39 protein-coding genes are annotated in these 43,143 nt (G+C 47.0%); 17 read left to right on the forward strand and 22 right to left on the reverse strand.

Annotated elements, in window-relative coordinates; all coding sequences use genetic code 11:
* Positions 1–1,302: aldehyde dehydrogenase family protein (locus SFV55_RS02120; RefSeq protein WP_320027799.1), on the forward strand; the 1,302-nt coding region annotated here is incomplete at its 5' end.
* Positions 1,303–1,372: 70 nt separating this feature from the next.
* On the opposite strand, the gene SFV55_RS02125 is transcribed toward SFV55_RS02120, so the two are convergent.
* A complete protein-coding gene (locus SFV55_RS02125) occupies positions 1,373–2,149 on the reverse strand; it encodes an Fpg/Nei family DNA glycosylase (protein WP_320027800.1) in 777 nt (258 codons plus the stop codon).
* Between the two features lie 243 nt (positions 2,150–2,392).
* On the opposite strand from SFV55_RS02125, the gene SFV55_RS02130 reads away from it, so the two are divergent.
* On the forward strand, positions 2,393–3,070 hold the full coding sequence (locus SFV55_RS02130) for an XAC2610-related protein (RefSeq protein ID WP_320027801.1): 678 nt from the start codon (positions 2,393–2,395) through the stop codon (positions 3,068–3,070).
* A gap of 127 nt (positions 3,071–3,197) precedes the next feature.
* Positions 3,198–4,988, forward strand: coding sequence for an aminopeptidase P family protein (locus SFV55_RS02135; protein ID WP_320027802.1), 1,791 nt, complete (start codon positions 3,198–3,200; stop codon positions 4,986–4,988).
* Positions 4,989–5,131: 143 nt separating this feature from the next.
* On the opposite strand, the gene SFV55_RS02140 is transcribed toward SFV55_RS02135, so the two are convergent.
* Positions 5,132–6,925, reverse strand: coding sequence for an ABC transporter ATP-binding protein (locus SFV55_RS02140; protein ID WP_320027803.1), 1,794 nt, complete (start codon positions 6,923–6,925; stop codon positions 5,132–5,134).
* Between the two features lie 223 nt (positions 6,926–7,148).
* On the opposite strand from SFV55_RS02140, the gene groL reads away from it, so the two are divergent.
* Positions 7,149–8,786, forward strand: coding sequence for a chaperonin GroEL (gene groL, locus SFV55_RS02145; protein ID WP_320027804.1), 1,638 nt, complete (start codon positions 7,149–7,151; stop codon positions 8,784–8,786).
* A gap of 200 nt (positions 8,787–8,986) precedes the next feature.
* Here groL and SFV55_RS02150 read toward each other — a convergent pair whose 3' ends face one another.
* On the reverse strand, positions 8,987–10,624 hold the full coding sequence (locus SFV55_RS02150; protein WP_320027805.1) for an NAD+ synthase: 1,638 nt from the start codon (positions 10,622–10,624) through the stop codon (positions 8,987–8,989).
* A gap of 6 nt (positions 10,625–10,630) precedes the next feature.
* The gene (locus tag SFV55_RS02155) at positions 10,631–11,497 is read right to left on the reverse strand and encodes an ADP-ribosylglycohydrolase family protein (RefSeq protein WP_320027806.1); all 867 of its coding nucleotides are present in this window, start codon (positions 11,495–11,497) and stop codon (positions 10,631–10,633) included.
* 193 nt (positions 11,498–11,690) lie between these two features.
* On the opposite strand from SFV55_RS02155, the gene SFV55_RS02160 reads away from it, so the two are divergent.
* A complete protein-coding gene (locus SFV55_RS02160) occupies positions 11,691–13,460 on the forward strand; it encodes a DNA polymerase III subunit gamma/tau (RefSeq protein WP_320027807.1) in 1,770 nt (589 codons plus the stop codon).
* 86 nt (positions 13,461–13,546) lie between these two features.
* Complete coding sequence (locus SFV55_RS02165) at positions 13,547–15,037, forward strand: hypothetical protein (RefSeq protein WP_320027808.1); 1,491 nt, start codon at positions 13,547–13,549, stop codon at positions 15,035–15,037.
* Positions 15,038–15,072: 35 nt separating this feature from the next.
* Here SFV55_RS02165 and SFV55_RS02170 read toward each other — a convergent pair whose 3' ends face one another.
* The 3 genes from SFV55_RS02170 to SFV55_RS02180 form a co-directional block, all read right to left on the reverse strand.
* On the reverse strand, positions 15,073–15,747 hold the full coding sequence (locus tag SFV55_RS02170; RefSeq protein WP_320027809.1) for a metal-dependent transcriptional regulator: 675 nt from the start codon (positions 15,745–15,747) through the stop codon (positions 15,073–15,075).
* Positions 15,748–15,749: 2 nt separating this feature from the next.
* Entirely contained in the window at positions 15,750–16,442 is a 693-nt protein-coding gene (locus tag SFV55_RS02175; protein ID WP_320027810.1) for a LytTR family DNA-binding domain-containing protein, read from the reverse strand.
* A 456-nt stretch (positions 16,443–16,898) separates the two neighbouring features.
* Positions 16,899–17,258, reverse strand: a complete 360-nt coding sequence (locus tag SFV55_RS02180; protein ID WP_320027811.1) for a hypothetical protein — start codon at positions 17,256–17,258, stop codon at positions 16,899–16,901.
* 228 nt (positions 17,259–17,486) lie between these two features.
* Between SFV55_RS02180 and SFV55_RS02185 the strand changes: the two genes are divergently transcribed.
* The 5 genes from SFV55_RS02185 to SFV55_RS02205 all read left to right on the forward strand — a co-directional run bounded on the left by SFV55_RS02185 (position 17,487) and on the right by SFV55_RS02205 (position 23,102).
* Entirely contained in the window at positions 17,487–19,607 is a 2,121-nt protein-coding gene (locus SFV55_RS02185) for a carboxy terminal-processing peptidase (RefSeq protein WP_320027812.1), read from the forward strand.
* Between the two features lie 114 nt (positions 19,608–19,721).
* Positions 19,722–20,849, forward strand: coding sequence for a T9SS type A sorting domain-containing protein (locus SFV55_RS02190; protein WP_320027813.1), 1,128 nt, complete (start codon positions 19,722–19,724; stop codon positions 20,847–20,849).
* Positions 20,850–20,910: 61 nt separating this feature from the next.
* Positions 20,911–21,789 (forward strand): helix-turn-helix transcriptional regulator, encoded by an 879-nt coding sequence (locus SFV55_RS02195; RefSeq protein WP_320027814.1) that lies wholly within the window; start codon positions 20,911–20,913, stop codon positions 21,787–21,789.
* A 65-nt stretch (positions 21,790–21,854) separates the two neighbouring features.
* Positions 21,855–22,607 (forward strand): hypothetical protein, encoded by a 753-nt coding sequence (locus SFV55_RS02200; RefSeq protein WP_320027815.1) that lies wholly within the window; start codon positions 21,855–21,857, stop codon positions 22,605–22,607.
* A gap of 141 nt (positions 22,608–22,748) precedes the next feature.
* The gene (locus tag SFV55_RS02205; protein ID WP_320027816.1) at positions 22,749–23,102 is read left to right on the forward strand and encodes a cyclophilin-like fold protein; all 354 of its coding nucleotides are present in this window, start codon (positions 22,749–22,751) and stop codon (positions 23,100–23,102) included.
* A gap of 256 nt (positions 23,103–23,358) precedes the next feature.
* On the opposite strand, the gene rpsU is transcribed toward SFV55_RS02205, so the two are convergent.
* From rpsU to SFV55_RS02220, 3 genes are all read right to left on the reverse strand, one after another.
* Positions 23,359–23,562: a 30S ribosomal protein S21 gene (gene rpsU / locus SFV55_RS02210; RefSeq protein WP_320027817.1), complete on the reverse strand. Its 204-nt coding sequence runs from the start codon at positions 23,560–23,562 to the stop codon at positions 23,359–23,361.
* A gap of 129 nt (positions 23,563–23,691) precedes the next feature.
* Positions 23,692–24,432 carry a TraR/DksA C4-type zinc finger protein gene (locus tag SFV55_RS02215; RefSeq protein ID WP_320027818.1) on the reverse strand — a complete coding sequence of 247 codons (741 nt, stop codon included), beginning with the start codon at positions 24,430–24,432 and terminating at the stop codon, positions 23,692–23,694.
* A gap of 183 nt (positions 24,433–24,615) precedes the next feature.
* Positions 24,616–26,142 carry a bifunctional GNAT family N-acetyltransferase/carbon-nitrogen hydrolase family protein gene (locus SFV55_RS02220; RefSeq protein ID WP_320027819.1) on the reverse strand — a complete coding sequence of 509 codons (1,527 nt, stop codon included), beginning with the start codon at positions 26,140–26,142 and terminating at the stop codon, positions 24,616–24,618.
* Between the two features lie 144 nt (positions 26,143–26,286).
* Here SFV55_RS02220 and SFV55_RS02225 point away from each other — a divergent pair, with 144 nt between their 5' ends.
* From SFV55_RS02225 to SFV55_RS02235, 3 genes are all read left to right on the forward strand, one after another.
* Positions 26,287–27,771 carry a Gfo/Idh/MocA family oxidoreductase gene (locus tag SFV55_RS02225; protein WP_320027820.1) on the forward strand — a complete coding sequence of 495 codons (1,485 nt, stop codon included), beginning with the start codon at positions 26,287–26,289 and terminating at the stop codon, positions 27,769–27,771.
* Between the two features lie 98 nt (positions 27,772–27,869).
* The gene (locus SFV55_RS02230; RefSeq protein ID WP_320027821.1) at positions 27,870–28,826 is read left to right on the forward strand and encodes an ion channel; all 957 of its coding nucleotides are present in this window, start codon (positions 27,870–27,872) and stop codon (positions 28,824–28,826) included.
* Positions 28,827–28,850: 24 nt separating this feature from the next.
* Positions 28,851–29,315: a nucleoside 2-deoxyribosyltransferase domain-containing protein gene (locus tag SFV55_RS02235; RefSeq protein WP_320027822.1), complete on the forward strand. Its 465-nt coding sequence runs from the start codon at positions 28,851–28,853 to the stop codon at positions 29,313–29,315.
* 11 nt (positions 29,316–29,326) lie between these two features.
* Here SFV55_RS02235 and SFV55_RS02240 read toward each other — a convergent pair whose 3' ends face one another.
* The 6 genes from SFV55_RS02240 to SFV55_RS02265 form a co-directional block, all read right to left on the reverse strand.
* Positions 29,327–29,689, reverse strand: a complete 363-nt coding sequence (locus tag SFV55_RS02240; RefSeq protein ID WP_320027823.1) for a hypothetical protein — start codon at positions 29,687–29,689, stop codon at positions 29,327–29,329.
* A 293-nt stretch (positions 29,690–29,982) separates the two neighbouring features.
* The gene (locus SFV55_RS02245; protein ID WP_320027824.1) at positions 29,983–31,140 is read right to left on the reverse strand and encodes an ABC transporter permease; all 1,158 of its coding nucleotides are present in this window, start codon (positions 31,138–31,140) and stop codon (positions 29,983–29,985) included.
* Between the two features lie 56 nt (positions 31,141–31,196).
* Complete coding sequence (locus SFV55_RS02250) at positions 31,197–32,438, reverse strand: ABC transporter permease (protein ID WP_320027825.1); 1,242 nt, start codon at positions 32,436–32,438, stop codon at positions 31,197–31,199.
* Between the two features lie 177 nt (positions 32,439–32,615).
* Positions 32,616–33,278, reverse strand: a complete 663-nt coding sequence (locus SFV55_RS02255; RefSeq protein WP_320027826.1) for an ABC transporter ATP-binding protein — start codon at positions 33,276–33,278, stop codon at positions 32,616–32,618.
* Between the two features lie 2 nt (positions 33,279–33,280).
* Positions 33,281–34,741, reverse strand: a complete 1,461-nt coding sequence (locus tag SFV55_RS02260; RefSeq protein ID WP_320027827.1) for a TolC family protein — start codon at positions 34,739–34,741, stop codon at positions 33,281–33,283.
* A gap of 4 nt (positions 34,742–34,745) precedes the next feature.
* The gene (locus tag SFV55_RS02265; RefSeq protein WP_320027828.1) at positions 34,746–35,993 is read right to left on the reverse strand and encodes an efflux RND transporter periplasmic adaptor subunit; all 1,248 of its coding nucleotides are present in this window, start codon (positions 35,991–35,993) and stop codon (positions 34,746–34,748) included.
* A 255-nt stretch (positions 35,994–36,248) separates the two neighbouring features.
* Here SFV55_RS02265 and SFV55_RS02270 point away from each other — a divergent pair, with 255 nt between their 5' ends.
* Both SFV55_RS02270 and SFV55_RS02275 read left to right on the forward strand, forming a co-directional pair.
* Positions 36,249–37,256, forward strand: a complete 1,008-nt coding sequence (locus SFV55_RS02270) for a hypothetical protein (protein ID WP_320027829.1) — start codon at positions 36,249–36,251, stop codon at positions 37,254–37,256.
* Entirely contained in the window at positions 37,249–37,599 is a 351-nt protein-coding gene (locus SFV55_RS02275) for a protein tyrosine phosphatase (RefSeq protein WP_320027830.1), read from the forward strand. Before SFV55_RS02270 ends, SFV55_RS02275 begins: the two co-directional genes overlap by 8 nt.
* A gap of 3 nt (positions 37,600–37,602) precedes the next feature.
* Here SFV55_RS02275 and SFV55_RS02280 read toward each other — a convergent pair whose 3' ends face one another.
* Entirely contained in the window at positions 37,603–38,055 is a 453-nt protein-coding gene (locus SFV55_RS02280; protein WP_320027831.1) for a hypothetical protein, read from the reverse strand.
* A 12-nt stretch (positions 38,056–38,067) separates the two neighbouring features.
* The gene (locus SFV55_RS02285; protein ID WP_320027832.1) at positions 38,068–38,607 is read right to left on the reverse strand and encodes a hypothetical protein; all 540 of its coding nucleotides are present in this window, start codon (positions 38,605–38,607) and stop codon (positions 38,068–38,070) included.
* 116 nt (positions 38,608–38,723) lie between these two features.
* Between SFV55_RS02285 and SFV55_RS02290 the strand changes: the two genes are divergently transcribed.
* Positions 38,724–39,035: a hypothetical protein gene (locus SFV55_RS02290; RefSeq protein WP_320027833.1), complete on the forward strand. Its 312-nt coding sequence runs from the start codon at positions 38,724–38,726 to the stop codon at positions 39,033–39,035.
* Positions 39,036–39,098: 63 nt separating this feature from the next.
* Here the strand turns inward: SFV55_RS02290 and pgeF are convergent, their stop codons facing one another.
* The 4 genes from pgeF to SFV55_RS02310 form a co-directional block, all read right to left on the reverse strand.
* Positions 39,099–39,860, reverse strand: coding sequence for a peptidoglycan editing factor PgeF (gene pgeF, locus SFV55_RS02295; protein WP_320027834.1), 762 nt, complete (start codon positions 39,858–39,860; stop codon positions 39,099–39,101).
* Between the two features lie 98 nt (positions 39,861–39,958).
* Positions 39,959–40,894 (reverse strand): tetratricopeptide repeat protein, encoded by a 936-nt coding sequence (locus SFV55_RS02300; RefSeq protein ID WP_320027835.1) that lies wholly within the window; start codon positions 40,892–40,894, stop codon positions 39,959–39,961.
* A 535-nt stretch (positions 40,895–41,429) separates the two neighbouring features.
* The gene (locus SFV55_RS02305; RefSeq protein ID WP_320027836.1) at positions 41,430–42,419 is read right to left on the reverse strand and encodes an SPASM domain-containing protein; all 990 of its coding nucleotides are present in this window, start codon (positions 42,417–42,419) and stop codon (positions 41,430–41,432) included.
* A 167-nt stretch (positions 42,420–42,586) separates the two neighbouring features.
* Positions 42,587–43,096 carry an OmpH family outer membrane protein gene (locus SFV55_RS02310; RefSeq protein WP_320027837.1) on the reverse strand — a complete coding sequence of 170 codons (510 nt, stop codon included), beginning with the start codon at positions 43,094–43,096 and terminating at the stop codon, positions 42,587–42,589.
* Positions 43,097–43,143: the final 47 nt, after the last annotated feature.

Consider the following 43,143-nt stretch of genomic DNA (forward strand, 5'->3'; position numbering starts at 1 on the left):
GGTGAAATAGTTCGCCAGTACGGTGAGGCCTTGCGCAAAAACAAGGAGGCGCTGGGCAAACTGGTCTCTTACGAAATGGGCAAAAGCTTACAAGAGGGCCTGGGTGAAGTACAGGAGATGATCGACATCTGCGACTTTGCCGTTGGTCTTTCCCGCCAGTTGTACGGGCTCAGTATGCACTCCGAACGCCCCGGGCACCGCATGTACGAACAATGGCACCCACTGGGAGTGGTGGGGATTATTTCGGCATTCAATTTCCCGGTTGCAGTATGGTCCTGGAATGCCATGATTGCCATCGTTTGTGGCGATACCTGCATTTGGAAGGCTTCTGAAAAAACGCCCCTTTGCGCCGTAGCCTGTCAGAATATCCTACATGAAGTGTTGCGCAACAACAATGTACCTGAAGGGGTCTCCTGCATCGTCAATGGCGACTACCGGGTCGGCGAATACATGACCCAGGATAAACGACTTCCACTGATCTCTGCCACAGGTAGCACCCGGATGGGCCGCACCGTTGGCGCAATGGTAGCTGCACGCATGGGCCGCAGCATCCTGGAATTGGGAGGCAACAACGCCATCATTGTGACGCCAAGTTCAGATTTGAATATCGTCCTGACGGGTGCCTTGTTTGGTGCTGTCGGCACTGCGGGTCAGCGCTGTACCAGCACCCGCCGTTTGATCGTACACGAGAGCATTTATGATACCGTGCGTCAAGCATTAGCCAAAGCCTATGCCCAGCTGCGCATCGGTGACCCCTTGGATCAAAACAACCACGTTGGCCCACTGATCGATCAGGCTGCAGTACGCAACTACAATAAAGCACTGGAACAAATCGAAGCAGAAGGTGGCAGCATGTTGGTACAAGGTGTCGTATTGGAAGGCCCTGGTTATGAAAGTGGCTGTTACGTCAAACCTTGTGTAGCAGAAATCAAACACGACGCGGCAATTGTTCACCACGAAACCTTTGCCCCTATTTTGTACCTGCTCAAATACTCCGATCTGGAAGAGGGCATCGCCATCCAAAACGAGGTTCCACAAGGCCTGTCTTCAGCCATCATGACCAATAATCTGCGCGAAGCTGAACTTTTCCTCTCCAGCGCGGGTTCCGACTGCGGCATCGCCAACGTCAACATTGGTACCAGCGGAGCGGAAATTGGTGGCGCTTTTGGCGGAGAAAAAGAAACGGGTGGTGGTCGCGAAAGTGGCTCCGACTCCTGGAAAGCCTACATGCGCCGACAAACCAACACGATCAACTACAGCACGCAGCTGCCATTGGCGCAGGGGATAAAATTTGAATTATAGCAATGATGAGTGATGAGTGATGAATTGTCAAGATGCCTAAGAGTATGAATAATTCATCACTCCTCATTTATCACTTATCACTCAAAAAATACGTCGTTCTCCCCGCAATCGTCCCCTTCTTCACCACACCTTTGCCATCGGCGGATACAAAACCTTCTACCCGCCACTGCCAGAGCCAATCTTCGGGGTAATCTTTGTAATAAGCACGGCGTTCGACCGCGTAATTGAGGATTTTTTGCAGCGTATGGAAAAGTAGTTTTTTCTCCTCCTGAGACAAGTCTTCGATACGTGCTGCAGGGTGAATCCGGGTTTGGTAGCAGAGCTCATCGGCGTACAAATTGCCGACACCTGCCAGGTATTGTTGATTGAGCAAAAAGGCTTTGAGCTGGCCTTTTTTGGTGTTGATCAAGTCCAGAAAATCAGCTTCAGAAATGCGCAGGGCGTCTTCGCCGAGTGGTAAGGACTCTATGTAGGCTTGTAGATCTTCCAGATACAGAATACGCGCAAACTTGCGGGGGTCGTCAAATCCCAATTGAAAACCATTGTCGAACACAAAGGCGAAACGTTCGTGTTTGGGCCGATCCAGAGCGTCTTCATAATACTTGATGTCGCCCGTCATGCCGAAGTGGAGCAGAACGTGGTGGCCGTTGTCCAAGCCAGCAAAGAGGTACTTCCCCCGGCGGTAGGAACCCGTAAAACTCCGCCCTTGTAGCCGTTCGGCAAACTGAGCCCCATCCATATTCCGAATGATTTTATCATCGTGTACATCTACGCGCTGAATGCGTTGGTGCAGGGCGCTGGCGTCGAAGTAGCGCTGGAAGGTGTTGACTTCGGGGAGTTCGGGCATGAGTACTTGGGTTTTGGAGGATAAACAAGCTTTGAAAGAAAAGGTTAAAACGGACTGAATAAATTTCTCTCAACCCCTCCTCCTCGACGAATCCCGGACAATCAAACTCGTCTGGGTTTTCAATCTCATTGATTCAAAACTCACGTTAAGCTAAAACTATATTTTCTCAGCCATAGGGCAGAATAAATTGGACGGTAGTGTGTTTTATTTAAGTGTTGATTTTGACCACAACACTGAGTGCCCATGAAAAAATGGCGTTTTAACTGCCTTTTATGGCTTGCTTGTCTAAGTATCGGTTTATGCCGCTGTACACAACATTCGCTGACTCATACTCCTCCCTCAGCAAAAAAAATGGACTACAGCACCTGTTATTTTAAAAACATTTCTACAACCTTCGACCTCAACCTCAAAGTCACCAAATTTAAAAAATTTGATGGCCTGCAGGATTCCTGCCTGGTAAGGCTTATTTTGATTGATAAAACAGCTCAAATCCAGGTTGATAGTATACATTTCTCCGCCATTTTATTTTTAAAGGAGACTTATGAAGATTGTAAGGAAGTGTTGTCTTATTCCACTAGCCAAAATATCAACAAGGAAATTGTAGACAATATGTATGGGGACATAGTTGTCGCCGATCTTAATTTTGATGGATTAGAGGACATTGCGATGCTAAACGACAATGGCGGAAATGGTGGACCTTATTACAACTTCTACTTACAAGGGAATGACCAAAAGTTTAAAAAAAGCCAATTTTTGACCGACTCTGTAGTTTTTTTTCCCTCAAAAATTAATCCTAATACAAAAACACTAACCACTTATGCTCACGCTGGTGCCTGCTTGATGGAAAAATGTGTTTTTCTTTTGGAGAAAAATAAAGCCTGGAAAAAACAAAGTCAAAGGCTCATTGACGTCTGCAAATAGTACGCGTTTTTTATGGCGGGTCTCGTCTAATCCACTGACCACAATTTACAGTATCAACAAAAATCCCCTTCCCAATCACCGCTTTCTAAACTTTTACCAATAGCTTTAGCCCACAAAAATACACACCATGCCTCGCTCCGCCCTTGCCGCCTTACGCCAAGCCCTCCAGCGCCAGGAGATATCAGCCTACATCGTGCCCAGCAACGACCCGCATCAAAGCGAATACGTACCCGAGTATTGGAAACTTCGCGAGTGGTTGTCTGGTTTTACCGGATCAGCGGGCACTTTGGTCATTACGGCTACCGAAGCGCAGGTTTGGACGGATGGCCGTTACTTCATCCAGGCCGAGCAGGAGTTGGCCGATGGCCCTTTTGTACTCAAAAAGCAACAAGTGCCCCATGCCCCCGAGCACATCGACTGGTTGGTGGAAAACCTACCTGCGGGGGCAGTGGTAGCGGCCGACGGCAAACTCTTTAGTGTCCAGCAGCAGCGCTACATCGAAAAACGTTTTGCCCAAAAAGGCATTGAATTTGATACCCAGCTCGATTTGTTGGGGCCACTTTGGGAGGAACGTCCGGCGTTGCCCCTCCATCCGGTTTTTGAACAAGACACTTATTTCGCCGGCCTGAGTCGCGCTGAAAAATTGCAGGCCCTGCGCACCGAAATGCAGGCCCAGGGCTGCACCCAGCATTTAGTTTGTACCCTCGAAGACATCGCCTGGTTGCTCAACCTGCGCGGGAGTGATGTCAGCTACACTCCCGTTTTTGTGGCCTACCTGATAGTGGGTTTGGAAGAAGCTCAGCTGTTCATTCATTCGGCCAAAGTGCCTGCCGATATTTACACCCAATTGCAGCAAGATAAAGTCCGGGTGCAATTGTACACGGGCATCGATGGTTTTTGCGCTGAATTGAGTGCCCGCGATACCATTTTGATCGATCCGGGTTCCTGTAGCTGGCACCTGTACCAAATGCTCGTAAAGGTGCGCATCAAGGAGGGTGAACACCTGATTCGCCAGCAAAAGGCCATCAAAAACCACGCGGAGATCTACCACTTCAAATCCGCCATGCGCAAAGACAGTGTAGCCCTGCTGCGCGCTTTTCGCTGGTTGGAAGCCAGTCTGGCGGCGGGTGAACAGCCTAGCGAGTACGATTTTGCCCAAAAAATTGCCGCCTGTCGCGCCGAGCAAGCCGATTATGTGAGTGAAAGTTTTCCGGCCATCATCGGTTACCAGGGCAATGGGGCCATCATCCATTACCGGCCACCACAAACAGGATCGGCGCGCATCAAAACGGAAGGTATCCTACTTGTAGATTGCGGCGCGCAGTACCGCGACGGAACCACCGACATTACCCGCACCATTGCGCTAAGTGAACCTACTGCCCAGCAACGCTTGCACTTCACCCTGGTTTTGAAAGGTATGATTGCCCTGAGCAGCGCAATCTTTCCCAAGGGCACCAACGGCATGCAACTGGACGCCCTGGCGCGGCAAGCCCTTTGGCAACACGCCCTGAATTACAACCACGGCACTGGGCACGGCGTAGGGGCATTCTTGAGTGTACACGAGCCACCACAGGGTTTTGCCAGCAATGCTACCACCAGCAGAGGAACCTGCTCCCTTGAACCAGGGCATATTTGCTCCAATGAACCGGGCTTTTACTTGCCCAATGAATACGGGATTCGGGTGGAAAACCTGATCCTCTGTGTACCCCACCAGGAAAGTGAATACGGGCAGTTTTTGCGTTTTGAAACCCTGACCCTGTTCCCGATCGATTTGAAATTGGTGGAAATGGATTTGTTGACTGCTGCCGAAAAACAATGGTTGAATACCTACCACGCTACCGTGCTGGAGCGTTTGCAGGATTTATTGAGTACTGAAGAATTGGATTGGTTGAAAGAGAAGGCGAGGATAAGCGAATAGCGAATATTAGGGGTTACAATTTTAAGTAGGTGTGAATTAGGCCAAAAATTTTTACTATTCCACACCTACTTTTCGCTTTTCGCTTTATTTTTTGTCTCCGCTGAGTTCTTCATACAATTTGAAGTCCAGATTAAAGCTTCAATTTAAGCTACTCCTGCCTGTTCCTGGTGCTTCCACATCTCTTGAAACACGGGGCTATGCTCCCGCAAATATTCAAAAGTTCCTTGGTCAACGATGTAGCCATTTTCCATCACATAAACGTAATCGAAATGTACCAGTAAGTGCAAGCGGTGGAGGGCTGAAATGATGGCTTTGTCTGAAAAATCCTGGAACATGCGCTCGTAAATCAGCAATTCGGTTTTGGGGTCAACACTGCTGGTGGGTTCATCCAGTAAAATAATGTCACTGTCCTTGGCGGCCAGAACTCCACGCGCCAAGGCCAATCTTTGTTTTTGGCCGCCGGAGAGGTTTACCCCTTTTTCGCGGATGTTGGATTCCAGACCCGAAGGCAATTGCTCAACCACCTCTAAAAAATGGGCTGTTTCGCACACCTTCATCACTTCTTCCTTGCTGAAGGGCAAGCCCAGGGTGATGTTGTATTCAATGGTGTTCTCAAAAATTTCGGGCTCCTGGGGAAAAAGAGTGATGTAATCAGAAAGCACCTCCAGTCTGTCGTAATTTTTGCCATCAACCATCAACTCCAGGCCTGGTTTGGGAGGGTACAAGCCCCGCATCAAGGCCAATAAGGTACTTTTGCCACTGCCACTTTCGCCGACGAGGGCGATCCGTTTGCCGCGGGCAATTTGGATGTTAAGGTCGTGTAAACCGGGGCGATACTGACCTTCAGCAGAGGTTCCTTCCAGTTCATGGATGTAGTTGAGCTGATTGATTTGAATGTTCTGCCAATGCTGTGGCAAAAGTCCGGCAGATTCGGGCAGGTGTTGCTGGTCGTAGGCCTCAAAGATGTTTTTGGCAGTTTGTACATCGGTATGTTGGGTGACAATTTGGTTGTACTGCCAGGCAATGTCGTGGAATACACTGGTGAAACGCTGAACATAACTCATCAGGGTAACCAGGCCTCCAATGAGAAAAAGTTGGCCAGGAACATACGTTTGATAAATGTAGCCAACGATAATGGTACAATAAATAATGGCTACAATCCCGTCAACGGTGAACCATTTTAGTTCATTGATCCAAATTTTGCGCCGAAAAGGCGGGAAAATTTCGGCCACTTTTTGCATCAAACCACTCTCCATTCGTTTTTCCAGCCGCAAAGTGATGACTGTAACAATATTGGAAAGGCTATCAAACAGGTTGGCAGAAACCGCGTGTTCCCGCTCATTGGTCTCTCGCTGGTATTTGATCATGGGCTTGTCAAATTTGAAAATGGTATAGACCGCGATAATGCCCAGTACGATGGCAATTGAGCCAAATAACGGCGAGAAATAAAGCATTGCGGCAAATGAAAAAATGAACTTCGTAAAGGCATGAATGTACATGAAGCCATTTTGGAAAAAATCTTTGAGGGCTTCATAAGCCTTACGAACCCGGTTAATGGTCATACCACTGTGGTTGTCCTGATGCCATTTTACCGTTAAGTGCACTACTTTGTGGTACAGTTCTTGCAGGAAGTTCCGACTCAGGTTAAAAGCGATACTTCGCTCCATGATCCGGGCAAAAAAGTGGAAACCCCAGCCACTAAAATGCAAAACCAGGTAAGCCACAACATAAATCCAGAGAGACTTTAAAACGTCCACCCCCTCTTGTTGCACCTCGTTGATGAACCAGCCCCAGGCAATGGGCATACAAGCATCAATCAAGTTGTTCGTCATGAACATGCCATAAACAATCAAGTAACGCCAACGTTCTTCACGCGCATACTTCCAGGAGGTAATCAACAGGGAGATATAGGGATTGCGGGCAATGGACTTGAACATAGCAGGAGTGATTTCGAGGCAGTAAAATTAAGGTAGCTTCCGCGCAATGAACCCCAATTCCACTGAAAAAGTTTCCTCTCGGCTGACATTCTGTCTGCCAAAATGACAAATTACTCGATTATTCGGTGCTTGGCACAACCTTTGACTACAGCAGGTGAGCCAATGTAGCAGTACAGGGCTCCAATTTGCTTCATTCTTCCAGAAAAATAAAATCAAAACCATTATGGCAGCAAAGGAAATTACCCTCAGCAATGCCGCTCAGGAAAAACTCAAACGTGGCATCGATAAACTAGCCAATGCCGTTAAAGTAACCCTTGGGCCTAAAGGCCGCAACGTGGTGATTGAAAAAAAGTTTGGTGCCCCACAAGTCACTAAAGACGGGGTTACAGTGGCCAAAGAAATAGAGCTGGAAGACGCACTCGAAAACATGGGTGCCCAGATCATCAAGGAAGTAGCTTCCAAAACAGCCAATGCGGCAGGTGACGGAACCACTACTGCCACCGTTTTGGCACAAGCACTGATTACCGCAGGTTTAAAAAGTGTCACTTCGGGTGCCAACCCTATGGACCTCAAACGCGGCATCGACAAAGCGGTGAAAGCTGCCGTTGCCAACCTAAAGGAGCAAGCCGAACAAGTAGGTGACGACTACAATAAAATCAAACAGGTAGCTGCCGTTTCCGCCAACAACGACGAAGAAATTGGCGAACTGATTGCCGATGCCATGAAACGCGTGAGCAAGGACGGGGTTATTACTATTGAAGAAGCCAAAGGCACCGAAACTTACGTAAAAGAAGTAAGTGGTATGCAATTCGACCGCGGTTACCTTTCGCCCTACTTTGTGACCGATACCGAGCACATGGTCGCCGAATACGACAATCCATTTATCCTGATTCACGATAAAAAGATTTCCAACGTCAAGGACATCCTGCCAATTCTGGAAAAGACCTCTCAAATGAGCCGTCCATTGTTGATCATCGCAGAGGATGTCGATGGTTCGGCCCTGAGTACCCTCGTGGTCAACCGCCTGCGCTCCGTATTGAATGTGGTAGCCGTAAAAGCGCCCGGTTTTGGCGACCGCCGCAAAGCCATGCTGGAGGACATCGCTATCCTTACCGGAGGTACCGTGATCAGCGAGGAGCAAGGTTATGCGCTGGAAAATACCGACATCACTATGCTCGGCCAGGCTGAAAGAATCTCGGTAGACAAGGACAACACTACTGTGGTAAATGGCAAAGGTGCCGAAGACGCCGTGAAAGGCCGGGTTGGTCAAATCCGTTCTCAAATCGAAATCACTACTTCCGACTACGACCGTGAAAAACTGCAGGAGCGTTTAGCCAAATTGGCGGGTGGTGTAGCCGTTCTGAACATCGGTGCAGCTACCGAGGTAGAAATGAAGGAGAAAAAAGACCGGGTAGACGATGCCTTGCATGCAACCCGTGCAGCCATCGAAGAAGGGATTGTAGCAGGTGGTGGTGTAGCGCTGGTACGTGCCATCAAAGCTTTGACCAACCTGAAAGGGGTGAACGAAGATGAAAACATCGGCATCGACATTGTTCGTAAAGCACTGGAAGCTCCGCTGCGCAACATTGCTGAAAATGCTGGTGCAGAAAGTTCCGTTGTACTGCAAAAAGTACTCAATGGCAAAAACGGTTACGGCTACAATGCCCGCACTGAAGTATACGAAGATTTGATGGGTGCAGGGGTGATTGATCCCGCCAAGGTAACCCGCGTAGCGCTCGAAAATGCTGCATCAATCTCCGGTATGGTATTGACCACCGAGGCTGCAATTAGCGATAAGCCAGAGAAGAAGAGTGCGGGCGCTGGTGGTCACCACCATCACCACGACGATTACGGCATGTAATTAACTGGTTCGCAGTTGGATCATTAAGTTACACCAAAGCGACATTTTAAGCACAAAGGACACAAAAGAGGCACAAAGAACACTAAGCGAAGCGTAATCAACGTCTAACTTTGTGTCCTTTGTGCTCTTCTTTGAGCCCTTTGTGCTAACAATATGTCGCTTTAGTTTTTTCTACCTAAACCTTAAAGTAACTCCCCCCCCTACGACAAGTACTTCCCTACAATCGGCATCCGCCGCCCCATGCCGAATGCTTTGGAAGACACCCGTAGCACTGGCGCAGTTTGATGCCGCTTGAACTCATTGATGTTCACCAAACGCAGTACCCGGCGCACCAGCGCGTCGTCGAACCCCATGTCTACTAGTTCTTTGGGGCCCTGGTGGCGTTCGATGTAGTTGTAGAGTACCGCATCCAGAATGTCATAATCCGGTAAACTGTCACTGTCTTTTTGCCCGGGGCGGAGTTCTGCTGAAGGGGGTTTGACAATGGAGTTTTCCGGAATAACTTCCCCATCCTTGTTGATGTAATGGGCCAGTTCATACACTTCGGTTTTGTACACGTCGCCGAGTACTGAAAGACCACCACACATGTCGCCATACAGGGTGCCGTAGCCTACCGCCATTTCGCTCTTATTACTCGTATTGAGCAGGATATGGCCAAATTTATTGGAAAAAGCCATCACCAGCATGCCCCGAATCCGCGCTTGCAGGTTTTCTTCCGTCACGTTGAAAGGAAAGCCAAAAAAGTGCGGCTTGAGCGTTTCCATATACGCCTGATACATGGGCTCAATGAAAATGATGTCGTATTGAACCCCCAGGTTTTCGGCCAACTTGCGGGCGTCGTTTACGGAGTGATCGGAGGAATATTGCGAGGGCATCAGGATCACCCGCACGTTGTCGGCTCCGAGGGCACGCGCAGCCAGCACGACCGTTACTGCCGAGTCGATCCCGCCCGAAAGGCCTAAAATGGCTTTCTTGAGTCCGAGTTTTCCAAAATAATCGCGAATTCCCATCAGCAGGGCATCGTGCATGAGGGGTGTTTTTTCGCGGGGTAGTTCCACCTGTTTTTGCCCCAACATCACGTTGTCCAGCTCATATACCCGGATACATTCTTCAAAAAAGGGCATCTCATCGTAGACATTCCCATTGGGCGACATCACCACCGAACCGCCGTCAAACAACAACTCGGTTTGTCCTCCTACGTGGTTGACGTAAAAAATCGGCACCTGGTAACGCTCCACATTGGCCCTGATCACGTGGATCCGTTCGGGTGCGTGGTCGTAAGAAAATGGTGAAGCCGATACATTGATCATCAACTCGGGTTTGTAGGGCATCATTTCATCCATGGGGCAAATGGTGTAGAGCGGGTTTTCGTTGCCTACATTCCAGATGTCCTCACAAATCGTAAGGGCAATACGTTTGCCCATGTATTCTACAATGCCAAACTCCGAAGCGGGTTGAAAATAACGGTATTCATCAAACACATCGTAGGTAGGAAGCAAAGCCTTGTGCTGGACGTATTCTACCCGTCCGTTGGCCAGAAAATAGGCCGAGTTGTACAAGTCCTTGCCTTCCACTTTGGGGTTGCGCGTGGGCGAACCCAGCACGATGGCAATGCCTTGAGCGGCCCGGGCAAGTGTTTGAATACTGGCATCAGCCTGCTGGATAAAATCATCGAATTCCAAAAAGTCGCGAGCCGGATATCCACAAGTAGCCAGTTCCGGGAAACAGATGATGTCAGCCCCCTGAGCTTTGGCCGTTTCCGTCATTTGTAACATTTTGGACAGGTTGCCCTCAAAGTTGCCGATGTGGGCGTTGAATTGGGCGATAGCAATACGCATGGTGATTTATAAATTTCTGTTGAGGTGTCCTGTAATCGGCAATTGTGCCAACAGTTGTCGGTCCAGGTTTTCGATATAGCTGCGCCCGTAAGGGCCATTTTCTAGTTGTTCAAACGTCCAGTCGGGCAAATCCTGCACAATCTCCGGACAAATACTTCCCAAGGCCAGCGCCAATGAAGCTACCGTATCGGTATCCCCGCCCAAATCTACTGCTTCCCAAAGGATGGAACTCATTCTTTCGCCCTTGAGCAAAAGAGTCAACACTGCTTCGACCGTTTCCTTACCCTTCATCGGCACCTCGCCTTGCCAATCCAGTGGCCATTTTACCCCCTGCCAGTCGGCCAAATAGGCAATCAATTCTGCTTTATGGCCCCTTTGGTACAAAAAAAAGTGCGCAATCAGGGCAATGGCCTGAGCCGCCCTTATCCCCCACTCGGTATCATGGGTAATCCGAGCCTGGAGCGTTGCCTTTTCCAATACTTCTTTTTCTGATCGGAATACACCGATTGGATAAGCCCGCATGGCCGATCCATTGCGTTCACTACTTGGAATGATGCGATCCAAGAGTTCCTGACCAGAAGCGACCTCTTTGAGCAAGCCAAAAAAGCGAAAAGCATAACCTTGACGGGTGTCTCGTTTGAACACCTCCACAAACTTATTGGCCAAACTGAGTCGGGTCCATTCGGTACCCTCCACGATCAGCTCTGCCAGTGACAGCGCCATTTGCGTGTCATCGGTATAGTGTCCGCAGATGGTTCGGTAAAACGGGTGCCGTTTGTATTTCGTTAGCTTGTTGCGCCGCCGGATAATCAGGCGGTAGACAAACTCAAACCCCGCTCCGTATGCATCCCCAATGGCGCCTTCCAGCAGCATAAGTTTGATTTTATGGTTCAAAATTAAACGAACTTAGTTTAAAAGTCAAACTAAGTGCTAAATAAATTTTTTACTCCTCATCTTCTTAAGAACTTCCCTGCTCAGCACAAATTTTGTAAGTTTGCGTATTGTGTTTAGGGGCGATAAATGTTCATTTTGTCCCACTACCAAGAAGCACAGCAAAATCGCCTCCATGAGTAATTTTGTCGTTTCGGCTCGCAAATATCGTCCGGTCACTTTTGAGGATGTCGTTGGTCAGGAACATGTGACCAATACCCTCAAAAACGCCCTGCGCAATGATCACCTGGCGCATGCGTTTTTATTTTGTGGCCCACGTGGAGTTGGCAAAACGACCTGCGCCCGGATTTTGGCCAAAGTCATCAACTGTCAAAACCCCGGGGCCGAGTTAGAACCCTGCAATACTTGCTCATCCTGTACTTCTTTCAACGACAACGCTTCTTTCAACATTACTGAGCTCGATGCGGCTTCCAACAACAGCGTGGAACACATCCGCGCCTTGATCGAGCAAGTGCGCTTTCAACCACAGCAAGGTAAATATAAAGTTTTTATAATTGATGAGGTGCACATGCTTTCTCAACAAGCTTTTAATGCTTTTTTGAAAACATTGGAAGAACCACCGAGTTACGCCATCTTTATTCTGGCTACCACCGAAAAACACAAGATCATCCCCACCATCTTGTCACGTTGCCAGATTTTTGATTTTAAACGCATCCAGGCGCCTTCTATGGTGCGTCACTTGCAGGGAATCAGCGGCAAAGAAAACATTCAGGCGGACGAAGATGCCCTGCACGTCATTGCGCAAAAAGCCGATGGGGCCTTGCGTGATGCCCTTTCGATATTTGACCGCATCGTTTCGTATTCGGGTACACATGTCAAGTACGAGGACGTTATCCTCAACCTTAATGTGCTGGACTACGATTATTACTTCAAAATTGTGGATGCTCTTTTGGTGGAAAACCTGGCACAAGTCATGCTGCTTTTTGACGAAATCCTCAATAAGGGTTTTGAAGCAGACATCTTCATCAATGGCCTGGCTGAACATCTGCGCAATTTGTTGATGTGTAAAGATCCACAGACCCTTACTTTGCTGGAGTTGACCGACAACCTCAAGGAACGGTACCGCACTCAGGCGCATATCTCACCAAGTTCATTTTTACTGACGGCCCTTAATTTGTGCAACGACTGCGACATCAACTACCGCATGGCCCGCCATAAACGTTTGCACGTAGAAATGACCCTGATCAAGATGACCTACATCAATCGGGCAGTGAGCATTTCTACTGAAGCGGCTGAAAAAAAAAATCCTGAGCCCGAGCTAAAGGCCAGCACCACAGCGGAAAAGGGTAGCGAAACTCCAACTGCTACCTCCCTCAACAAAAATAGTGGCAGCAGTGCCCCTTCAGAAAGCAACACCGCTTCGCCAGAGCAGGAAAGCGCCACCGGATCGCCTGTGCCTGCTACCAGCGCAAAGACACCCGCTCATCTGGTGGCTACCCCACGGATTGGCCGACTGGACGACCTCATGGCTGAGGTGCATGCCGAATCCAAATTATCCGAGGCTACTCCCAGTTTGGAAATCCATCAGGAAAACATTGAAAAAGCCTGGACCGATTACCTGACCAAAGTTGAACAAGAAACTACCCGCAATATCTTAAGAGGAATTCCCTTGACTTGGTCTGATCCAACCCTTACGGCCAAAGTAAGCTCCAGTCTGGTTGAAAGTACCCTGCGCCAGGAGCGCAATCTGATGGAATACCTGCGCCAGGTTTTTGGTCGGAAAGACCTGGTTTTACAAATTGAGCTGGAAAAAACCTTACAAAGCGAAAAGCCCAAACCTACCCGCCCACTCAACAACAAGGAGCGACTGCTGGCGATGTACGAAAAGAACCCTCAAGTCAAGGATTTGGCTGAAAAATTTGGCTTACGATTCGATGGAGATTAAATTTTAACAAGACCTTAATACATTTTTCGCTTATTGTCCCGTATTTTGAATGGTTTTTAGCCTGTATTTGAAATGATTAGCCCAGCATGAAAAAATTCTACCTACTTCTAACTTTGTCCTGTCTTATTGCTGCCCGGTTGCTTGCCCAAAATGCAGAGTTCAAGTTTCGAGAAGCCCTACCTTTGGGTGGCAGTGACGTTGCTTTAATCCGGCAAAATGACCTCAAATTTCCGGGTATCATCCACCTGCAAATTTTGGGAAAAGGAGGAGTCGAAAAGGCCTTTGCCGAGATCAACCTCCGTACCGAAGGTGCCCGCTCCAAGGTAGAATCCGTATTCAAATGGGGAAATCGGCTCAATTTGTTGTTCGCACATTATTACCCCACCCAGCGCAGTACCGCCTATGAATTGGTCCAACTGACTTTAGATAGCCTCAAAACTACCCTGGTAAAACCTCTGGGCAAGGTGCGCACCCCCCCTATTTCGGTTTATGCATTTTGTGGCTTTAGCGTTTCGCCAGACAGCACCAAAATGATATTTTTCAATTGGCCGATCGGCCCGCCCCAGGATTCGGTGAACTTATTGGTTCAGGCTTTTGACCAAAAAATGGAAAGCCTCTGGTCCCGCAAATACACCCTGGGCTACGCCAACCGCAATTTTTTGGTGTACGGCTGTTTGATGCGCAACGATGGCAGCGCCTTTATTTTTGGTGAAAATTACTCTGCGAAATACACCGCCACCACTCAGGTGCAGGAAAAAAACATCGAACGAATCATTTTATTGATGTCCGGTAAAACGTCCCGGGTAGACTTGATTCAATTGGAACTGGGGGAATATAGCCTGGCGAATCTGGCCTACTCCATGAACCAACAAGGTGATATGGTAGCGAGTGGTTTTTTTCGTAAAACCGAAACTTCCGAGTACAAAGGGTTATTTACGATCAAAATCGCCGCCGAGTCGAATCAAACCATTCAGCGTTTGAACATGATCGATAAAAAAACCTTCACTACTGCGCTGAACATTGGATCAGAGGATAAATTTTTGAGCCGTGGCCAAATCGACCGCACCCTCTTTGGTTATGACTTAGGTAAATTACATCCTGATGCAGATGGAAGTTATGCATTGATTGCTGGTCGGCGAGACAACACCTTGGTACTTGATATTCGACCGGATATGGTCTTGCAACGCATTCGGATGGTACCCACTCCTTTTTCCTTTTCACAACCCCGTCCTGGCGAGGTTGCGCAGGGGTTCCTCGCTGGCTTTTATTTCCGCCAGGGAGATAAGTATTTCTTCATTTTTGTAGATCCCAACAATGGTGCAATCGACGACCGAGGCAAAAAAATCCGCACGGATACGCCTGGCCGCGCTTTTTTGGTTGAAATGAAAGAAATTGGACGCCTCGAAACGCGACCACTACAATCCAAATTCAACCTGCGTCCCAATGCTACGCTGGAACCGCAACACTGTCGACAAATCAATGGCGAGGAGGTGTTTTTAATGGGCACTGAGCCGAATAAGGAGGGAGGATTGTCGTTGGTGTATATTGTGGAGCAGATTGCATCCCTGATCAAATGAAGTGCTAAAAAACAAGACCACAAATAAAATCTCGACTACCCCTTCTGCCGTTTCTGCACCAGCAAATGTTCACACACCTTGCGCGAGAGGGTTTCTTCCAGGGTGTTTCCCAAACGTACCTTCATCGACTCATCGTACTCGTGCAAATCCAGCACCTCCAGTTCTGCCCCCAAACCCAGGTGTAGGCGATCCAGGTATTGCAAAAACGCCGGGGCATGATCTTGCACACCCACCACAATCACTTTATCCCCTACTTTTGATTCGGCCAATGGTGCTTGTTTGCGGAAAGTAAAATTGCCCTCAGCATCGGGAATGGGGTCCCCGTGGGGATCAAATTTGGGATGTGCCAAGTAAGTATCCAATCGTTTGATCAACTCATCCGACTTGATGTGTTCCAACTGCTCCGCAATATCGTGTACTTCATCCCAGGAAAAGCGCAATTTATCCACCAAAAAAACCTCCCAAAGGCGGTGTTTGCGGATTAGGGCAGTGGCAATGCGGGCTCCCTCTTCGGTAAGACTGACACCTCGGCGGCTTTCGTAAAGTACCAGGCCTTTTTCATTCAGCCTTTTGATCATATCCGTGACCGAGGCTGCACTGGTGTTCATATCCGCAGCGATGGCGTTGGTGCTGGCTTTGGCCGCACTATTTTCGGAAATTTTATAAATGGCTTTCAGGTAATTCTCCTCGGTGTACGAGATATTGTCCATGATCATAAAAAGTTGAGCCGGTTGAGCAAAGCCTGTTTGTGGCTGCGGCTAATGGGAATAACGGTTTCGGCAATGACCAAAGTGTTTTCCTCAATGTCTTTGATTTTGTCCAGGTTGATGATGTAGGAGCGATGTACCTTCACAAAACGTGGATCTTTCATTTTGGAATCAATTCCCTTCATGGTACCGTGAATGATGTGCCGTTTGCCGTTGGCAATGCGGATGGTCACGTAATCCCCCAGGTTTTCGAAAAAGAGGATATCGTCCAGGCTGATGCGGACCAATTTACCCTCTTCCCGAATGTACACATCCTTAGCTTCCTCTTTATACTTTTGAATGCGGCGTTCGGCATCCAGTACTTTTTCCAGTGCTCGTTGGAAGCGCAAAAAGGTAATTGGCTTTTTTAAATAATCAATCACCTGATATTCAAAAGCCTCAAAGGCATATTCTGTTTTGGATGAGGTAATGATGATGTGGGGAAAACTGGACAGACGGTCCATAAATTCGATACCACTAAGGCCTGGCATCTCGATGTCTAAAAAAATCAGGTTGACCTGTTCCACATTCAAAAACTGTAAGGCATCTTCAGCAGAAGAAAAACTGGCTGCCACTTCCAGGTTTTCCGCACGTTTGCACAAATTCTCCATTGCAGTGCGGGACATCAGATCATCATCTACGATTATACATTTGAGCATGGGAACGAACTTAGGTGTATTATTAGGATACAACAATATGAACCGCAGAATGTCAAAGGTAACATTAAAGACTGAGAAGATGTTTATGGAAAGACCAATAAGAGGTGCCCTAAAAAAAAGTTGCCCACTTTAGAACCGTCTCACCGGCCTGAAGTGGGGCAACCAAACTTCCTATTCCCAAAACCCTTGACAATACACACTCGCGTGTGCAAGTTGCCAAGAATATCTTATATGAATCAGCTGCTAATTGAGCCTTGCTGATGTTTCGTGTCTATTGTCAGCACCACAACTTCATTGTGATGATACAAATATAGGGCAGGTACTGAAACCGAGGTCTTTTTTTAGGTTTTTGGATGGATTTTTACTGCTTTTGGTAGGAAACTTTATTTTTTTGGAGTTGTAAAAGTAAAGCTATAATTCCCGATAGCAAAAGCATAAGGATGCCTGACAAGTTTTTTAGGTGATATCCCAAAAAGAACGGGGCCTGCGCAGTACTACAAGCGCCATGTATATGGTGTGAGAAAAGTAAGCAATGCCCATGGCTACCAAACACAACCAGGCCAATGAATCAAAAAAATGCAAGCCAAGGGGCAACACTGCGGCTGCGCCCAAAAAAAGCCACAGATACACTCTGGCCGGGCGGTAATGGTGCCACAACCACAACTGTGCTGCACTGATGATTTGGATGAAGCCAAGAATAAGGAGTGCAACAATGGCAGTTGTTCGCCAGAGTTCCAGCGAAGAGAACAACCCAAATGCAGTCAGAAAAACACCCTGTACCAACAGGTCGAGTTTCATGCGTAGACGGGATACCATAGTTTATTCAGTATTAATTTACTGCAAAAATAATTGAAATAAATCAGACTTTCAATTTATTTTGAAACTATTGAAAATTTATTTTTCAACTAAGGAATAAAATATTGCGTTAATTTAGTTGAGTACTTGGTAAAGTTGTTATTAATTCGTTAAATGTTTGGATCAAAGCCCATGGAGCAGAATCAATTCGTTAAAAAAACATATTTTCAATCGTTTAAAGCGATGATCATGAAGTTTAGAGGACCAATTTTTTTGTCAGTGGTAGTAGCCGGTTTTCTACTGGTAGCATTCTACCCACGTAAAGCAGCAGAGAGTGCCGAAAAAGACGCGGTATTGATGAAGTTGCTCGTATCGTTTTTGAATGAGCTGCATTTCGATCCCAAGACCATGGACGATAACTTCTCTGAAAAATTTTACACCCTGTATTTGGAATCGCTGGATCCCGGCAAACGCTTCCTGACCCAGGAAGACACCAAAAAACTGGAGGCTTATCGCCTGAAGCTGGATGATGCCATCAATAGTGGAAGTTCTGAGTTTTTTGACCTTTCTGTGAGTATGACGGAGTCTGCCTTACAAAAAACCCAAGGCTTTTACCGCGAAATCCTGGCTCAGCCCTTTGACTTCAACGTCAGTGAGACCTACGAAACGGATCCCGAAAAGCGGGCTTTCGCCAAAAATAATAACGAGTTAAAAGAAATGTGGCGCAAGATGCTCAAATACGAGACGCTGGCCCGCATGATGGATAAGGAAGAAGGGTTGAAATCGGCAAAATCGGGTGAAGAAGCAGCTCCCAGCACGCCCGAAGCCATCGAAGCAGAAGCTCGTAAGGCACTGTTAAAAAGTTATGATGACTGGTTCAATCGTTTAACCAAAACCAAACGTTCGGATCGTTTGAGCATGTACCTCAATAGTTTCACCCACCTTTATGACCCGCACACTGATTTCCTTGAACCTGCCGACAAACAGGATTTCGACTTGAACATCTCTGGTCGCCTGGAAGGTATTGGTGCTCGCCTGCAAAATGTAGGGGATTACACCAAAGTATCGGAAGTAGTAGTAGGTGGTCCAGCCTGGAAAGGAAAAGAGCTTCAAGAAAATGACCTCATCCTCAAAGCTGCTCAGGGTGACAATGGGGAATGGGTAGATTTCACCGGGATGTTAAGCACCGAGGTTGTATCCCATATTCGGGGCAAAAAAGGCACCAAGGTGCGTCTGCTGGTCAAAAAGGTAGACGGTAGCACCAAGGAAATCAACATCATTCGCGATGTGGTGGAATTTGAGGAAAGTTATGTGAAGTCTTTGATTCTGGACGGAGCAAGCCCAGAGGAAAAAATCGGCTACGTCTACCTGCCCAAGTTTTATGCCGACTTCCAGCGCGCTGACGGGCGTTTTTGCGCACCCGATGTAGCGAAAGAACTGGAAAAACTCAAAAATGAAAACGTCAGTGGTGTCATCATCGACCTGCGCAACAACGGGGGTGGTTCCTTGAACGATGTGGTGAAAATGTCGGGCTTTTTCATCGAAAGTGGCCCCATTGTACAGGTTAAGAGTCGCACTGCCCAAGCGGAAGTCAATTACGACCGTAACCCTGCCGTACAATACGGTGGCCCATTGGTGATCATGGTCAACTCGTTCTCGGCTTCAGCTTCCGAAATCCTGGCAGCTGCCCTGCAAGATTATGGCCGCGCCATAATCGTAGGTAGCAAGTCAACCTACGGTAAAGGCACCGTTCAACGGGTGTTCAGCCTGGATCAGGCCATCAGTGGTTATGATGAATACAAACCATTGGGCGACATCAAAATTACCCTGCAGAAGTTCTACCGCATCAATGGTGGCTCCACTCAGTTGCGGGGAGTTACACCTGATATTGTACTACCGGATACCTATCACTACCTGCCTGTAGGGGAGCGTGAAGAAGATTATCCGCTCAACTGGACTGAGATTGCTCCGGTTTCTTACAGCCAAAATGCCTACAAAATCAAAAACCTGGAAGAAATCAAACGCCGCAGCATGGCGCGGATCGAACAAGATCCAGGTTTTCAAAAAGTGTTGAGCCAGGCCAAGTACATCGAGGCAGAGCGCAAAAATTCTTCGGTAATGCTCAACATTGACCAGTTCCGCAAGGATGAAGCCGCTGAAGAAAAAATGGCTGGCGATTTCCGCAATGCTTTCAAAGAAGTGATCAACAAGGGTGTGCGCAACATCACGGTTGATGAGCAAAAAATGAAAGCCAGCCCAGACAATGAAAAGACTCTTGCCCGCAATAAAGACTTCATGGAAGGAGTCTCTAAAGACATCTACATTCGGGAAACCCTGCGCATTATGCATGACATGATTGCGCAGAAGTAGATGAAGAAGTTGAGGAGTTGAGAAGTTCAGTGTCGCTCGCGGCAGCCAAACTTCTCAACTTCTCAACTCCTCAACTTTTTTCCTACCTTTGCCTTGTCTACAACCCGAAAACGCATGCAGCACCTGCTCTTATGCCTGTTTAGCTGTTTAAGCTGGCATTTTATCCAAGCCCAAATTTTTGTTCCTACATCATTGATGCCCAGGGCGGGGGATACCCTTTTGACTGCTGTAGACAATCTTCCCACTTACATCAAAAACATCAACTCAGGCCGCAATCAGCGTTGGGATTTTGCCATGCTGGAGGCGCCATACATTCGGAGTGCAGTGTGGAAACCCGCTTCCAAAGGTTCAGCTGCCACTTTGTTCAAAAACGCCGAGTTTACAGCTCCTGTTGATGAACATACCGAAGGCTACTACCGCACCCAGGGCAATGATCTGCTCTTGTTGGGCGCAGTTGGGCCTGACCCGCTGAATTTGAGCCGCAAATCGGTGTTGCGCTATAGCCCAGGACTGGTGGAGCGCCGTTATAATTTGCGGTATGGTGATGCATTTCAGGCGGACGGCAACCTGGTACTGACCTTGGGTGAGGATGAAATCCCGAGCTGGTTTCGCAAAAAACTACCCGTCAGCCCCGATTCCTTGCGACTACGCGTGAGTTACGACCGCCAATACGATGTGGACAGTTACGGACGAATGATTGTACCGGGTGGAATTTTTGATGTGATCCGCGAACGCCGCATCGAAATCATTGAGATGCGCCTCGAAGTAAAAGTAGGCCGCAGACGCTGGCAGGAGGTGACCAAATCGGTCAAGGACAAAGAACTCCTGCGTACCCAAAAGAAAATTTCCTACCACTTTTATGCCAGCAACTCCAAAGAACCCGTAGCAAGGGTCTGGATGAGTAGCAATGAAAAAAAGATCCTTAAAATAGAGTTCAAACCCCGGGAACGAGAAAGTACCGTACAAAACATTGCCAGTGTACGCCCCGATATCTACGTGTCGCCCAACCCGGCCATTGCCAGCGTACGTTTTGAGTTTTTTAACCTGCCTCCCGGTACCTACAAGTTATCGATCTTCAACATCATTGGTCAGGAGGAGTGGAGCAAAATGTACACCATCACCGGGAATTATGCCGAGCTGGTGGACATTTCACAGCTCAAAAAAGGGGCTTATTTGTATAGTTTGAAAGATGAACGAGGGCGGACGTTGAGTACGAAAAGGTTGATGGTGATAAGGCCGTAATAACATTGAAAAACGAATTGCTGCATAAAATCACCTCATTTGATTTCCTTAACTTCACCCCATGCAAAACAAAACCACACGCTCCATTTCCACCTTCAACAATGAACTAAAGTTAAAAGGCTTTAATGTCTTCCAAATCGAAAGTGACGGCAATGCGACCCGCATTTACAGCCGAAAGGATTTTTATAAAATTTGCCTGACCACTGGCCAGAGCATCATTCACTACGCCGACCGGAGTTTTGAAACCGAGGGCACGGTTTTGTTTTTTGGCAACCCACATATCCCCTACTCCTGGCAAACCATCTCCACAAAGTATGTGGGCTACACCTGTCTCTTTTCCGAAGAGTTCTTCAACCTGTCGGAACGCGCCGAAAGCCTGCAACAGTCGCCCCTGTTTAAGGTTGGGGGTACACCTGTTTTAAACATCAGCACCGAACAACGAGCCTTTTTAAATGTGATTTTTCAAAAGATGATTGAAGAACAACAGTCTGATTATGTGCACAAAGCCGATCTAATGCGCAATTACATCCATTTGATTCTTCATGAAGCTTTAAAGTTACAGCCCTCCGAAAATTACTACCAACACCAAAACGCGGCGTCCAGAATCACCCAGGTTTTTTTGGAGCTATTGGAACGGCAGTTCCCTATTGAAAGTGTAGACAAACCCCTATACCTAAAAACGCCACAAGATTTTGCCAATGGTTTGGCGGTACATGTCAATCACCTCAACCGTTCGGTAAAAGAGATCACCGGCAAATCTACCTCCAAGCACATTTCCGCCCGCATCGTTACCGAAGCCAAGGCCTTGTTGCTGCACACCGACTGGACCATTGCCGAAATTGCCTATGCCCTGGGTTTTGAATATCCCAGTTACTTCAACAATTATTTCAAACGGGTAACCGGGAGAAACCCTTCTTCCATTCGGGCAGAAATGGTTTGAAAAGCTTAAGGATTGGTTTGATTCTCATTAGATGCAAAAGTACCTGTCGTGGTATTTTTGTGCACATGAAAACCAATAGTTCAATTCTGCTTTTTTGTTTCCTGGGTTTGGCTTCCAGCTCCTTTGCACAGACACAGGACAGTACTATACACAGCAGCGTTTTATCAGGCTCCATAGGGGTAACCAACAATGGCATTTCCCTGATTCCCAGCTTTTCGTTGGAGAAGCCAGCCGCGATATTCAATATGTCTTGGCAAAAAGGCAGGTTCAGTTTTGATCCTGAGTTTACTTTTTCTCTGGAGGGTAAACCCTGGTACCAATTGTACTGGCTTCGGTACAAATTGTTATCCAGCCCTAAATTTCAGCTGGGCGCAGGAACGCACCTCGGATTGAACTTCAGAAGCAAGTTTTTGCCTCCAATTGGTGAGTCGATCATTACCGAACGCTATTTGGTGGGGGAACTGTCGCCAACCTATTCGATTGCCAAACATACAAGTGTGGGGCTGTACTACTTGCATGGCCGTGGTTTTGACATTGGTACCACCCAGGCGCTGCATTTTATTGGGCTCAACACCACTTTTAGCGACATCAGCCTGGCCAAGAATTTATTGCTGAGCTTAACACCACAAGTTTATTACCTAAAGGCGTATGGGCCCGAAGGCTTTTACTTTACTTCAACCTTCAGCTTGAAAATGAGCAAACTACCTATTACCCTAAGGTCTACCTTAAACAAGGTCATCCAAACGAAAATTCCTGGAAGTAAGGACTTTTTATGGAACCTGGTACTGAGTTATTCCTTTCAGAAAGGGAGGCATTAAATAACAGTAAAAAAACAACCCATGAAACACGCTTGTATGACATTTGTATTGCTGGCAATTTTTATCCTCAGCACATCATTCTGTTCAAAAGAGGTTAACCCAATTACGGAGGAAACAACAATCCAAAACACCAAGGTTGACATGCAAAACAAACTAAAAATCGTGGTTGGCGCAAAAACCTTCAGCGCGACACTTTTGGACAATGCTACGGCAACTGCCCTAAAAAAGATGCTGCCGATGACCCTGGAAATGATCGAGTTGAATGGCAACGAAAAATATGTTCGTTTACCCAGCAACTTACCTGCAAATGCATCCAACCCCGGGACGATCCATACAGGGGATTTGATGCTTTACGGCTCGAGTACCTTGGTGCTTTTCTACGAGTCTTTTTCAACAGCTTATACTTACACCAAAATTGGACGGATTGACGATGCTTCAGGTCTTGCTGCGGCTTTGGGTGTAGGAAATGTAAAGGTTAGTTTTGAGTTGGAGTAAGGTATTAAACGAATCTTTTCCTAAGTCTTTATTTGCTACTTAGCGCTGATTTTGAAGGCAAATTCAGCGCTAACCCTATTTTAAAATACACTTACCGCTGAATTTGCTTTCAATTTCAGCGCTAACTATCCCAACTACCACAAAAAAAGCAGTACCAATCAACACATGGATGATTGGTACTGCTTTTTTGTGAGATGATTCCCACTACTTGGCGTGTATAGCAATCGGCTGTCTGCCGAAAAGAATTCGGTAGAACTTAGTTTGGCGTATTTTCTTGCTCGTCGAGCATTTTCTCGCGGTAAACAGCCTTCAACACTTCGCCTCTACGCTTAACGGATGGTTTCACGAATTCTTTACGTCTGCGCAATTCTTTGATTACTCCAGCATTTTGAAATTTCCGCTTGTAGCGTTTGAGCGCCTTGTCGATGCTTTCGCCATCTTTGATTTCGATGATCAGCATAATGAATGATGATATTTGATGGTTCTGACAGAAAATTATTGCTTACTCCCAATTTGGGAATGCAAAGGTAAAAAAACAATAAAGAATTAGCAACGAACTGGGTATAATTTTTTTAATCCGGGTCCCAGATTAATAGTCATCACCGTCGTCGTCGTCGCTACCATCGTCAGCTCCACCCATACCAATACCACCAAGGAGGTCATCATCGTCGTCGTCGGTGCCGCTAGAGGAAGTATCTTCCAGATCATCTTCCAGGTCAGAAACCGCACCGTATAGAATGTCCTGATCATCGTCAAAGAACATGTCTTTGCCAATACCCAGTTCATCGTCTTCGTCTTCCAGGTCCTCTATGTCAACCGACTTTTTCTTACCTGCTGAAGATGATTTGCGAATAATCGTAGTGGTGATGCGTTTTTCGACGGGTTTCTTTTCCACTGGTTTTTTCTCCACCACTGGTTTTTCAATTTCAACCCGTTCTTTCTTTTCCGGCGCAGGTACTTGTTCAGCTACTTTTGCGGCCAAACTTTTGGTAGTGGTAGGCACCGCCAACAAACGACGCTTATCGATCAACTGACCTGTGATGCTACAAATGCCGTAGGTCTTATTTTTGATCCGCACCAGGGCATTCTCCAGGTCCTGGATGTACATCCGCTGGCGAATAGCCATATTGTTGAGCATCTCAACATCGTTGTTGATGCTGCTATCGTCTACCCAGTCGCCTCCGTGTTCGTCGCTGGTATTTTCGGTAATTTCAAGAATTTGTTCTTGAAGCCCGCTCAGATGGGTACTTGCACGCTCCAGTTTGGTCTCAATCAGCACTTTGAATTCATCCAACTCAGCATCTGAATACCTTACTACTTCATTCTCCATAATGGGAATTTTACTTATCAAAATAAAGCGCAAATATAAAATTTAATGCCACAAAATAAGGGAATTACCAAAAATTATATTTTGGCCTCGCGCCGGGTTTTGGGCACCGGATTTTAGAACCATTAGGAAACGTCACGAATCATTTTTTAGTTTGATCGGCGTGAAAAAATATTTGGGTCGCGGTCAGGGTTTATTTTTGAACCGCACCTCGTACAAGTCTTTGCGTTGATTTTTAAAGACTTGCACACTGCCGAATTCATGCAATTCCTTCAATAACTCCAGATCAACATCCGCAATCACAGTCATTTCGGTATTGGGGGTTGCCTCGGCCCGAATGCCATTGCTGGGGAAAGAAAAATCGGATGGCGTAAATATTGCAGATTGGGCAAACTGGATATCCATGTTGTTGACCTTCGGTAAATTACCCACACACCCTGCAATGGCTACATAACATTCGTTTTCAATGGCCCGCGACTGGGCGCAGATGCGGATGCGATTGTAACTGTTTTGGGTTTCGGTCAGGAAAGGCACAAAAATGATTTGCACGCCACCATATTTGGTAAACCAACGGGCCAATTCAGGGAAACAGACATCGTAGTCAATCAAAATTCCGATTCTCCCGGCATCCGTATCAAAGACTTTGATTTTGCTGGCACCAACCATCCCCCAGGCAGACTCCTCGGAGGGGACCGGGTGGATTTTGTAACAACTCTCCCAGGTACCATCACGCCGGCAGATGTAACTCACATTGAGCAAAGAGCCATTTTCCACAATGGGCATACTGCCTGTGATGATGTTGGTATTGTAAGCCATGGCCATTTCAACAAACTTGTTGAGCATGGGCTCAGTGTGTTTAGCCAATTCCCGCACTGCTTTGGCCTCGCCCATGTGGTTGTAGTCCGCCATCAAGGGAGCGTTGAACATAGCCGGGAAAAGAATAAAGTCCGACTTATAGTCACTGATGGCATCAACAAAAAATTCCACCTGCTCTACCAGCGCTTCAAAGTTGTCAAACAAACGCATTTGCCATTGTACCAAACCCAGGCGGACCACCTGTTTGGGTACGTTGATGAGTTGCACTTGTTGGTTTTCTACGTAATAAATATTGTTCCACTCCAACAGGGTCGCAAACTCCTTTGATTCGGTATCGCCGGGTAAATAATTCTTGAGGATTTTTTTGACGTGAAAACCATTGGACATTTGAAAAGTCAAGGTTGGGTCGTAAATGTCCTTCAGTTTGACTTTTTCAATGTACTCCCGAGGAGTGAGACTGTCGGAAAAGTTTTTAAAATTCGGAATCCGGCCTCCTGCGATGATGGCCCGCAGATTCAGGTTTTCGCACAGCTCCTTACGCGCATCGTACAAGCGACGCCCCAGGCGTAAGCCCCGGTAATCGGGGTGCACAAACATTTCAATACCGTACAACACGTCTCCATTGGGGTCGTGAGTAGAAAAGGTATAAGCCCCGGTGATTTCCTCAAAGCTATGGCTGTCGCCGTATTTGCGGTAATTGACGATGATGGACAGAGCGGAGGCCACCACTTTCCCGTCTACCAAAACACACAACTGTCCTTCGGGGAAAATGCGTAAAAGGGTTTGAATGTCTTTTTCATGCCAATAATCCCCTCCAATGCCCGCATACGCTTCGATCATGGCATCTTTTTGCATGAAGTAATCTTCATACTGGAGGTTACGCAATTCTATTTTCATACATATGAAATTCGAATACAAAGGTAAGCTAACAAAGCGACAATTTAAACAGCCGCTTTGCTTTGGCCTTTCTGTTTTAATTCCATAAATTCAGCCAATTCTTTTGAACTTCGATTTAGACCATCGATTAATCAATACCTGATCATGAGCAAGAACAAACAAAACACTACATCGAGTGCATCTCGACGTAAGTTTGTCAAAAATGCTGCCTTAGCGCTGGGTGGCCTTACCATTGTACCTCGGCATGTGCTGGGGCGTGGCTTCATCCCGCCTAGTGATAAACTCAATATTGCCGCAATCGGTGCTGGTGGCAAAGGTGCTTCCGACATTGCCAATGCCTGGGGCAACGGTGCCAACAACGTAGTGGCATTGTGCGATGTGGATTTTGGCCGCGCAAAAGCCAGCATAGACAAGTTTCCAACGGCTAAAAAGTACGCTGACTTTCGCGTGATGTTGTCGGAAATGAAAAACGACATCGATGCAGTGACCATTTCTACCCCTGACCATACCCACGCAGCAGCGGCCATGGCGGCCATGCAATTGGGCAAACACGTGTATGTGCAAAAGCCGCTGACGCACAACATCAAGGAAGCCCGGATGTTGACCGAAGCAGCCCGCAAATACAAGGTGGTGTCACAAATGGGTAATCAGGGGGCCTCTAACCCTACCCAAAAACAAATGATGGCCTGGTTGGACAAGGGTTTGGTGGGAAAAGTACATACCGTATACATTTGGACCAACCGCCCGGTATGGCCACAAGGTATCCCCGTGCCTACCGAAAAACCTGCCTTGCCCGAAAGCATGAGCAAAGAGAACTGGGACCTGTTCATCGGACCAGCCAATTATGTGGATTACCACCCACTGTACCACCCCTTCAAGTGGCGGGGCTGGTGGAACTTTGGTACGGGAGCGCTCGGTGACATGGGTTGCCACCTGATCGATCCCGCTTTCCGCGTTTTGGGTCTGGGCTATCCAACTGAAGTAGAATGTAGCGTAGGCCAGGTTTTCCTAAAAGACTGGACGCCCGAATACATTCCTGAAGGTTGTCCACCTTCCTCACATGTGCAAATCAAATTCCCGGCGACCAAGCGCAATGCTTCACCGGTGACCATGATTTGGACCGATGGCGGGATTCGCGCTTTCCACCCGGATTTGATTCCAGCCAGCGACCCAATTGGCGACAACGATAGCTCCAACGGGGTGATTATGGTCGGCACCAAAGGGGTAATGACTTGTGGAACCTACGGTCTGGTGCCCAAAGTATACCTTAAAAATGGCACCAAACTGGAAATGCCACCGGTTACTCCACCAGCTCCTGGAACTCCAACGGTACCCGAATACGGCCACCAACGCTCCTGGACGGAAGCTTGTAAAGCTGGTTTTGGAAGCAAGGAACACCTGGCGTTGACTTCCTCCTTTGACTACTCTGGTCCGCTCACCGAAACGGTGTTGATGGGTAACCTGGCCATCCGCAGCTACAACCTGCGCAAACAGGCTGCCAACAACAGCATGAGTTTCTATGGCCGGCAGAAATTGTTGTGGGATGGAACTTCCATGAAAATCACCAACTTTGAAGATGCCAACCAATTCGTTGGTCGGGAGTATCGCAACGGTTGGTCAATTGCATAATATGTCAAAGTGAAAAGTAAAAAACTAAAAGTGGAAAGCAATGGTTTTCACTTTTAGTTTTTCATTTTTCACTTTTCATTTTTCACTTACCTATGCGCATGTCCGGTTTTGGTGGGCGGAGAAACAACCGCCCCGAGGAAAACGATCTTGGTTTTGGCAACAAACTCACCACTCCTGGCGACCGTCTCCTGAACCAGGATGGGAGCTTTAATGTGGTGCGCAAGGGACTTTGGACCTGGAATCCGTACCAAAGTCTGGTGGAAATGTCCTGGGGCAAGTTCATTATCCTGGTGCTGCTCTTTTACATTTCAGCCAATTTTGTTTTTGCGGGACTTTTTTACTGGATTGGGCCAAAAGAATTCAATGGGGTGGCAGAAGAATCAGAAATGGTCAAGTTTGCTGATTTGTATTTTTTTAGCGCTCAAACCCTGACCACCGTTGGTTATGGACACATTAGTCCTCACGGATTTTGGGCCAGCACCCTGGCTTCCCTGGAAGCATTGTTGGGTTTGATGACTTTTGCCCTGGCCACGGGTTTATTGTTCGCACGGTTTTCTCGTCCTAAGGGCCGGATTTTATTCAGTAAAAAAGCAGTGATTAGCCCCTTTCGGGAAGGATATGCTTTCATGTTTCGCATCGCCAACCTGCGCAACAACAGCATCATCAACCTGGAAGCCAAAGTCACCATGGCCTGGTTGGAGGAACACAATGGGCATTTTACCCGCAAATTTTTGGCACTTCCGCTCGATCGGGATAAAGTGAATTTGTTTCCATTGAACTGGACCATTGTACATCCGATTGATGAAAACAGTCCCTTGTATGGAAAAATGGGGGCGGCCTTGGAAAAAATGCAGCCCGAGTTCGTCATCCTCATCAGCGGTTTTGACGAAACCTTTTCGCAAAATGTACACAGCAAAACCTCTTATGTTTATGCCGATCTGGTATGCAATGGGAAGTTCAAACCCATGTATCACGAAGAAGATGGACACAGTGTCCTGCAATTGGATTTGATCGATGACATAGAATTGTTGCCCGTTCCAAAGGAAGTGGCCTGAGAAATAGTTGCTTAAAAAACTCACATGTCTCAAATCATCTATTCCCCACATTCCATCCCGGCAAGTTCTTTGCCCAAAATATTCCTCTCCGGTTCCATTGATAATGGGCAAGCCGTTGACTGGCAAACCCGTTTATGTGATGCCTGTGCTGATTTAGACCTCATTTTTCTGAATCCCCGCCGCCCGGATTGGGATAGTAGCTGGGAGCCCGTCAAGTCCAATCCGCTTTTCCACGAACAAGTAAGCTGGGAACTGGATGGCCTGGAACTGGCCGATTTGATCGTGGTATACATTACCGCAGATTCCAAAGCGCCAATTACCCTGTTGGAACTTGGCCTTCATGCCCGTCAGGACAACCTGGTAGTCTGTTGCGAAGAAGGGTTTTGGCGCAAAGGGAATGTGGATATTGTTTGTGAACGCTATGGGATACGGCAGGTTGATACCTTTGATGACTTGCTGGCCTTCCTCAAAAATAGTTTAGCAAAGTAAAAAGCTCGATTTTACTGCCTCTGAAAATGATCCGTCAACTCCTGTTGAAACCGCGCAATCATCCCCGACTCTTGTACACTGGTGCCCTCACTGGCCTCGGCCACGGCCTGGAGTACCTCAATCACAAAAGTATACTCGGGAGAAGGACCAAAATCCTTGCAGGTTTGCATGGCTTTGGAATAAGCTTCGTCCACACTATTCGCTTTGCGGTTTTCGTAATCAAACGACCACTTGATTTCACTGGACCAGGGATGGCTACGCAGCACTTCTTCCAATTTGCTGATTTCGGTTTCGTCAACCAGGCCATCTACTTTTGCGAGGGCATAAATGAGTTCACCAAGGGCGTCGTAGAGTTGAGTTTGGGTTGTTTCCATTGGATTATTTTTGGGGGCAAGATCGGAAAAAAAATAGGAAACATCAGCCATCCCAAATTGTCAAATAAGTATCACAAACAAAAAAATGAGCACAAAGGACACAAAGGCAGCACAAAGGACACAAAGATATGACGTTGACAAGGTTTTCTGCCCACAAAGAGGGCTAATACTAAATGCATCACTTTGTCAACGTCTCGCCTTTGTGTCCCTTGTGCTGCCTTTGTGTCCTTTGTGCTTAAAATTGTGTCGCTTTAGTTTTTCTGAAAAATTCGGGCTGAAGAACAGTTTGGAATCTATTCTTCGTGCAACGCTGTAGCCGGCTGTATCCGTGCCGCCTGAATACTCGGATATAAGGCACATAGCGTTACCAACAAATAAATGGTCAAAGTGGCAAGCAGCATGCCTATCACATAAACACTGGCCTCCAGATCGAATACATTGAGCAACGGAAATTGTACGGCCAGAATCAGGCCAATCAAAACGCCCAGCGTAGCAATCACCAACATTTCTCCCACAAAATGCACCGTGATGGCGGGTGCAGGTGCCCCGAGAGCGCGGCGCAAACCAATCTCACTTCTTCGTTTGGCGATGTTGAGGGTGAGTACCCCAAAAAGCCCCAAAGCCACATTGAGCAAAAAGAACCCACACACAATGCTGAAAATGAGGGAAGGAATGGAGGTCTGCTGGTTCATGGTCTTGCGCAGCGTTTTGAGGTAGGACAATTCAAATACCCAGTCTGGCTGCATGTTCCCAATTTCGAGCATGAGTTTGGCCTCAAAATTGGCATCTACTCCTGGCTTCACCTTGACCAGCACAGAACTCATGTCCCAATCGCTCAGGTTGAAAAAAACTGGCGTATTGGCCTGATAATCGCCGCGCTGTTTGAAGTTTTCCACGATGCCCACAATTTTCCAACGTTCGTCACCTTCCAGTTGAATGATTTTCCCGAGGGGATTGTCCTTGCCAAACATTTTTTCTTTGGCAATCTGGTTGATTACCGCTGGAGTGTGTTTGGCTCCTTTGTCAGCCCGCGTGTACCAACGGCCCTCGGCTATTTCAATCCCCAAGGCTTTGGCGTAGTGCTCGTCGGTACTGTAGATGTCCCCCTGGATATTTACGTTTTTGTATTTGACATTGCGGTTGGAATGGTTATTGGCAAAGGGGGTGTTGCCATTGGTACGGCTGGCCATTTCCACCTCCGGGTAGGATCGGATGCGTTGGTAAATGCTTTTGAGTTTTTCACCAACCTTGCTGGTGTCCTGCTGTGAGTTGATGTTCAAAGCCCAGACTTGCTCGTATTCAAACCCCAGGGGGCGGGCGTTGTTTTGGTAATGATAAGTCAACAGGCTCATTACCCCGAAAAGAATTAGAAAGGCGACCATTACCTCTATGATTAACAGGGCATTGCTGCGTTTTTTATTCCAAATCAGTTTAAAAAAATGCTGAACCATTGCTTTTGCTTGAAGGGATGAAAGAATGAAAGGAATGTTTAAACAAGCCACATGGTTTATGCTCCTTTGAGTGCTTCAGCTGGCTTGAGTTTGGACATGCGCCACGCTGGAATCAACCCCGACATTACACCAAAAACCAGTGTCAGTAAAAGAGCTATGCCAAAAACCTTGTAATTGACACTCAAATCAGAATGTGGGATGAGCCCGCTCTGATTAAAAATACCAAGCACAATCTGCGCCAACACTAAAGCGATAAAGGCCCCGATGAGGGTGACAAAGAGGTGCTCGACCAATAACTGCCAAAGAATGGTTTTGGAAGGTGCTCCAAAAGCTTTACGGATACTGATTTCAGAAGCGCGTTCGAGAATCCGGCTTACATTGAGGTTGATGAGGTTGATGGCCGGCAAAGCCATGAACAACAACATGAACAGCATTACAATCGAAAAAAATATTTCGTTTCGGTCGCTTGAAAAAAGCTCGTAGACAAATCCCGTTAAAAAAGGCCATGCTTTTGCCTCCAAATAGCTGACTTTCATACCATCTTCGTCAAAAGGAAAGCTTCTCCGTTGGGTCAATTGATCGAATTCTTTTTGGATAGCGGGGAAGTCCCCAGCCTTTTTCGCCCGAATGATCCCGGTATAACTGCCGTTGATAGACTCTGCATCGTATTCACTTTTGGGGCAGTTGTAAGGCAGTATCACATCAGCATAGGTATAAGGGTGCGTAATTGGGCTGCCCTTAACCATGCCAATAATTCGATAAGTTGATCCATTAAACGAAATGGGTTTGCCGATTACCGACTCCTGGATGCCAAAATACTCATCGCGTATTTTTTGGGTAATTACTGCAACCTGGGCACCTTGATCAATTTCAGCTTGGGTGAAAATTTTTCCCTCTAGAAGTTTAAAATCTGTTACCCGCCAAAACCCTGGATCGGCATATTTTACCATCATTTTGATCCGTTTGTTGCCTACATAGGTATTCACAGAACTGAACACCGAACTGATGCCGTAGTCTTCGGCAGTGGTCAGTGAACTTAGGTTTTTTTTCAAAAATTTGTAGGACAAAGGCCCTTTCGTGCTAAAAGTGCGGGCAGAGTCGCGCATGGTGCCCGTCGTTACATACAAAGTTCGATGGCGTTGTAATTCGGGGTAATGACTGCCGAATAGGTGATCCAAAAACGCACTCAACACCAATAGGATCAGCAAGGTAAAGCTGATGCCGAAGAGGCTGATGAAGGTGTAGAAGGGATTGCGGAGGAGAACCTTCCAGGCGATTTTTATATAGTTGCTTAGCATGATCTTGCTTTTTCCCACGACTAAAGGCATGGGTTGGTTCTTTATGGTGGCCTCCCACGGATAAATCCATGGGTTGGCTGAAATCGTACGGGAAGGGTTCCAGTGTTCCAGGTTCCAAAGTTCCAGGGTTCACGGCTAACCCTGGAACTTTGGAACCTGGAACACTGGAACCAACAATTAAGAGACCTGGCGGCCGTCGAAGAGGCGGATCAGGCGATTGGTGCGTTTGGCCATGTTTTCGTCGTGGGTGACCATGATGATGGTGCTGCCTTCCTGGTTGAGCTGAAGCAGGATGTTCAGGATTTCGTTGCCCATGTTGCTGTCCAGGTTTCCGGTAGGTTCATCGGCCAGGATGAGGGAAGGGCGTCCCACAATGGCGCGCGCAATGGCGACGCGTTGTTTTTGCCCCCCGGAAAGTTGGGTTGGGAAATGTTTCATCCGGTTGCTGAGTCCCACTTTTTCTAGAGCTTCTTTGGCAAGTTCCCGGCGATTGCTCCCGCTTCCAGGGCGGTACAGCAAGGGGATTTCCACATTATCTAACACCGAAAGGTCGTTGATGAGGTGGAAACTTTGGAAAATAAAGCCAATTTCCTGGTTGCGGATGCGGGCCAATTCTTTGTCCTTATATCCCTTTAGTTGGCGCTCATTGATGATCACTTCACCTTTGGAGGGCTCGTCGAGCAAACCCATGATGTTGAGCAGGGTACTTTTGCCGCAGCCTGAAGGGCCCATGATGGATACAAACTCCCCTTTTTGAATGTCTACATTGATGTTGTCCAGGGCCAGGGTTTCAATGGAACTGGTGCGGTACACTTTTTCGATGCCGGATAACTTTATCATCGTTACTGGATTTTTTTATTTTGTTCAAAATCATACAAAGTCAACAAACGCAGCGTGTAATACGCTCGCCAATAATCGCGCAAGACCAGAATGTAATCGCGTTTGGCGCGGTCTTTCTCCTGGATGGCGATGCTCAAATCAGTGATACTGAGGTCGCTGAGCAAAAAGCGATCCTGGGCAATTTTGAAACGCTCCGCAGCAATTTGATCGGCGCGAGCATTGAGGCTTACTTGCTGTTGCAGCATCCCCATCAAGGTAACCTGGGTGAATACCTCTTGCTCAAAGCTCATGCGGTCTTGCTCCACACTTTGTTGGGTCAGTTGCAAATTGGCTTTGGCAGTAGCCGTACGCGAGCGGCTGCGGCCCCAGTCCATCAGCGGGACGGAAAACTCCAATTGGATGAACTCCCGATCCTGTGGCTTTTGGTAAATATCGAGCGGTTGATTGCCCCGGTTGCTGAGGCCAAAAGCGGCGGTTAGGGTTGCATTGAAGCCATTGTCGCTTTTAGCCCGGTTCAACTCGCGGGAGGCTTCGAGCAAGCGGCGTTTGAAAGCAATAGCGTCAGCTCGGTTGTTCAGTGCTTCCTGGCTGGCTTTGCTTGCATCTACGGTGAAGAGTGGACCAGGGGTAGGTACTTCCAGCTCCAGCTTTTCGTCGCCACGGTACGAGAGATGGGTTTTGAGTTGCAATTGGGCCACCTCAGCCGCCTGGGTTGCCGTAGCCAGGTCTTTTTGAGCATTCAATACCCCGAGTTGCAATTGCAGGATATCGTTTTGTGAAATTTTGCCCAAAGCCAGCTTCTGATTGGCAATTTTGTACAAGGTATCGCTACTACTCAGATTCGTTTGGGCTATTTGCAGATTCACCTGTGCAATCAGCAGATTGAAATAATACACCGTGGCGTCGAGGGCCACTTGCTCCATGTTTTCGAGGTATTGCTGTTGGCTCTCGTTGTATTGGAGCGGTTCAGTTTGTTTGTCCCATTTCCAGGCGTTGAACTTGGAGAGGGGTTGTTGGATGCCGATGGCAAAAGGAATCCCGTTGTACAAGGTGCTGCTTTGGATAAAATTGTCAAAACGTTGGAGCTGCTTTTGTACAAAAACGGTCCCTCCAGTGCGCGAAATTCTCTGGCTCAATTCGAGGTTGAGCGAAGAATTGTTGTAGGAAACGGGCAAAAAGGCAATGCCACCGTCTGGTTGTGTCACTTCCAAAAAGGAGCGGGTGAAGCTGGGCAAAGAGCCACTCAAACTCAATTGGGGCTTGAAATCGGACTGATAACTGCGCCAGCGCCAATAAGCGGTTTCTTTTTGAGTAGCGGCCTGTTTGGCTGAGATGGATTGGCCGCGCGCCAGTTCAACGGCTGCGTCCAGGCGCAAGGCCCGCGTAGGCACTTGCGCGACGGACCAGCAATGGGCCATGCTCCCCAGGATAATCCAGAACAGTCGGGTGATTGATACTCGCATGGTATTAAGGTTTCAGGGTGATTTCACGGAGGTGTTCAAAACGGCTCAAATCGCTGACAATGACCCGCTCGCCAGGGCGAATCCCGTTTTTGATTTCTACATAGTCGAAGTTGGACAGCCCCACTTCAATGTCGCGGCGGCGGGCAATGCCATTTTCCATTACAAAAACCGTTTGGCGTTTTTTGCCATTGAAGGCCGGGCCATTGGCCACTCGAACGGATTGTTTGGAATCGCTGGTGACTACAAAAATTTCCACTTTCATACTCGGGCGCAAAATGGCGTTTTGGGCGTCGTCGAGTTGTACCGAAAACTGCACCACATCATTTTCAACCGCGGGTTTGATTTGGGTGATCATGCCACGCAAGTCGGTTTCATTGACACGCACGATCACGGGTAAACCCACTTGTACTTGTTCTGCATAAGCATCGGATGCTGAACCTTCCACGCGGAAGCTTTTTAAATCGGCAATTTTGGCCAGCATCTCCCCTTCGTTTACGGTGGTGCCCACCTTATCGTTGACCCAAGTGAGGACGCCCGGGCGGTCGGCCACCATGTCGGCGCTTTTGAGTTTGTGCTGGAGTTCTTTCATGCCCGTTTCTTCGATGCGGACCTGGAGTTCGGATTCGCGTAGGTTGGTGTTTTTGGCCTGGCGGTTATAGCGCACTTGATTTTCAAGTTTGTCTTTTTCGAGTTCTGAAATTTTCAGGGCATTTTCAGCACGGCTAACGTCTTCCTGGGTGCGGCCACCTACTTTGAACAAGCGGCGGGTGTCTTCCAATTCGGCTTTCTGGCGGTTAATGCTGAGGCCTTTGATCTGGTTGTCTAATTCGGCGTCCAGGGCGTCTTTTTCCAGTTGGAATTTCAGTTTTTCAACCCCATTGCGTTTGAGTTCCAGTTGGTCTTTCAATTTTTCGAGTTCGATGAGGGACAAGGATTTGTCGAGCACCAAAATTTGCTGGCCAGGGCGTACCGATGCTCCAGGGCTCAGCAGCACTTGTTTGACACTGGCACGAATGGGACTGGTGAGGACTTGTTCAAAAGCCGGAATGACCTCTCCACTGGCAGTCAGGGTGTTTTCGACACTGCCCATTTCGGCTACGGCTATCCGGAGTTCGGATGCGCGGACATTGGTGCGCAGAACTTTGCTGAGTAGGAAAAAGGCTGCACCTAGCACAAGAATGGCTAGGAGGGCGATGCCCCAGCCTTTGAAGCGTTGTTTGCGGATGATTTCGGGTGCGAGTTCACGATCCATTTTTTTGGCTCTTTTGTAGGTGTAAAAGCCAAAGGTGTGCCAAAATTAAGTTGTTGATTATGAATTGATTATTTTAGGTGTAAAATTAAAAAACGTGCGATTTCGCACTTTGGGGTGTAGAAGCGCACTGGCGGATTGGTGAGAAAAAAACGGGCTATGCCCAGTTTTTGGGGGATGTCGCCCTTTCGGGGCTTATTTGCTGAGTTGTAATCTGAGCGAACTAATTACGTTATTCAATTTGTTAAACTAAAATTCATGCGACCATATTTATTTCATTTGATAGTGTTGTTTTTTGGGGTGTTTTACATTGCTGGTTGCAAACAAAACGCAGCACCAGTTGATGAAAATGTCCGGCCCATGGTATACACAGAAAAGCAGTTGGAAAGTTTTTTGGATAGCGTTGGGCGTTTGCCGATTGGGCCGATGGTGATGGAAGCGAGGCATTATTCAGATTCGATTTTTTATGGAATACAGCCTTTGGCCGTCAGCTGGAATAAAGAAGACTTTAGCCGCTTACTGACGGAAGCAAAAGAAGGTGGGATAAGTGAAAGTCTGGCAAAAAAATACCAATTGAACTACCAGAAAGAAATGCTCCATAAAGGGAAAATCCCAGCTGAATCGTTCATTTTTAATCTCCAAAAAGGTGAATTCGCTTTAAGCTTTGGGCCAGGAGCAAGTTGGGGGGCCGAAGTCTATTTTTTCCAAAACTCCCGCTGTGTAGCAAAACATCATATTGAGCATCGTTATGGCCTGGAGATAGAGCATTACGTGGATGACGCAGGTAAAACGGTAATTTATTACAGGGAAAATTTTGCCAGTGGGACCGGCATCTGGTGGTGGGACTATTATTTTTATCGGTATGAGGATGGCAAGTTATTGCCTCTTTTGAGCGAGTTGCAAAATGGGAATTTATCGATGATTCCAGCGTACCGCAGCAAATGGTTGGAATCAACAATTGCGGATACGAAGCCACTAACCTTGAAGATGGTGTATTACCTATCTGGCGAAAATGGCGAGTATATCCTCAACGATTCTACCAATATAGAGTATCAATGGGATATGGCAAGCAACGCTTTAAAAGGGGATTACGAGCACTCCAAACTAAGCCAGAATCAAATTTTATCTTATAATTTGGGCACTGGAAATGATCTTTTTTTCATTAGGGCGCATTATAAAAAGCTCAAACAACTGTTGAAGGATAAGCGCAAACGAAGACTGGTTTTGTATTTTTTAAACGAAGTAAAAGCCGACTTGCATGACTGAACGGCGCAAAATTCTCTTCATCTGCACAGCCAACCGGATGCGCAGCGCGACCGCTGAAAAAATCTACCGGGATGACGTTCGTTTTGAAGTGCAATCAGCAGGTACCCATCCGCTGGCAAATCGGGTGTTGGACAAGGACTTGTTGGGCTGGGCGGATGCCATTGTCGTAATGGAAAAGAGCCATCGCAATTTTATCCGAGCGAAATTCCCGGAGTACTATGCGCAGAAAAAGATCGTGTGCCTCTACATTCCCGATGAGTATACTTTTATGGATGAAGGTTTGATTGTACTGTTGCGGAATAAATTTGAAGACGTGTATCAGCGGGGGTTACTGGGAAAATGAGAATCACGCAGACGCCACCGCTTCCATTCTTACCAACCATCCTTGCTGCTCAAATACACCCTTCACATCAGCGACCAAGCGTGCGCCGTCAAAATCTGGAATCTTGCGTTTGGCCAATTGCTCCAAACTTTGCAGGTAGGTGGCAGCCATGAGGGATAAAACTTGAGGGCCATTATAAGCTTCTACGAGGTCGTAGGGGAGTTTTTTTTGGATGAAGACTTCTTGTTTGGCTTTGTAATAGCGGAGAGTTTCGCCGTGTATACTACTGGTAGGTAATGCCACTACAAAAATATAGCCAATTTCTTTTACTCCTAATCCGTAGTTATTGAGCTTCAGGTTCTCATTCAGCGCTCGTCGGATAAAATTAATATTTTGATCGTTGATTTTATCCGATATTTCTTGCCAAGTTATGGACGAAAAGATGAAATCACCAAACTCCATTCTTTGTAGTTTCATTGCAAAATTTGTTTAGTGGTCAATTTTGTTTCCAGGTGGCCGTATTAAGGGCACTGTTCTCTTGAGATTTTCTGGCAATAATGGGTATTCATAGATTCTGATCAATTCCATTCGTTTACATTCCAAAATATTTCCTGTAAACTGAGTTTGATAGGCTATGCCTGTGCCTATTAGGCTATTTCGGTACCTGCCTTTGAATTTTTTTACAGTTGAGCCGTATTTGAATACTTCCCCAAAATGGAGAAAAATATGAGTAGTATCAGGGCAACTATAACAATAATAATATCCAGGAGTTTCCACTAATAATGCATATTGCTCCGCATCTTCTAGCTGTCTAAGCGACTTTTCCATTTTCTTATGTCGCTTGGCACTTAGCTTAGGATTACCTTCACCATCCCATTCCAGATAATCACTCACCTTCAAGGCTGCAACTAAGATAAAAGTAAGGACTATTCCCATCAAAAGCAAATTCTTAAAGGCAGGCTCTGATTTTTTAACAGGAGACGGCAATGGGGATGAAGGCTTTGGCGGCCTAGTTTTGACAGTATTCATAAGTTTATTTTTTGCTTAATGAAGAGCGCCGAAATTGATTTTAATAACTTTGGAATAATTTATTTGGTTCCACAAATATAGTTCTTTTTATTTAAATAAAACAAATAAAAATTTAAATGTCTGAAAAAAAACGCGACTTGTCGAGTCCACAAGCAAGGCTTAGGGTGCTACTCAAACAAATCCCTCTGGACCAAGGTACGTTGGCTGAAAAATTGGGTATTAGCCAACCTGTGATTAGCCTTGCCCTCAATGGCCACAATGATAAAACCTTTCAACGAATTGTCGATCTGCTCATCAGAGAGTATGGTGTAGCCCACGATGACATTTACCAGGAAGCACCAAGTACGATGCAGGAATTAAAGGAAAGGCTGGACCGGATTGAAGCAGGAATTGAAGAAATCAAAACTATGTTGCGAAAGCTGGGATAAATGAATCATTCATGCTCATGCAGCTCTTTTTAAGTAGAATAAAACCAGAAATCATGTGGAGTTTCACCCCTTAAACCCAATCAAATTCGCCATCCTCCCTGTAACTCCTTTCTCCTTCCGATAAGAGAAAAAGTGTTCATTGTGCAGCACTGTGGAGTAAGGTGAGACTTCAATTTGTACGGCTGGAACCCCGGCAGCCAACAACTGCGCCCGGTTTGCCGCTTTTAAATCCACAAAAAATTTCTGCAATGATTCGTCCCAGCGTTTGTGCTCCGTGGCAAAATGGTCCGCTACGTCCGCATTGACCTCAAAGGAACATTCGTCGATGCAGGTGCCAATGTAGGCATAACAATGGGCCGGATCAGTACCGTACTCTTCCTGCATGCGGATGAGGGTTTTGCGCACGATTTCGGCAGCAGTACCCCGCCAGCCTGCATGAATGGCCGCCACCGCCCGCGTATAAGGGTCGGCAATGAGGATGGGCGTGCAATCGGCGATGGTAACCGTCAAAAAAACATTGGGTACCTGGGTGATCAAGGCATCGTAGCCGTCCGTGCGCCCTGGGGCCTCCACTTTGAGCACAGCATCGCCATGCACCTGATAGGAACTGGCCACCTGCTCAGGTTGAAGACCCAGGCTATTGAAAAAAATGCGCCGATTTTCTGCTACCACTGCGGGATCATCCTCCGTAGAAATTCCCACATTCAAGGCAGCATAAGCTCCTTGGCTAAGCCCCCCGTGTCGGGTACTTTCCGCAGCAATCAGATCAGCAATGGAATTGAAAACATTGGGCTGGAGGTAGCAGTTTCCCTCTGGATTCGACATCGTTCAATATAAATTAGGCCTTACGAACAGAAGGTTGCTCAACCACGACCGGGGGCCTTTGGCTAAACAACCTTCTGTTTATAAAATCCAATGTTTAATTAGTTGTTCACGCCTGCTTTTTCGGCAGCAACACTGACAAACTGCAACAAATCATCGGAAGGTTCTTGCGAAAGTGTCCGCGCTTTATTGGCAGCCTGAAATGCTTCTTTGTATTTGCCAATGCCATAAAGTGCCCGGCCATAATTGTAAAAAGCAGTGGGTTGCCAGGCTGCATTGGAATCTTCTGCTTTAAAGGTTTTGTTGGTCACCAGTTTGAGCTCAAATTCCGCTTTGGCAAACTCATTGAGTTCCACGTGGCACTCCCCTTTCATCCGGCGAGCCCGCCAGTGGATGGGTTGGTGAGGAATTGAGGTTCTAATGGCCATATCTAGATCAGCAGCAGCAGCAGCGTAGTTCTTTTGGTGTAAATTCACGATGGCACGACCCATGTAGGCATCGGGGCTATGCGGATAGATATCGATGCTCTTGGTGAAATCGTATAAGGCATCACTGACATTGCCCAGTTTGTAGTTGACGTACCCTCTGCGCTCGTAAGCTAAAGCGTTGCGGGTGTATTTTTCAATGGCGCTGCTCAATGCGTCTTTGGCCTCACTTTGTTGCCCTTGGGTCAGGAGTTCACGACCACGCAAAAAGGACTGAACCGCAGATTTATCACCTTTGGGTTCAATAAAAGCATGCTCAACCAGGGCTCCATTGTCCAGTTTCCAGGCCCCAATATTGCCTGCAATGGCATATTGAGCAATGGTATCTAACAGGTGTACGGTATTGCGCCAGGATTTTTCGGCAGCAGAATTGATGATGCAACGAGGGATGTCGAGCATACTTTTTTCCGAGATAAACACCTCGGTGGGTTTCAGCAGGATGTCGTTTTTGTAATACGTTTCTGCGCGCTGCAAAAACATATTGAGTGCGAGCTCAAATGTTCTGTCGGATCCGAACTCCAGATGACCGGACAGGATGATTTTGAATAACATTTTGCTGAGTTTTGAAAGCCTCTTTTAAATATGGTTGCTTACTGTTCAATTGCTTCCCTTAAAAAATCACGCGGCACATACACAAAAGGTAATGCACTACACCAACTGCACAAGCTCAAAATGCGTTAAAGGTGTTCTCGTCAAATCCAAAAGTACGTCCTTACTCAATCGCAGTGCTTCGACAGGCGACAGGGTTTGCACACTTCAGAAAAAACAAAAGCAAATAAAAATCTAGTGGTCTCAAGAAAAATCCCGCTAGTAGCCTTAGGATGCTACACTTCAATTGCACAAATAGGAAAATCGCTGAGTTATTTCAGCGACGTGAGGATAAAGGTCGTTACTTTCAGCAAACAATACAATCTTTTTCTTTTTATTTTTTTAAACTTTACTTAACGATGACAGAAAAATGACCGAGTGGGATTTTGAAAAAAACACAGAAAAACATTGTTGGAAGCGGTGAAAAAATAAATGTAGCTATTCTTGATTTGTATTACTGGAAATAGCGGAATAAAATTTGGTGCAAAAATAAATGTAATCAGCCCCAAATTTTACACCCCTCCGTACAATTCGTACAGATGTCAATTTTATCCCGGCCTTTTAAGAGTTGTTGCCGAAATTCCCGATAAGGTTGTTGTTGCCAAAGCTCCCGGAGTGGTTGCTCCTGCAAATTGCCCATGCGGTATTGGGCGTCTTTGTCAAAACAGCAAGGCACCACCATTCCATCCCAGGTGATCACACAGGCGTGCCACAGTTTCCAACAGTGATTGAGCAATTGGTTTTTGATGCGGTAGCTGCCATCGGCTTGCCTGCGGTAGCGGGAGTAACGATCCTGCTCGGGGATAAGTGGGTTGCCCTGGGCGTAATCGTAAATCTGAGCCGTTTTTAGCCGGACCTCATCGATGCCTATTTCTTTGGCCAGTTTGTAAATTTCCGGAATTTGGTGTTCGTTGGGCCGAACCACCAAAAACTGAAAAATAAGGTGTGGCGTTTTCGACTTCAGTTTCTTTTTCCATTTGACCACATTGCGAGCTCCCTGGAGCACGACCTCCAGGTGGCCACTTTTGCGGTACTGTTCGTAAACTTCCTGGGTGCTACCATCTACAGAAATAATTAACCGATCCAGGCCGGACTCAATGGTCTTCCGGGCATTTTCTTCATTCAAAAAGTGGCCATTGGTGGAGGTGATCGTATAAATTCCGCGCTGGGAGGCGTATTGCACCATGTTCAAAAAATCGGGATTGATGTAAGGCTCACCCTGGAAATAAAAGATCAAAATGGAAAGGTCGCGATGGAGCTCGTCGATGGTTTTTCGAAAAAAATCGGAACGCAAGTTGCCCGTTGGTCGGGAAAAAGCCCGCAAGCCGCTAGGGCACTCGGGACAGCGCAAATTGCAAGCGGTGGTTGGCTCAATAGAAATGCTGAAAGGAACACCCCATTGAATTGGTTTTTGGAGCAGGCGACTCAAGTAATAAGAACTTAGCACCTTTGTTGCATTCCAAATTTTCCGTGGGGTAATTTTGAGCATAAAATGGATTGTGTGATTTTGGATTTCGGATTTCGGATTTCGGTGCAGCGTTGCGCTTTATATTGGATGATGAACCTTAAGTTTTTCAAGCTTGGAAAAGCAAAAGGCAGAATCCATTCTGATCCAAAATGCAACGCCCCTCCGAAATCCGCAATCCCAAATCCCTCTTACTGGATGCCCAGTTTGGTTTTGATTACAGGAAACAGGTCTTCCGAGTCTTTGGCAAACAAAATGGCGTTGAAGGAGCTGGTGTCAAAAACCATGGCAAAGCCTTTTTCTTTGGCGGTGTCTTCAATTGCCTTGTTGACCCGATCCAAAATTGGTTTTAACAATGCCTCCCGCTTGTCCGAAATTTGTTTGCGTACCGCTTCTTCATACGATTGAATGGCCGTCTGCTCCGCTTCCAGTTGGGCTTGTCTTTCCTGGAGTTTGGCCGGAGAAAAGTTGCCAGATTGTTGATCCTTCAAAAAGGCTAGGTACCCATCCTTGAGTTTGGTACTCATTTCTTCGCCTTTCGCCACCAATGCCTTTTGGAAATCCTCCAATTGTTTATCTGCGTCTTTAACCGCAGGCATGGCATTCAGCAAATTGCCATAGTTGAGGTGTCCATACTTTTGAGCTGAAACTGAACCGAATACGGCAAGCAATGCTACAAGAGCCAATGTGATTTTTTTCATTTCCTTAGCAGATTTCAAAATTTTAAGGTGCAAAGTTAGACGGAGTA

It is taken from the genome of Haliscomenobacter sp., from assembly GCF_033763495.1.
Taxonomy (GTDB): Bacteria; Bacteroidota; Bacteroidia; order Chitinophagales; family Saprospiraceae; genus Haliscomenobacter.

Coding starts and splice junctions, on each gene's coding strand:
- SFV55_RS02180 (WP_320027811.1), bottom strand. CDS start 17,258: ATGGTATCCCGTCTACGCATGAAACTCGACCTGTTGGTACAGGGTGTT.
- SFV55_RS02255 (WP_320027826.1), bottom strand. CDS start 33,278: ATGATAAAGTTATCCGGCATCGAAAAAGTGTACCGCACCAGTTCCATT.
- SFV55_RS02270 (WP_320027829.1), top strand. CDS start 36,249: ATGCGACCATATTTATTTCATTTGATAGTGTTGTTTTTTGGGGTGTTT.
- pgeF (WP_320027834.1), bottom strand. CDS start 39,860: ATGTCGAATCCAGAGGGAAACTGCTACCTCCAGCCCAATGTTTTCAAT.
- SFV55_RS02160 (WP_320027807.1), top strand. CDS start 11,691: ATGAGTAATTTTGTCGTTTCGGCTCGCAAATATCGTCCGGTCACTTTT.
- SFV55_RS02250 (WP_320027825.1), bottom strand. CDS start 32,438: ATGCTAAGCAACTATATAAAAATCGCCTGGAAGGTTCTCCTCCGCAAT.
- SFV55_RS02140 (WP_320027803.1), bottom strand. CDS start 6,925: ATGTTCAAGTCCATTGCCCGCAATCCCTATATCTCCCTGTTGATTACC.
- SFV55_RS02200 (WP_320027815.1), top strand. CDS start 21,855: ATGAAAACCAATAGTTCAATTCTGCTTTTTTGTTTCCTGGGTTTGGCT.
- SFV55_RS02305 (WP_320027836.1), bottom strand. CDS start 42,419: ATGCTCAAAATTACCCCACGGAAAATTTGGAATGCAACAAAGGTGCTA.
- SFV55_RS02235 (WP_320027822.1), top strand. CDS start 28,851: ATGTCTCAAATCATCTATTCCCCACATTCCATCCCGGCAAGTTCTTTG.
- groL (WP_320027804.1), top strand. CDS start 7,149: ATGGCAGCAAAGGAAATTACCCTCAGCAATGCCGCTCAGGAAAAACTC.
- SFV55_RS02260 (WP_320027827.1), bottom strand. CDS start 34,741: ATGCGAGTATCAATCACCCGACTGTTCTGGATTATCCTGGGGAGCATG.
- SFV55_RS02300 (WP_320027835.1), bottom strand. CDS start 40,894: ATGTTATTCAAAATCATCCTGTCCGGTCATCTGGAGTTCGGATCCGAC.
- SFV55_RS02230 (WP_320027821.1), top strand. CDS start 27,870: ATGTCCGGTTTTGGTGGGCGGAGAAACAACCGCCCCGAGGAAAACGAT.
- SFV55_RS02125 (WP_320027800.1), bottom strand. CDS start 2,149: ATGCCCGAACTCCCCGAAGTCAACACCTTCCAGCGCTACTTCGACGCC.
- SFV55_RS02245 (WP_320027824.1), bottom strand. CDS start 31,140: ATGGTTCAGCATTTTTTTAAACTGATTTGGAATAAAAAACGCAGCAAT.
- SFV55_RS02280 (WP_320027831.1), bottom strand. CDS start 38,055: ATGAAACTACAAAGAATGGAGTTTGGTGATTTCATCTTTTCGTCCATA.
- rpsU (WP_320027817.1), bottom strand. CDS start 23,562: ATGCTGATCATCGAAATCAAAGATGGCGAAAGCATCGACAAGGCGCTC.
- SFV55_RS02190 (WP_320027813.1), top strand. CDS start 19,722: ATGCAGCACCTGCTCTTATGCCTGTTTAGCTGTTTAAGCTGGCATTTT.
- SFV55_RS02240 (WP_320027823.1), bottom strand. CDS start 29,689: ATGGAAACAACCCAAACTCAACTCTACGACGCCCTTGGTGAACTCATT.
- SFV55_RS02185 (WP_320027812.1), top strand. CDS start 17,487: ATGAAGTTTAGAGGACCAATTTTTTTGTCAGTGGTAGTAGCCGGTTTT.
- SFV55_RS02170 (WP_320027809.1), bottom strand. CDS start 15,747: ATGGACAATATCTCGTACACCGAGGAGAATTACCTGAAAGCCATTTAT.
- SFV55_RS02155 (WP_320027806.1), bottom strand. CDS start 11,497: ATGCTGCTGGAAGGCGCCATTGGGGATGCATACGGAGCGGGGTTTGAG.
- SFV55_RS02135 (WP_320027802.1), top strand. CDS start 3,198: ATGCCTCGCTCCGCCCTTGCCGCCTTACGCCAAGCCCTCCAGCGCCAG.
- SFV55_RS02285 (WP_320027832.1), bottom strand. CDS start 38,607: ATGAATACTGTCAAAACTAGGCCGCCAAAGCCTTCATCCCCATTGCCG.
- SFV55_RS02175 (WP_320027810.1), bottom strand. CDS start 16,442: ATGCTCAAATGTATAATCGTAGATGATGATCTGATGTCCCGCACTGCA.
- SFV55_RS02290 (WP_320027833.1), top strand. CDS start 38,724: ATGTCTGAAAAAAAACGCGACTTGTCGAGTCCACAAGCAAGGCTTAGG.
- SFV55_RS02130 (WP_320027801.1), top strand. CDS start 2,393: ATGAAAAAATGGCGTTTTAACTGCCTTTTATGGCTTGCTTGTCTAAGT.
- SFV55_RS02165 (WP_320027808.1), top strand. CDS start 13,547: ATGAAAAAATTCTACCTACTTCTAACTTTGTCCTGTCTTATTGCTGCC.
- SFV55_RS02310 (WP_320027837.1), bottom strand. CDS start 43,096: ATGAAAAAAATCACATTGGCTCTTGTAGCATTGCTTGCCGTATTCGGT.
- SFV55_RS02215 (WP_320027818.1), bottom strand. CDS start 24,432: ATGGAGAATGAAGTAGTAAGGTATTCAGATGCTGAGTTGGATGAATTC.
- SFV55_RS02265 (WP_320027828.1), bottom strand. CDS start 35,993: ATGGATCGTGAACTCGCACCCGAAATCATCCGCAAACAACGCTTCAAA.
- SFV55_RS02205 (WP_320027816.1), top strand. CDS start 22,749: ATGCAAAACAAACTAAAAATCGTGGTTGGCGCAAAAACCTTCAGCGCG.
- SFV55_RS02220 (WP_320027819.1), bottom strand. CDS start 26,142: ATGAAAATAGAATTGCGTAACCTCCAGTATGAAGATTACTTCATGCAA.
- SFV55_RS02150 (WP_320027805.1), bottom strand. CDS start 10,624: ATGCGTATTGCTATCGCCCAATTCAACGCCCACATCGGCAACTTTGAG.
- SFV55_RS02195 (WP_320027814.1), top strand. CDS start 20,911: ATGCAAAACAAAACCACACGCTCCATTTCCACCTTCAACAATGAACTA.
- SFV55_RS02275 (WP_320027830.1), top strand. CDS start 37,249: ATGACTGAACGGCGCAAAATTCTCTTCATCTGCACAGCCAACCGGATG.
- SFV55_RS02225 (WP_320027820.1), top strand. CDS start 26,287: ATGAGCAAGAACAAACAAAACACTACATCGAGTGCATCTCGACGTAAG.